At 71.0% G+C, this 55,237-nt stretch carries 56 protein-coding genes and 1 riboswitch (1 of these 57 cut by a window edge); of the genes, 31 read left to right on the top strand and 25 right to left on the bottom strand.

Going from position 1 to position 55,237, the window contains the following annotated elements; all coding sequences use genetic code 11:
* Both aroA and ABZ354_RS21295 read right to left on the bottom strand, forming a co-directional pair.
* Positions 1-654 carry the 5' portion of a 3-phosphoshikimate 1-carboxyvinyltransferase gene (gene aroA, locus ABZ354_RS21300; RefSeq protein ID WP_358658946.1) on the bottom strand. 663 nt of this gene lie to the left of the window's left edge, so 654 of the gene's 1,317 nt are visible here — the first part of the coding sequence; it begins with the start codon at positions 652-654; the stop codon falls past the left edge of the window.
* A 473-nt stretch (positions 655-1,127) separates the two neighbouring features.
* Positions 1,128-1,850 carry a M50 family metallopeptidase gene (locus ABZ354_RS21295; RefSeq protein ID WP_358658944.1) on the bottom strand — a complete coding sequence of 241 codons (723 nt, stop codon included), beginning with the start codon at positions 1,848-1,850 and terminating at the stop codon, positions 1,128-1,130.
* A gap of 50 nt (positions 1,851-1,900) precedes the next feature.
* On the opposite strand from ABZ354_RS21295, the gene ABZ354_RS21290 reads away from it, so the two are divergent.
* The 10 genes from ABZ354_RS21290 (at position 1,901) to ABZ354_RS21245 (ending at position 12,201) form a co-directional block, all read left to right on the top strand.
* A complete protein-coding gene (locus ABZ354_RS21290; protein ID WP_358658942.1) occupies positions 1,901-2,716 on the top strand; it encodes an SOS response-associated peptidase in 816 nt (271 codons plus the stop codon).
* Between the two features lie 169 nt (positions 2,717-2,885).
* Positions 2,886-3,533 (top strand): alpha/beta family hydrolase, encoded by a 648-nt coding sequence (locus ABZ354_RS21285; protein WP_358659014.1) that lies wholly within the window; start codon positions 2,886-2,888, stop codon positions 3,531-3,533.
* Positions 3,534-3,807: 274 nt separating this feature from the next.
* Positions 3,808-4,488, top strand: coding sequence for an RNA polymerase sigma factor SigR (gene sigR / locus ABZ354_RS21280; protein WP_358659012.1), 681 nt, complete (start codon positions 3,808-3,810; stop codon positions 4,486-4,488).
* Positions 4,485-4,787 carry a mycothiol system anti-sigma-R factor gene (gene rsrA, locus ABZ354_RS21275; RefSeq protein ID WP_358658940.1) on the top strand — a complete coding sequence of 101 codons (303 nt, stop codon included), beginning with the start codon at positions 4,485-4,487 and terminating at the stop codon, positions 4,785-4,787. The genes sigR and rsrA overlap by 4 nt, the downstream gene beginning before the upstream one ends.
* Before the next feature lie 173 nt (positions 4,788-4,960).
* The gene (locus tag ABZ354_RS21270; protein ID WP_358658938.1) at positions 4,961-6,274 is read left to right on the top strand and encodes an HD-GYP domain-containing protein; all 1,314 of its coding nucleotides are present in this window, start codon (positions 4,961-4,963) and stop codon (positions 6,272-6,274) included.
* 17 nt (positions 6,275-6,291) lie between these two features.
* On the top strand, positions 6,292-7,521 hold the full coding sequence (locus tag ABZ354_RS21265) for a metal-dependent phosphohydrolase (RefSeq protein ID WP_358659010.1): 1,230 nt from the start codon (positions 6,292-6,294) through the stop codon (positions 7,519-7,521).
* Between the two features lie 150 nt (positions 7,522-7,671).
* Complete coding sequence (locus tag ABZ354_RS21260) at positions 7,672-8,652, top strand: hypothetical protein (protein ID WP_358658936.1); 981 nt, start codon at positions 7,672-7,674, stop codon at positions 8,650-8,652.
* A 151-nt stretch (positions 8,653-8,803) separates the two neighbouring features.
* Complete coding sequence (gene def / locus ABZ354_RS21255) at positions 8,804-9,454, top strand: peptide deformylase (RefSeq protein WP_358658934.1); 651 nt, start codon at positions 8,804-8,806, stop codon at positions 9,452-9,454.
* A 294-nt stretch (positions 9,455-9,748) separates the two neighbouring features.
* Positions 9,749-10,834: an epi-isozizaene synthase gene (cyc1, locus tag ABZ354_RS21250; RefSeq protein ID WP_358658932.1), complete on the top strand. Its 1,086-nt coding sequence runs from the start codon at positions 9,749-9,751 to the stop codon at positions 10,832-10,834.
* Positions 10,831-12,201, top strand: coding sequence for a cytochrome P450 (locus ABZ354_RS21245; RefSeq protein WP_358658930.1), 1,371 nt, complete (start codon positions 10,831-10,833; stop codon positions 12,199-12,201). The genes cyc1 and ABZ354_RS21245 overlap by 4 nt, the downstream gene beginning before the upstream one ends.
* Positions 12,202-12,419: 218 nt before the next feature.
* Here the strand turns inward: ABZ354_RS21245 and ABZ354_RS21240 are convergent, their stop codons facing one another.
* The 6 genes from ABZ354_RS21240 to ABZ354_RS21215 form a co-directional block, all read right to left on the bottom strand.
* Complete coding sequence (locus ABZ354_RS21240; protein WP_358658928.1) at positions 12,420-13,433, bottom strand: ribonucleotide-diphosphate reductase subunit beta; 1,014 nt, start codon at positions 13,431-13,433, stop codon at positions 12,420-12,422.
* Positions 13,433-15,868 carry a ribonucleoside-diphosphate reductase subunit alpha gene (locus ABZ354_RS21235; RefSeq protein WP_358658926.1) on the bottom strand — a complete coding sequence of 812 codons (2,436 nt, stop codon included), beginning with the start codon at positions 15,866-15,868 and terminating at the stop codon, positions 13,433-13,435. The genes ABZ354_RS21240 and ABZ354_RS21235 overlap by 1 nt, the downstream gene beginning before the upstream one ends.
* 123 nt (positions 15,869-15,991) lie before the next feature.
* Positions 15,992-16,069: riboswitch (cobalamin riboswitch) on the bottom strand.
* A 66-nt stretch (positions 16,070-16,135) separates the two neighbouring features.
* Positions 16,136-16,735 (bottom strand): GNAT family N-acetyltransferase, encoded by a 600-nt coding sequence (locus ABZ354_RS21230; RefSeq protein WP_358658924.1) that lies wholly within the window; start codon positions 16,733-16,735, stop codon positions 16,136-16,138.
* 109 nt (positions 16,736-16,844) lie between these two features.
* Complete coding sequence (gene mctP, locus ABZ354_RS21225; protein ID WP_358658922.1) at positions 16,845-18,473, bottom strand: monocarboxylate uptake permease MctP; 1,629 nt, start codon at positions 18,471-18,473, stop codon at positions 16,845-16,847.
* Positions 18,470-18,736, bottom strand: coding sequence for a DUF3311 domain-containing protein (locus ABZ354_RS21220; RefSeq protein WP_358658920.1), 267 nt, complete (start codon positions 18,734-18,736; stop codon positions 18,470-18,472). The genes mctP and ABZ354_RS21220 overlap by 4 nt, the downstream gene beginning before the upstream one ends.
* A gap of 135 nt (positions 18,737-18,871) precedes the next feature.
* Positions 18,872-19,636 (bottom strand): GntR family transcriptional regulator, encoded by a 765-nt coding sequence (locus ABZ354_RS21215; protein ID WP_358658918.1) that lies wholly within the window; start codon positions 19,634-19,636, stop codon positions 18,872-18,874.
* A 399-nt stretch (positions 19,637-20,035) separates the two neighbouring features.
* Here ABZ354_RS21215 and ABZ354_RS21210 point away from each other — a divergent pair, with 399 nt between their 5' ends.
* The 4 genes from ABZ354_RS21210 (at position 20,036) to ABZ354_RS21195 (ending at position 24,753) form a co-directional block, all read left to right on the top strand.
* On the top strand, positions 20,036-21,310 hold the full coding sequence (locus tag ABZ354_RS21210) for an extracellular solute-binding protein (RefSeq protein ID WP_358658916.1): 1,275 nt from the start codon (positions 20,036-20,038) through the stop codon (positions 21,308-21,310).
* A 103-nt stretch (positions 21,311-21,413) separates the two neighbouring features.
* Positions 21,414-22,400 (top strand): sugar ABC transporter permease, encoded by a 987-nt coding sequence (locus ABZ354_RS21205; protein WP_358658914.1) that lies wholly within the window; start codon positions 21,414-21,416, stop codon positions 22,398-22,400.
* Entirely contained in the window at positions 22,397-23,227 is an 831-nt protein-coding gene (locus tag ABZ354_RS21200; RefSeq protein ID WP_358658912.1) for a carbohydrate ABC transporter permease, read from the top strand. Before ABZ354_RS21205 ends, ABZ354_RS21200 begins: the two co-directional genes overlap by 4 nt.
* Before the next feature lie 8 nt (positions 23,228-23,235).
* Positions 23,236-24,753: a glycoside hydrolase family 3 protein gene (locus ABZ354_RS21195; protein WP_358658910.1), complete on the top strand. Its 1,518-nt coding sequence runs from the start codon at positions 23,236-23,238 to the stop codon at positions 24,751-24,753.
* 270 nt (positions 24,754-25,023) lie between these two features.
* On the opposite strand, the gene nagB is transcribed toward ABZ354_RS21195, so the two are convergent.
* Complete coding sequence (nagB, locus tag ABZ354_RS21190) at positions 25,024-25,809, bottom strand: glucosamine-6-phosphate deaminase (protein ID WP_358658908.1); 786 nt, start codon at positions 25,807-25,809, stop codon at positions 25,024-25,026.
* Between the two features lie 338 nt (positions 25,810-26,147).
* On the opposite strand from nagB, the gene ABZ354_RS21185 reads away from it, so the two are divergent.
* The gene (locus ABZ354_RS21185) at positions 26,148-26,783 is read left to right on the top strand and encodes a TetR/AcrR family transcriptional regulator (RefSeq protein ID WP_358658906.1); all 636 of its coding nucleotides are present in this window, start codon (positions 26,148-26,150) and stop codon (positions 26,781-26,783) included.
* A 410-nt stretch (positions 26,784-27,193) separates the two neighbouring features.
* Positions 27,194-28,660, top strand: coding sequence for a PAS domain-containing sensor histidine kinase (locus ABZ354_RS21180; protein WP_358659008.1), 1,467 nt, complete (start codon positions 27,194-27,196; stop codon positions 28,658-28,660).
* Positions 28,661-28,876: 216 nt separating this feature from the next.
* On the opposite strand, the gene ABZ354_RS21175 is transcribed toward ABZ354_RS21180, so the two are convergent.
* Both ABZ354_RS21175 and ABZ354_RS21170 read right to left on the bottom strand, forming a co-directional pair.
* Positions 28,877-29,134, bottom strand: a complete 258-nt coding sequence (locus ABZ354_RS21175) for a WhiB family transcriptional regulator (protein WP_040248489.1) — start codon at positions 29,132-29,134, stop codon at positions 28,877-28,879.
* 320 nt (positions 29,135-29,454) lie between these two features.
* A complete protein-coding gene (locus ABZ354_RS21170) occupies positions 29,455-30,423 on the bottom strand; it encodes a diacylglycerol kinase family protein (protein ID WP_358658903.1) in 969 nt (322 codons plus the stop codon).
* Between the two features lie 103 nt (positions 30,424-30,526).
* Between ABZ354_RS21170 and ABZ354_RS21165 the strand changes: the two genes are divergently transcribed.
* A complete protein-coding gene (locus ABZ354_RS21165) occupies positions 30,527-30,976 on the top strand; it encodes a hypothetical protein (protein ID WP_358658901.1) in 450 nt (149 codons plus the stop codon).
* A 26-nt stretch (positions 30,977-31,002) separates the two neighbouring features.
* On the opposite strand, the gene ABZ354_RS21160 is transcribed toward ABZ354_RS21165, so the two are convergent.
* The 3 genes from ABZ354_RS21160 to ABZ354_RS21150 form a co-directional block, all read right to left on the bottom strand.
* On the bottom strand, positions 31,003-32,136 hold the full coding sequence (locus tag ABZ354_RS21160; protein WP_358658899.1) for an RNA polymerase sigma factor SigF: 1,134 nt from the start codon (positions 32,134-32,136) through the stop codon (positions 31,003-31,005).
* 17 nt (positions 32,137-32,153) lie between these two features.
* Positions 32,154-32,567, bottom strand: coding sequence for an anti-sigma regulatory factor (locus ABZ354_RS21155; protein WP_073491347.1), 414 nt, complete (start codon positions 32,565-32,567; stop codon positions 32,154-32,156).
* Positions 32,568-32,825: 258 nt separating this feature from the next.
* Positions 32,826-33,086 carry a UBP-type zinc finger domain-containing protein gene (locus ABZ354_RS21150; protein ID WP_358658897.1) on the bottom strand — a complete coding sequence of 87 codons (261 nt, stop codon included), beginning with the start codon at positions 33,084-33,086 and terminating at the stop codon, positions 32,826-32,828.
* Between the two features lie 60 nt (positions 33,087-33,146).
* Between ABZ354_RS21150 and ABZ354_RS21145 the strand changes: the two genes are divergently transcribed.
* The gene (locus ABZ354_RS21145) at positions 33,147-34,742 is read left to right on the top strand and encodes a Na+/H+ antiporter (RefSeq protein WP_358659006.1); all 1,596 of its coding nucleotides are present in this window, start codon (positions 33,147-33,149) and stop codon (positions 34,740-34,742) included.
* Positions 34,743-34,784: 42 nt separating this feature from the next.
* Here the strand turns inward: ABZ354_RS21145 and ABZ354_RS21140 are convergent, their stop codons facing one another.
* Positions 34,785-35,732 carry a pyridoxal-phosphate dependent enzyme gene (locus ABZ354_RS21140; protein WP_358658895.1) on the bottom strand — a complete coding sequence of 316 codons (948 nt, stop codon included), beginning with the start codon at positions 35,730-35,732 and terminating at the stop codon, positions 34,785-34,787.
* Between the two features lie 321 nt (positions 35,733-36,053).
* Between ABZ354_RS21140 and ABZ354_RS21135 the strand changes: the two genes are divergently transcribed.
* The 3 genes from ABZ354_RS21135 to ABZ354_RS21125 all read left to right on the top strand — a co-directional run bounded on the left by ABZ354_RS21135 (position 36,054) and on the right by ABZ354_RS21125 (position 39,676).
* Positions 36,054-37,460: a family 2B encapsulin nanocompartment shell protein gene (locus ABZ354_RS21135; protein WP_358658893.1), complete on the top strand. Its 1,407-nt coding sequence runs from the start codon at positions 36,054-36,056 to the stop codon at positions 37,458-37,460.
* Between the two features lie 115 nt (positions 37,461-37,575).
* Complete coding sequence (locus ABZ354_RS21130; protein WP_358658891.1) at positions 37,576-38,688, top strand: family 2 encapsulin nanocompartment cargo protein polyprenyl transferase; 1,113 nt, start codon at positions 37,576-37,578, stop codon at positions 38,686-38,688.
* Positions 38,689-38,992: 304 nt separating this feature from the next.
* The gene (locus ABZ354_RS21125; protein ID WP_358658889.1) at positions 38,993-39,676 is read left to right on the top strand and encodes a GNAT family N-acetyltransferase; all 684 of its coding nucleotides are present in this window, start codon (positions 38,993-38,995) and stop codon (positions 39,674-39,676) included.
* Here ABZ354_RS21125 and ABZ354_RS21120 read toward each other — a convergent pair.
* Positions 39,673-39,846 carry a hypothetical protein gene (locus ABZ354_RS21120; RefSeq protein ID WP_358658887.1) on the bottom strand — a complete coding sequence of 58 codons (174 nt, stop codon included), beginning with the start codon at positions 39,844-39,846 and terminating at the stop codon, positions 39,673-39,675. The genes ABZ354_RS21125 and ABZ354_RS21120 overlap by 4 nt on opposite strands.
* A 160-nt stretch (positions 39,847-40,006) precedes the next feature.
* Between ABZ354_RS21120 and ABZ354_RS21115 the strand changes: the two genes are divergently transcribed.
* From ABZ354_RS21115 to ABZ354_RS21105, 3 genes are all read left to right on the top strand, one after another.
* Positions 40,007-40,213 carry a hypothetical protein gene (locus tag ABZ354_RS21115; protein ID WP_358658885.1) on the top strand — a complete coding sequence of 69 codons (207 nt, stop codon included), beginning with the start codon at positions 40,007-40,009 and terminating at the stop codon, positions 40,211-40,213.
* A gap of 145 nt (positions 40,214-40,358) precedes the next feature.
* Entirely contained in the window at positions 40,359-40,775 is a 417-nt protein-coding gene (locus ABZ354_RS21110) for a YciI family protein (protein WP_358658883.1), read from the top strand.
* A 7-nt stretch (positions 40,776-40,782) separates the two neighbouring features.
* Complete coding sequence (locus ABZ354_RS21105; RefSeq protein WP_358658881.1) at positions 40,783-42,033, top strand: sigma-70 family RNA polymerase sigma factor; 1,251 nt, start codon at positions 40,783-40,785, stop codon at positions 42,031-42,033.
* A gap of 417 nt (positions 42,034-42,450) precedes the next feature.
* Here ABZ354_RS21105 and ABZ354_RS21100 read toward each other — a convergent pair whose 3' ends face one another.
* The 3 genes from ABZ354_RS21100 to sodN form a co-directional block, all read right to left on the bottom strand.
* Complete coding sequence (locus tag ABZ354_RS21100; protein ID WP_358658879.1) at positions 42,451-42,879, bottom strand: VOC family protein; 429 nt, start codon at positions 42,877-42,879, stop codon at positions 42,451-42,453.
* A gap of 9 nt (positions 42,880-42,888) precedes the next feature.
* Complete coding sequence (locus ABZ354_RS21095; protein ID WP_358658877.1) at positions 42,889-43,281, bottom strand: helix-turn-helix transcriptional regulator; 393 nt, start codon at positions 43,279-43,281, stop codon at positions 42,889-42,891.
* A 180-nt stretch (positions 43,282-43,461) separates the two neighbouring features.
* Positions 43,462-43,857 carry a superoxide dismutase, Ni gene (sodN, locus tag ABZ354_RS21090; RefSeq protein ID WP_003992892.1) on the bottom strand — a complete coding sequence of 132 codons (396 nt, stop codon included), beginning with the start codon at positions 43,855-43,857 and terminating at the stop codon, positions 43,462-43,464.
* Between the two features lie 155 nt (positions 43,858-44,012).
* Here sodN and sodX point away from each other — a divergent pair, with 155 nt between their 5' ends.
* On the top strand, positions 44,013-44,459 hold the full coding sequence (sodX, locus tag ABZ354_RS21085) for a nickel-type superoxide dismutase maturation protease (protein ID WP_358658876.1): 447 nt from the start codon (positions 44,013-44,015) through the stop codon (positions 44,457-44,459).
* On the opposite strand, the gene ABZ354_RS21080 is transcribed toward sodX, so the two are convergent.
* Complete coding sequence (locus ABZ354_RS21080; RefSeq protein ID WP_358658874.1) at positions 44,363-44,992, bottom strand: CGNR zinc finger domain-containing protein; 630 nt, start codon at positions 44,990-44,992, stop codon at positions 44,363-44,365. The genes sodX and ABZ354_RS21080 overlap by 97 nt on opposite strands.
* Positions 44,993-45,105: 113 nt before the next feature.
* Here ABZ354_RS21080 and ABZ354_RS21075 point away from each other — a divergent pair, with 113 nt between their 5' ends.
* Complete coding sequence (locus ABZ354_RS21075) at positions 45,106-45,876, top strand: methyltransferase domain-containing protein (RefSeq protein ID WP_358658872.1); 771 nt, start codon at positions 45,106-45,108, stop codon at positions 45,874-45,876.
* Between the two features lie 88 nt (positions 45,877-45,964).
* On the opposite strand, the gene ABZ354_RS21070 is transcribed toward ABZ354_RS21075, so the two are convergent.
* From ABZ354_RS21070 to ABZ354_RS21060, 3 genes are read right to left on the bottom strand one after another with little or no spacing between them, the layout of a single operon-like run.
* Positions 45,965-46,726, bottom strand: a complete 762-nt coding sequence (locus tag ABZ354_RS21070) for an amino acid ABC transporter ATP-binding protein (protein ID WP_358658870.1) — start codon at positions 46,724-46,726, stop codon at positions 45,965-45,967.
* On the bottom strand, positions 46,723-47,667 hold the full coding sequence (locus tag ABZ354_RS21065; protein ID WP_358658868.1) for an amino acid ABC transporter permease: 945 nt from the start codon (positions 47,665-47,667) through the stop codon (positions 46,723-46,725). Before ABZ354_RS21065 ends, ABZ354_RS21070 begins: the two co-directional genes overlap by 4 nt.
* Positions 47,668-47,698: 31 nt before the next feature.
* Positions 47,699-48,658, bottom strand: coding sequence for an ABC transporter substrate-binding protein (locus tag ABZ354_RS21060; protein ID WP_358658866.1), 960 nt, complete (start codon positions 48,656-48,658; stop codon positions 47,699-47,701).
* Between the two features lie 713 nt (positions 48,659-49,371).
* Here ABZ354_RS21060 and ABZ354_RS21055 point away from each other — a divergent pair.
* From ABZ354_RS21055 to ABZ354_RS21040, 4 genes are all read left to right on the top strand, one after another.
* Entirely contained in the window at positions 49,372-50,601 is a 1,230-nt protein-coding gene (locus ABZ354_RS21055; RefSeq protein WP_358658864.1) for an NADP-dependent malic enzyme, read from the top strand.
* Between the two features lie 182 nt (positions 50,602-50,783).
* Positions 50,784-51,749, top strand: coding sequence for a zinc-binding dehydrogenase (locus ABZ354_RS21050; protein ID WP_358658862.1), 966 nt, complete (start codon positions 50,784-50,786; stop codon positions 51,747-51,749).
* A 137-nt stretch (positions 51,750-51,886) separates the two neighbouring features.
* On the top strand, positions 51,887-52,096 hold the full coding sequence (locus ABZ354_RS21045) for an HTH domain-containing protein (RefSeq protein ID WP_014674937.1): 210 nt from the start codon (positions 51,887-51,889) through the stop codon (positions 52,094-52,096).
* On the top strand, positions 52,096-52,659 hold the full coding sequence (locus tag ABZ354_RS21040) for a Clp protease N-terminal domain-containing protein (RefSeq protein ID WP_358658860.1): 564 nt from the start codon (positions 52,096-52,098) through the stop codon (positions 52,657-52,659). Before ABZ354_RS21045 ends, ABZ354_RS21040 begins: the two co-directional genes overlap by 1 nt.
* Positions 52,660-52,909: 250 nt before the next feature.
* On the opposite strand, the gene ABZ354_RS21035 is transcribed toward ABZ354_RS21040, so the two are convergent.
* Positions 52,910-53,944: a PadR family transcriptional regulator gene (locus ABZ354_RS21035; RefSeq protein WP_358658858.1), complete on the bottom strand. Its 1,035-nt coding sequence runs from the start codon at positions 53,942-53,944 to the stop codon at positions 52,910-52,912.
* A gap of 1 nt (position 53,945) precedes the next feature.
* Positions 53,946-54,866 (bottom strand): DUF4097 family beta strand repeat-containing protein, encoded by a 921-nt coding sequence (locus tag ABZ354_RS21030; RefSeq protein ID WP_358658856.1) that lies wholly within the window; start codon positions 54,864-54,866, stop codon positions 53,946-53,948.
* A gap of 184 nt (positions 54,867-55,050) precedes the next feature.
* Between ABZ354_RS21030 and ABZ354_RS21025 the strand changes: the two genes are divergently transcribed.
* Positions 55,051-55,237 (top strand): hypothetical protein (locus tag ABZ354_RS21025; RefSeq protein ID WP_358658854.1); only part of this gene is annotated, 187 nt, incomplete at its 3' end.

The following is a 55,237-nucleotide window of genomic DNA, read 5'->3' as shown; positions in this document are numbered from 1 at the left end:
CAGCATGTCGACCGTCATGCGGATGTGCGGCATGGACGGCAGCCTCGCGCCGGTGTGACGGACCTCGACGCCCTGGTTGAAGCGCGGCCCCGACAGCAGCAGGGCGCTGACGAACTGCGACGAGGACGACGCGTCGATCTCGACCGGCCCGCCGTCCAGGGCTCCGCCGCCGTGCACCGTCAGCGGGAGTGCGCCGCGCCCCTGGTCGTCGATCCGGGCGCCGAGCGCACGCAGGGCGTCGATGACACCGTGCAGAGGACGCTCGTACGAACGGGGGTCGCCGTCGAAGCGGACGGGACCGTCGGCGAGCGCGGCGACCGGCGGCAGGAAACGCATCACGGTGCCGGCGTTGCCGACGTCGACCGCGGCCGGGCCGCGCAGACCGGCGGGGATCACGCGCCAGGCCTCGCCGGTGCCGTCCGGGCCCACGCCTTCCTCGATGCCGATGCCCATGGTGCGCAGGGCTTCGGCCATCAACAGGGTGTCGCGGGAGCGCAGCGGGCGGCGCAGCCAGCCCGGCTCGGAGGCGAGGGCGGCCAGCACCAGGGCGCGGTTGGTGACCGATTTGGACCCGGGCACGTGGACGGTCGCGTCGACGGCTCCGCTCGCGTGCGGGGCGGGCCAAAGGGCGGTGTGCGCGGGGTTAGCGGTCATGCGGACACTTTAGTGCGTGCGATTGGCCGGAGATCTTGATCAAATTCGGCGAAAGGCGAGCGAAACGTGGCACGGCCGAGTCGAAGCGCGGCACTCGGTGAGGCGAGTGCCGCGGCGCCGGCCGGGCCGGACGCACCGCCGGTGATGCGAGCAAGGCGGCGCCCGAGCAGCGGAACGCGCGGCGATCAGTGCAGCGAGTGACGCGGTACCGCGCGGCCGGACGCGCCGCCGGTGGGGCGAGCAACGGGGACCGGCGCAGCGGAACGCGGCGCGGCCTGAGCGGGACACGGCACGGCACCGGCAGAGCGGGGCGGCGCGGCGCTGGTGCGGCACTGGTGCGGCGGAACGCGGCGCCGGCCGGGCGGAACGTGGGCGCCCGCCGGGCGGAAACACGGCCCCCGCCGCGCGGAACGTGGCGCGGGCTGAGTGGAGCCCCCCTCCCGGCCGGGCGGAAACGCAGGCCTGCCGGGCCGTCACAGCTCCAGCAGCCAGCGCCCCCCTCCTATCAGTGAGCACAGCGACACCGCGTGGAACAGGAACAGCCACAGTGCCGCCGGGACGTTGGTCAGCCGCGACAACTGGTCCGCGTCCGAGTCGCCGGCCCCGCCCCGTGACCGTTTCGCCTGCAGTTCGAACGCCGGACGCACCCCGCCCAGCAGCAGGAACCACACCACCGCGTACGCGAACGCCGCCTGCACCTGCGGCCCGGCCAGCCAGGACACCAGGACGAACAGAGCGCCGGTGAGGAGCACCGTCAGCGCCCCGTACGCGTTGCGGATCATCACCAGCACCGCCACCAGCAGGGCCGTCGCCAGCCACAGCAGCAGCGTGATGCGCCCCGAGGCGAGCAGCGCCGCGCCGCCGAGGCCCAGCAGCGGGGGAGCGGTGTAGCCGGAGGCGGCGGTGAGGATCATGCCGAGGCCGTGCGGCTTGCCGCGGCTGACGGTCAGGCCGCTGGTGTCCGAGTGCAGCCGGATGCCGGTGAGGGTGCGGCCGGTGAGCAGGGCGACCAGCCCGTGGCCGCCCTCGTGGGCGATGGTGACGGCGTTGCGCGCCATGCGCCACGGCCGGTGCGGCACGACCACGGCGAGCGCCGCGACCAGGGTCGCGATCACCACCCACAGGTCGGGATCGGGCTGGGTGCCGGACACCTCGTCCCAGAGGGACGCGAGCGAGGCGGATGCGAGCTGATGCATGTGCGGAACAGGCTCCTCGTGGTCGCGCGGAGTCTGGCAGTGTGGCACGTATGTGCGGACGGTATGCAGCCAGTCGTGGGCCGGAGGATCTCGCCGGGATCTTCGAGGTCGAGAAATGGGAACCCGAGGAGACCCTCGCCCCCGACTACAACGTGGCTCCCACGAAGGAGGTTCACGTCATCCTCGACCGGCCCCTGAAGGACACCCCCGACCCGCGGCCGGTGCGGCAGCTGCGGAAGCTGAAGTGGGGCCTGGTGCCCTCCTGGTCGAAAACGCCCGAGGGCGCCGCCCGCATGATCAACGCGCGCTCGGAGACCCTGCACGAGAAGCCGTCGTTCCGCCGCGCCTTCGCGACCCGGCGCTGCATCCTGCCCGCCGACGGTTACTACGAGTGGGTCACCGGCTCGCAGGAGCGGGAGCTGGAGGTGGAGGGGAGGAAGAAGCGCCCGCGCAAGCAGCCGTACTTCGTGTCCCCCGCGGACGGTTCGGTCTTCGCGATGGCCGGGCTGTACGAGTTCTGGCGCGACAAGACCCTCCCGGACGACCATCCGTCGGCCTGGTGGGTGACCTGTTCGGTGATCACGACCGAGGCCGAGAGCACCCCGCTCGCGGTCGCGCCCAGCCAGGGGCCGCGCTCGCTCGCCGACATCCACCCGCGCATGCCGCTGATGCTCACCCCGGACCGCTGGGACGCCTGGCTGGACCCTGCCCGCACCGACCCGGACGACCTGCGCGCACTGCTGGCGCCCCCGCCGCCCGGCCTGATGCGCGCCTACCCGGTGTCCACGGCCGTCAGTAACGTCCGCAACAACGGTGCGGAACTGCTTAAGGAGCTGGAGGCACCGGAAGAGGGGACACTCTTCTGACGTGACCTCCTCCTCCCGCGGCAGCACGCCCGCCGAGACGGCCGGGTCCGCCGAGACGGCCGGGTCCGCCGAGACGGCCGGGTCCGCCGAGACCGCCGGGTCCGCCGAGACCGCCGCGTCCGCCGAGACCGCTGTGACCACCGTGACCTCCGAGACCACCGAGACCGCCGTGACCACTGTGACCACCGAGACCGTCGAGACCGCCGCGGGTCTCGCCCGTATCACCTGGCACCCCGCGGCCGGGCCCCGCCTCGTGCTGGCCGTGAGCCACGGCGCCGGCGGTGGCATCGAGGCACGCGACCTCGCCGCGCTCGCCGCCGCGCTGCCCGCACGAGGCGTGAGCGTCGCCCTCGTGGAGCAGCCCTGGCGGGTGGCGGGCAAGAAGCTGGCGCCCGCCCCCAAGACCCTCGACAGCGGCTGGCGCGGCGTCTGGCCCGCACTCGCCGCGCCCGGACTGCCGGTGATCTCCGGCGGTCGCAGCGCCGGCGCCCGTGTGGCCTGCCGCACGGCCGCCGATCTGGGCGCCGCCGGTGTCCTCGCGCTCAGCTTCCCCCTGCACCCGCCGGGCAGACCCGAGAAGACCCGTGCGGAGGAACTGCACGCCGTCGGGCAAGCCGGGGTGCCGCTGCTGATCGTCCAGGGCGGGAACGACCCCTTCGGCCGCCCCGGGGAATTCCCCCCGGGATACGCGCCCCACGTCGTCGTCCCCCACGGCGACCACGGCTTCGCCGTCCCCAGACGGGCGGACATCGCCCAGGACGAGGCCCTCGCGATCATCGTCGACGGCGTCGCGGGGTGGACCCGGTCACTGGGCTGAGAGCCTGGGAATGCGGACGCCGCGGGCACTGTTGTGGGGGGCGTAGGTGCCGGCCGACGGCACAGCAGTCGTAGGAGAGGAAGTCCGCATGGGTTCCACCTTCTGCCCGCGCCGCAGCAGCCGCACCGAGCTCGACTGGACCGTGCTGCACGCGGCGACGACGGCCCCGCTCCGGGCGCCGGGCGGACCGAACCGACAGGCGTCCCCGAGCACAGGTCGTCTATCCTCCGAATCGAGTGGGACCGGACTCGGTCTCATGCCAACGCTGGAGGAGGTGGGTCCGGTCACCGGTACCGACGCAGGGACCGAGAACGGCCAGGCGGAGCAGCCCGAGGGCCGGGGCGGTGCGGAGTCGACCGCGGAGCGCAGCGCGCGCTTCGAGCGGGACGCGCTGGAATTCCTCGACCAGATGTACTCGGCTGCGCTGCGCATGACGCGCAACCCGGCCGACGCCGAGGACCTGGTGCAGGAGACGTACGCCAAGGCGTACGCGTCGTTCCACCAGTTCCGCGAAGGCACCAATCTCAAGGCGTGGCTGTACCGGATCCTCACCAACACCTTCATCAACTCGTACCGCAAGAAGCAGCGTGAACCGCAGCGCAGCGCGGCCGAGGAGATCGAGGACTGGCAGCTCGCCCGCGCCGAGTCGCACATGTCGACCGGCCTGCGTTCCGCCGAGTCGCAGGCGCTGGACCACCTGCCCGACTCCGACGTGAAACAGGCGCTCCAGGCGATTCCCGAGGAATTCCGCATCGCCGTGTATCTGGCGGATGTCGAGGGCTTTGCCTACAAGGAGATCGCGGACATCATGGGGACACCCATCGGTACGGTGATGTCCCGGCTGCACCGCGGACGCCGCCAACTGCGCGGCATGCTGGAGGACTACGCGCGCGAGCGCGGACTGGTCCCGGCCGGCGCCGGAGAGTCGAACGAAGCGAAAGGCTCGGGGTCATGAGCTGCGGAGAGCCGCACGAGACGGATTGCAGCGAAATCCTCGATCATCTCTACGAGTTCCTCGACCGGGAGATGCCGGACTCGGACTGCCAGAAGTTCGAGCACCACTTCGAGGAGTGCTCTCCCTGCCTGGAGAAGTACGGTCTCGAGCAGGCCGTCAAGAAGCTGGTCAAGCGCTGCTGCGGACATGACGACGTGCCGGGCGACCTGCGGTCCAAGGTCATGGGGCGGATCGACCTGATCCGTTCCGGCCAGGCCGTCCCCGAGCACGACGTGACGGCGACGCCGCAGGAGTCCTAGGACCCGCCGCTCGCCGCACATCCCTCCGGGCGTGGGAAAGGTCCGATCTCGCCCAGGTCGTCCCATTCTTCACCCGAACGTGCTAATCCGCAGGTAATCACCCGCGGTCACCCCTGCCGACGTCTAGGCTCCGCCATCCGGAGCCTTAACAGGCATGGCCGGGGGAGGGGTTCATGGAGGCGGTACCGGCACGGGTGCGCGCGTACGTGGCCTGTGTCGTCGTCGCGGCCCTGTTCTGCCTGCGTCCCCTGCCCGAACTGCGTACCCCGTGGTGGGTGATCGCCCTGCTCGCCGCCCTGTACGCGGGCTGCGAGCAGATCGCCGGAACCCGCTTTGCAGGAACCTTTTATCCCGTGCTGCTCGCCGGGGCCTTCCTGCTGCCGCCGCCCGCCGCCGCCCTCGTCGCGGTGCCGGGCGCGCTGGTGTCCGGTGTCGCCGAGCGGCCCGTGGCGCTGCGGCGGCTCTGGCGGGCCGCGCAGCTCGCCGTCACCGTGTGGGCCGCCGCCCGCGTGCACTGGTCGCTCGGCGGACGCGACGCCGTCGTGGCGTCCGACTTCCGCCACGCCCTGCTGCCCGCCGGTACCGCCGTGCTGGTGTTCTGCCTGGTGCTGACCGTGCTGGACGGGGGCATCCTCGCGCTGGCCGAGCGGGTGCCGTCGCGGCGGGCCTGGCGCGGCCTGTTCCCGCGGTCGCTGGCACCGGTCGCCGTGCACGGGCTCGTCGGACTGATGATGGCCGTGCTGTGGCGCAGCGAGTACGGCCCCGCCGCCGCGCTGCTGGTGATACTGCCGATGGGCGTGTCCTGGTGGGCGTTCGCGCAGTACCACCGGGAACGCGCCGCACACCAGGCCACCATCCGCGCCCTCGTGCAGGCCGTCGGCATCAAGGACGGCTACACCCGGGGCCACGGCGAACGCGTCGGGCAGGCCTCCATGATGATCGCGCGCGAGCTCGGCCTGGACGACGACCGCGTCGAGGTCCTGCGGTTCGCCGGGATCCTGCACGACGTCGGCAAGCTCGGCGTCCCCACCCGGCTGCTGCGCAAGGACGGCCCGCTCACCGTCGAGGAGCGGCGCGTCATCGAACTGCACCCGGAGTACGGACACGAGATCGTCCGCGGCATCGGCTTCCTCGGCGAGGCACGCGCCGCGGTGCTGCACCACCACGAGCGGATGGACGGCACGGGCTATCCCTACGGGCTCGCCGGCACGCAGATTCCCGAGTCGGCGCGGGTCGTCGCGGTGGCCGACGCCTTCGACGCCATGACCTCCACCCGCTCCTACAGCCGGGCCCGGCCCGTTCCGGCCGCCCTGAACGAACTCGAGCGCTGCGCCGGCACCCACTTCGACCCGGCGATGGTCACCGCCCTCGTACGCATCGTCTCCCGGTCCGGGTGGCGGCCCGCCGTCACGGCCGACGAGAGCGGACCTCGCCCCGACCGGCCGCCCCGGCCCCGTGCCCCCGGCCGGCGCGGAGCGCACCGGTGACACCCCGGCAGCGGCCCCTGCTCCTCGCCCTGGTGCACACCGGTGCCGGGCTGGCCGCTGCCGGAAGCCTCGCCGTCACCCTCGCGGGGGGCCTGACGGAGCGGCCGGTCGCCGTCGCCTTCGGCGTGCTCGTCGCCGTCGGCGAGCTGACCCGCTGGACGGGGGCCAGGGTCCGGGAGCCGGCCCCGCTCGGTACCGCCGCCGCCCTGGCCTACGCCCTGCTCGGGGAAAGCGCCGGAGAGCACACCAGGCACGGCCTCGCACAGGTCCTCACCGTCGTCCTCGTCGCCTCCGTCATCGGCAGCGTGCCGCACACGGCGCGCGGTCGGGGCCCCACGACCGACCAGTTCGCCCGCCGGGTGCTCGCCGTCGGCTTCGCCGCCGCCTGCTTCCAGCCCCTCTACAACGAGGGCACCTTCGACGACTGGACCGGCCCCGCGTACGCCCTGCTGCTCGTCGCGCTGCTCACCCTCACGTCCCTGTGCGACGCGGTCCTCGCCGCCGCGCTGGCCCACTCCCGCACCCGGTGGCCCTTCGCCCCGCTGCTGCGCGACGAACTGCGGGGCCTGCTCGGCACCGGGTCCGCGGTGTGCGCCACGGGGGCCGTGATGGCGCTCGCGGTGTCCGTCGTCGGGCTGTGGGCGCTGCCGGTGTTCTCGGTGCCGCTGCTGCTCACCCAGTTGTCCTACCGGCGGTACGCCGCCGTCCGTGCCACCTACCGGCAGACCATCACCTCCCTGGCCCGTGCCACCGAGATCGCCGGCTGCACCCCGGCCGGGCACGCCCGGCGCGTCGCCGCGCTCGGTCTGGCCGTCGGCCGGGAACTCGGGATGACCGAACCCGGGCTGACCGTGCTGGAGTACGCGGCGCTGATGCACGACATCGGCCAGCTCAGCCTGGTGGACCCGGTGCCGGCCGGGGCCACGGCCGGGCTCTCCGCCGCGGACCAGCGGCGTATCGCGCTGCTCGGCGGGGCCGTCGTACGGCAGACCGGGGTGGATCCGGCGGTCGCCGTCGTCGTGGAGCGGCAGGCCGACCCGTGCCGGGAACAGCCGCTGGCCGCGAGGATCGTCCGGGTGGTGAACGCCTACGAGGAGAAGGCGCGGGCCGCCGGACCCGGCGGCGGGCTCGCCGCGCTGGAGGACCTGCGGCTGGCCACCGTCGGCGAGTACGCGCCGGAGGTGGTGGCCTGTCTGGCACGGGTGCTGTCCCGCGAGGCGGGCACGGCGCGCGAGCGGGCCGGCTGAGGCGCCGAAGGGGTCTGACCCGGTGCGAGGCTGGGTAACCCATGGGTAATGAGCGCCCCCGAAGCCGTACGTGGTTTGATGCGCGGGAAGGGTGTACGGGGGCGCGAAAGGCACAGCCAGCCCACTCCACGGAACTGGCAGGCGGGAATCGTGAGGATCTTCGGCAAGGGACGGCACCGGCCCTCCGCCTCCTGGCGGCAGGCCACGGACCGCGCGTTCACTCTCATCGGCGACGGCCGCTACGAGGACGCGGGCGCGTTGCTGACGCGGGCCGCCGGCCTGGAACCCTGGCTGTCGGAGTCCTGGTTCAACCTCGCCCTGCTGCACAAGTTCCGGCACGACTGGGAGCAGGCCAGGGCGGCGGGCCTGAGGGCCGTCGCGCTGCTCGACCGGGACACCGGGGCACCCGACTGGTGGAACGTCGGCATCGCCGCGACCGCCCTGCAGGACTGGCCGCTGGCCCGCCGCGCCTGGCAGGCCTACGGCCTGAAGGTGCCCGGCGCCGCCACCGGCTCCGTCGAACCCCTCGGTATGGACCTCGGCAGCGCGGCCGTACGGCTGTCCCCCGAGGGGGAGGCCGAGGTGGTGTGGGGGCGGCGGCTGGACCCCGCCCGGGTCGAGGTGCTGTCCATTCCGCTGCCGTCCTCGGGGCGCCGCTGGGGCGAGGTCGTCCTGCACGACGGCGTGCCGCACGGCGAGCGGACCACCGGCGCCGGACACACGTATCCGGTGTTCGACGAGATCGAGCTGTGGGCGCCGTCCCCCGTGCCCACCTGGGTGGTGCTGCTGGAGGCCGCCACGGAGGCCGACCGGGACGCGCTGGAACAGCTCGCCGCCGACGCCGGGTTCGCCGCCGAGGACTGGTCGTCCTCCGTGCGGCTGCTGTGCCGCATGTGCTCCGAGTCGCGGATGCCGTCCGACGAGGGCGACGGCGAGCACCTCGACCCGCACGACCACAGCGAGCCGGGGCACCCCGGGCCGCTCGGGCATCGCACGGACGGGCAGCTGTGGGTGCCGGAGCGCGAGTGCGGGATCGCCGCCCCGGCCTCGCTGGTCCAGGGGCTGCTCGACGGGTGGGTCGCCGACAGTCCGGATTCCCGGGACTGGCGGGATCTCGAAGAAGTCTGTTGACGGCGGTCGCGTGCGGAGTCGTCGCATGTGCTCGTGCCCACGTGGCCGAGCCGCATACCGGACACGGTTCCGTGCCCCTTCGCGACGCGTTCCCCGTACCCTGTACCCGCAGTGAACCCCCCCCGTTTTCCGAGGAAGGCATACGTCGGTCATGGCGCAGCAGGACACCGATCAGCAGCACGTGGGCGTGCTCCCCGTCGACGACGAGGGCTTCGTCGTGGATTCGGAGGACTGCGAGGCGCGTGAGTCCAACTGGCGGGAGCGCGGCACCTCGCGGCCGATCACCGTCGTCGGGAACCCGGTGCTCCACAGGGAGTGCAAGGACGTCACCGACTTCGGCGGCGAACTCCAGCAGCTGGTCGCGGACATGTTCGCCAGCCAGCGCACCGCCGAGGGCGTGGGCCTGGCCGCCAACCAGATCGGCGTCGACCTCAAGGTGTTCGTCTACGACTGCCCGGACGACGACGGTGTGCGGCACGTCGGCGTGGTCTGCAACCCCGAGCTCGTGGAACTGCCCACCGAGCGGCGCCGTCTGGACGACAGCAACGAGGGCTGCCTGTCCGTGCCGACCGCGTACGCCTCCCTCGCCCGGCCGGACTACGCCGAGGTGACCGGGCAGGACGAGAAGGGCAACCCCATCAGGGTGCGCGGCACCGGCTACTTCGCGCGCTGCCTCCAGCACGAGACCGACCACCTGTACGGCTACCTGTACATCGACCGGCTCTCCAAGCGCGAGCGCAAGGACGCGCTGCGGCAGATGGCCGAGAACGAGCCGCGCTACCCCGTGGTCGCCAACGACTGAGGGCCGCCGCCCCGGCCGTACCTCTGGATCCGCCCTCCGCGGCGCCCGGCCAGATCTCCGCCCGGCCGGGCGCCGTTCGTGTGCCCGGCACCTGTTCGGACCGTTGCACTTCCCTTCGGTGATCAAAAATCAGTCATGCAAGAGGGGATTCTCGGCACAGGGGGGTAGTGCGGGGAGCAAATCCATTCCCAGACCGGTCAGTTGTGGTGCTGAATAGGAAGGCGGGGGCACGCACCGGCGCCCGCCCGGGACGTAACGGGCGGGCGCCAACAGGCGGCTGAAAGGGGTTTGTTCGTGCATGCTTTCTCACACGGCACCACAACGACAGCGACCGCGATCGCAGTTCCACCGTCACTTCGGCTCCCGGTGATCGAGACAGAATTTCCCCGGCAACTGCACACGTATTGGCCCCGGCTCCAGGAGAAGACCCGCACCTGGCTCCTCGAAAAAGGCCTCATGCCGGCGCACAAGGTCGAGGAATATGCCGATGGCCTGTGCTACACGGACCTCATGGCGGGCTACTACGTCGACGCCCCCGACGACGTCCTCCAGGCGATAGCGGACTACAGCGCCTGGTTCTTCGTCTGGGACGACCGTCACGACCGCGACATCGTGCACGGCCGTACGGCGTCCTGGCGCCGGCTCGCCCGCCTGCTGCACACGGCACTCGACGCACCCCAGGACCACCTGCACCACGAGGATCCGCTGGTGGCCGGGTTCGCCGACAGCGTTCTGCGGCTCTACGGGTTCTTACCGGGAACCTGGAACGCCCGGTTCGCCCGGCACTTCCACGCGGTGATCGACGCGTACGACCGGGAGTTCCACAACCGCACGCACGGAATCATTCCGTCCGTCGAGGAGTACCTGCGGCTGCGTCGGCTCACCTTCGCGCACTGGATATGGACCGACCTGCTGGAGCTGAGTGCGGGACGGGAACTCCCGGACCGGGTACGGAAAAATCCCGCATTCCGGCAGGCGGCACTCCTGAGTCAGGAATTCGCCGCCTGGTACAACGACCTGTGCTCACTCCCGAAGGAATTGGCGGGCGACGAGGTCCACAATCTCGGTATCAGTCTCATCACCCACGAGGGCCTGACTCTCGAAAAAGCAATCGTGGATCTGAGGCGACGCATCGAGGAATGCATATCCCAGTTCATCGTCGCGGAACGGGAAGCCTTGCACCTCGCCGACGAACTCGCCGCGGACTCCGTGCGCGGAAAGCAGCTCGGCGCCGCCGTACGGGCCTGCGTCGGCAATATGCGGAACTGGTTCAGCACCGTGTACTGGTTCCACCACGAGTCGGGCCGTTACATGGTCGACAGCTGGGAAGACCGGTCCACGCCCCCGTACGTCAACAACGAAGCGGTAGGTGAGAAATGACCGTCGACTCGGTCACCCCCGAAACCGGGACCGGAACCGAGCTGCGCGAGCCCCCCGTTGCCGGTGGCCGGTTCCCGCTGCTGGGCCACGGCTGGAAAATGGCCCGCGACCCGCTGGCCTTCATGTCCCGGCTGCGCGACGAGGGCGACCTCGTCCGGCTGAAGCTCGGCCCGAAAACCGTGTACGCGGTGACCACGCCGGCCCTCACCGGTGCCCTCGGGCTCAGCCCCGACTACATCATCTCCGGCCCGCTGTGGGAGTCCCTGGAAGGCCTGCTCGGCAAGGAAGGCGTGGCCACCGCCAACGGCCCGCTCCACCGGCGCCAGCGGCGCACCATCCAGCCCGCGTTCCGGCTCGACGCCATCCCGGCGTACGGGCCGATCATGGAGGAGGAGGCGCACGCGCTCGTGGCGCGCTGGAGCTCCGGCGAGGTCGTCGACTGCACCTCCGAGGCGTTCCGGATCGCCGTGCGCGTCGCGGCCCGCTGCCTGCTGCGCGGCCAGTTCATGGACGAGCGGGCCGAGCGGCTGTGCCGGGCGCTCGCCACCGTGTTCCGCGGCATGTACCGGCGGATGGTCATCCCGCTGGGTCCGCTCTACCGGCTGCCGCTCCCGGCCAACCGCGCATTCAACCGGGCGCTCGCCGATCTGCATCTCCTCGTGGACGAGATCGTCGCCGAGCGGAGGGCCTCCGGTCAAAAGCCGAACGATTTGCTGACGGCTTTGCTGGAAGCGAAGGACGACAATGGCGAGCCCATCGGGGAACAGGAGATCCACGACCAGGTCGTCGCGATCCTCACACCCGGAAGCGAAACCATCGCTTCCACCATCATGAGCCTGCTCCAGGTGCTCGCGGAACACCCGGAACAAGGCGACAGGGTGCGCGAGGAGGTGGAATCCGTGACCGGCGGCCGACCGGTGGGATTCGCCGACGTCCGCAGTCTCACGTACACCAACAATGTGCTCGTGGAAGCGATGCGGCTGCGTCCGGCCGTCTGGATTCTGACGCGCCGGGCGATCACTGACACGGAACTCGGTGGCTATCGCATTCCGGCCGGTGCGGACATCATCTACAGTCCGTATGCGATCCAGCGCGATCCGAAGTCGTACGAGCGCAACCTGGAGTTCGACCCGGACAGATGGCTTCCGGAGAGGGCCAAAGCACTGCCGAAATATGCCATGCGGCCATTCAGCGTGGGTAATCGAAAGTGCCCGAGTGACCATTTCTCGATGGCGATGCTCGGTCTGATCACGGCGGCGCTGGCGACGGCGTACCGCTTCGAGCACGTGCCGGACTCCGACGGCAGCGTCCGCGTCGGCATCACGCTGCGCCCCAACCGGCTGCTGCTGAAGGCCGTGCCCAGGTGAGGTGAGGAGGGAGGGGCGGAGGGCGGGCGGCCCGGCCGGCCGGCGCGTGGCCGGGCGGCCCGTCCCTGACCGTCCCGGCTGTCTCCGCCCTCCTCGCCGGAACGGCGCTCGTGGAACCGCGCCACCAGCGCCGGCTCGGCCGCCGTTCCGGCGGCCCCGACGGGACGGCCCTCACCTGTGCGGCCGTCTGTTCGCCCCTCCCTCCGGGGTCTCCGGCCTCAGAAGTCCTCGTCCAGGTCGACGGTCCCCTCCACCGCCACCTGGTACGCCGACGGACGCCGCTCGAAGAAGTTGGTCAGCTCCTGCACCCCCTGAAGCTCCATGAAGGAGAACGGGTTCTCGGAGCCGTACACCGGGGCGAAGCCCAGGCGCGTCAGGCGCTGGTCGGCGACGCACTCCAGGTACTGCCGCATCGAGTCGGTGTTCATGCCCGGCAGGCCGTCGCCGCACAGGTCCCGCGCGAACTGCAGCTCGGCCTCGACGGCCTCCCGCAGCATGTCGGTCACCTCCTGGCGCAGCTCGTCGTCGAACAGCTCCGGCTCCTCCTCGCGCACGGTGTCGACCACGTCGAACGCGAAGCTCATGTGCATGGTCTCGTCGCGGAACACCCAGTTGGTGCCGGTGGCGAGGCCGTGCAGCAGGCCCCGGCCCCGGAACCAGTAGACGTACGCGAAAGCCCCGTAGAAGAACAGTCCCTCGATGCACGCGGCGAAGCAGATCAGGTTCAGCAGGAAGCGGCGCCGGTCCGCCCGGGTCTCCAGCCGGTCGAGCTTGTCGACCGAGTCCATCCACCTGAAGCAGAACTCGGCCTTCTCGCGGATCGACGGGATGTTCTCCACGGCGGCGAAGGCGGCCGTGCGGTCCTCCGGATCGGGCAGGTAGGTGTCCAGCAGCGTCAGATAGAACTGGACGTGGACGGCCTCCTCGAACAGCTGCCGCGACAGGTAGAGCCGCGCCTCGGGCGAGTTGATGTGCTTGTAGAGGGTCAGCACCAGGTTGTTCGCCACGATCGAGTCGCCCGTCGCGAAGAACGCGACCAGCCGGCCGATCAGGTGCTGCTCGCCCGGCGTGAGCTTCGCGAGGTCGGCGACGTCGGAGTGGAGGTCGACCTCCTCCACGGTCCAGGTGTTCTTGACGGCGTCCCGGTAGCGCTCGTAGAAGTCCGGGTAGCGCATGGGGCGCAGGGTGAGCTCGAAGCCCGGGTCCAGGAGGTTTTGGTTGCGGTTCGTCATCACTGGCAGGCCTCGCAGGAGTCGGGGTTTTCCAGGGAGCAGGCGACGGCCTCCGCCTCCTGCGGGGGAGCGGCGGCCCGTGCCGCCCGGGCGATCCGGGTCGCCGGGCGGGAACGCAGGTAGTACGTCGTCTTCAGGCCCTGCTTCCACGCGTACGCGTACATCGAGGAGAGCTTGCCGATGGTGGGCGTCTCCAGGAACAGGTTCAGCGACTGCGACTGGTCGAGGAACGGGGTGCGGGCGGCGGCCATGTCGATCAGGCCGCGCTGCGGGATCTCCCACGCCGTGCGGTAGAGCCGTCGCACGTCCTCGGGGATCCAGCCGAAGTCCTGCACCGAGCCGTTCGCCTCGCGCAGCGCCTCGCGGGACCGGGCGTCCCACACGCCGAGCCGCTTCAGCTCGTCCACGAGGTACGAATTGACCTGCAAGAACTCACCGGACAGCGTCTCGCGCTTGAACAGGTTGGACACCTGCGGCTCGATGCACTCGTACACGCCGGCGATGGAGGCGATCGTCGCCGTCGGCGCGATGGCGAGCAGCAGGGAGTTGCGCAGCCCGGTGCGCGCGACGCGCTCGCGCAGGGCCGCCCAGCGCTCCGGCCAGGTCAGGTCCACGTCGTAGTGGTCGGGGTGCAGTACGCCCCCTGCCGTACGGGTCTCGTCCCAGGCGGGGAGGGTGCCGCCGCGCTCGGCGAGGTCCGCGGACGCCTCGTACGCGGCCAGCATGACGCGCTCGGCGATGCGGGTGGACAGCCGCGTGGCCTCGGGGGAGTCGAAGGGCAGCCGCAGCTTGAAGAAGACGTCCTGGAGGCCCATCGCGCCGAGGCCGACCGGCCGCCAGCGGGAGTTGGAGCGGGCCGCCTGCCCGGTCGGGTAGAAGTTGATGTCCACGACGCGGTCGAGGAAGGTGACGGCGGTGCGGACGGTGGCGTCCAGCCGCTCCCAGTCGATGCCGCCGGCCGCCGGGTCGACGAACGCGCCGAGGTTGACCGAGCCCAGGTTGCAGACCGCCGTCTCCCCGTCGTCGGTGACCTCCAGGATCTCCGTGCACAGGTTGGAGGAGTGCACGACCCGGCCGGGCCGCGCGGTCTGGTTGGCGGTGCGGTTGGCGGCGTCCTTGAAGGTCATCCAGCCGTTGCCGGTCTGCGCGAGGGTGCGCATCATGCGGCCGTACAGGTCGCGGGCGGGCAGCGTCCTGCGCGCGAGGCCCTTGCCCTCCGCGGCCCGGTACGCCGCGTCGAAGTCCTCGCCCCACAGGTCGACCAGCTCGGGCACGTCCGCGGGCGAGAACAGCGACCACGGCTCGTCGGCGTTGACCCGGCGCATGAACTCGTCCGGCACCCAGTGCGCGAGGTTCAGGTTGTGCGTGCGGCGGGCGTCCTCGCCGGTGTTGTCGCGCAGCTCCAGGAACTCTTCGATGTCCGCGTGCCAGGTCTCCAGGTAGACGGCGGCGGCTCCCTTGCGCCGGCCGCCCTGGTTCACGGCGGCGACCGAGGCGTCCAGGGTCTTCAGGAACGGGACGATGCCGTTGGAGTGGCCGTTCGTGCCGCGGATCAGCGAACCGCGGGCGCGTACCCGGGAGTAGGCGATGCCGATGCCGCCCGCGTGCTTGGAGAGCCGGGCGACCTGGTGGTAGCGGTCGTAGATGGAGTCGAGCTCGTCCTTGGGGGAGTCGAGGAGGTAGCAGGACGACATCTGGGGGTGCCGGGTACCGGAGTTGAAGAGGGTGGGGGAGGAGGGCAGGTAGTCGAGGCGGCTCATCAGCCGGTAGAGCGCGCCGACCTCGTCCAGCGCGCGGGTCGTGTCGTCCTCGGCGAGTCCGGCGGCGACGCGCAGCAGGAAGTGCTGGGGCGTCTCCACGACCTTGCGGGTGGTGGGGTGCCGCAGCAGGTAGCGGCTGTGCAGGGTACGCAGGCCGAAGTAGCCGAAGCGGTCGTCGCCGGCCGGGTCGATCAGCGCGTCCAGGCGGGCCGCGTGCAGCCGTACGAACGCGGCGGTGCGGTCGGCGATCAGGCCCTCGCGGTGGCCGGTGGCGACGGACTCGGTGAAGACGGTGACGCCCTGCGAGGCGGCCTCGGCGCGGATGCCGAGGGTGAGCAGCCGGGCGGCCAGCTTCGAGTAGGCGGGGTCCTCCGAGATCAGGCCGGCGGCGGCCTCCGTGGCCAGCTCGCGCAGCTCTGCCTCCGCCTCCGGCCGGTCCGCGTGCGCCGACCGGCCGCGCAGTGCCGCGGCGGCGACGCGGCCGAGGTCGGCGTCGGGCAGGTCGGCGGTCAGCGCGGTCAGGGTCCGCAGCAGCGCGGCGCCGGGAGCGTCGTCGTACGGCTGGGGCGGGGCCGGAGCCGGCCCGGACGGTGCGGCGGAGGCCGGCCCGGCCGGTGTCGCTGAAGCCGGGTCCGCTGGCGCGATGGTCACGTGGGGCTCTCCCTCGCTCGGCACGGGGCCTCGCGGAGGGCAGGGGGCGGCTCACGAGCCGCACGCGGCGTCGCGTCCACCGGCCCATTCCACGAGGCCCGGACGTCTTGACGCCCCGGCCGGGTCGGCCTGGGCGCGCTGTCGACAGGTCCTCGGACTGATCAGGCGTGCGGAAACACGCGAGTACACCGTTGCGGGACAGTTCCGGATTCGCACCGGATTCCCCTGCGGCGACAGCGAGCTTGAGCATACATCTTGTGCCGGGCTGCGAAAGCACCCCCAGATGTTGTGTCAGAGTGGCAGTTCGTACGTGAGGAGGACCATGTCGGGCAGCTGCTGGGGGAGCGGGTTCCAGTCGCGCCCGGGGGTACGGGTGAAGCCGAGGCGCTCGTAGAGGCGGTGGGCGGTGCGCATCGTGGGCTGCGTGGAGAGCACGACGCGGACGCAGCCGGGGACCGCCCGGGCGCGGTGGACGCAGGCGCGGACGAGTGCCTCGCCGACGCCGCGGCCCCGGGCGGCCCGGGAGACCGCGAGCATACGGATCTCGGCCTCGCCGGGAGAGGCGATGTCGGCCATGGGCCCGCCCGCGGGGACGAAGGTGACGCCGCCCAGCACGGCCGCCGCCCCCGCCGCACCCTCCGGCACGGCCCCGTCCCGCTCGCCCCGGCCGGGCGCGGCCCCGTCCCGGGCGGGCCGGCCCCGTACCGCACTGTCCGCCGCGGCGACCAGCACGTCCGCGTGGGCCGCGCGCCCCGCGACGTCTCGGAGCACGCCGAGGTAGGCGTCGTCCTCGCCGAAATCCAGCAGACCGTCGCGCAGATAGGCCTGCGCGGTGATCTCACCGAGGATCTCGTACTCGCCCGGCTCCGCCCGCCTGATCACGATGTCCATGCGGGCGAGTGTGCCCGACGGGTACGACAACGGGCCGCCGGATTCCTCCGGCGGCCCGTGCCCGATGCGGAGCCCGTCAGCGAGCGTGCCCCTCGGCAGACGGAACTCGTCAGTGACCGGTGCCCGCCGTCGCCGGCGGCAGTTCCACCTTGACGCCCGGGTCGCCCGCGTCCGCCGTGTAGTCCTCCGGCCGGGTCTCGTCGATGCCGTCGGGGGCCTTCGCGGCCCGGAGCACGAAGGTGAGGACCACCGCGACGACGACGTTCAGCACGAACGCCGTGAGGCCGATGTAGCCGATCTCGCCGATGCCGGGTATCTCCTTCGAGGAGCCGCCGAAGTGCTTCTGCGAGGGCGAGGCCACGCCGTACGCCGCGACCGTGCCGTAGAGCATGCCGACCGCCCAGCCGGCGATCAGCGCCCAGCGGTGGAACCAGCGCGTGAACAGGCCGCCGACCAGCGCCGGGAAGGTCTGCAGGATCCAGATGCCGCCCAGCAGCTGGAAGTTGATCGCGACCGTCTTGTCCATGGTCAGCACGAAGATCAGCGCGCCCACCTTCACCAGCAGCGAGACGATCTTCGAGACCTGGGTCTCCTGCTTCGGCGTCGCGTCCGGCTTGATGAAGTCCTTGTAGATGTTGCGGGTGAAGAGGTTCGCCGCCGCGATCGACATGATCGCCGCCGGGACGAGGGCGCCGATGCCGATGGCCGCGAACGCCACGCCCGTGAACCAGTCCGGGAACATGTCCTCGAACAGCTGCGGGATCGCCAGCTGGCCGTTCTGCACCTTGACGCCTGCCGCGATCGCCATGAAGCCGAGCAGCGCCAGCAGGCCCAGCATCAGCGAGTACAGCGGCAGGATCGTGGTGTTGCGGCGGATGACCTCACGGCTCCTGGAGGAGAGCGTCGCGGTGATCGAGTGCGGGTACATGAACAGCGCGAGCGCGGAGCCCAGCGCCAGCGTCGCGTACGTCCACTGGCCCGCCTCCGCGGGCACCAGGGCGCCGCGCGGCGCGCCCGTCGCCGGGTTGGTCTGCGCGTAGGCGTCACTGGCCTTGGCGAAGATGTCGTCGAAGCCGCCCAGCTTGATCGGGATGTAGATGATCGCCACCGTGATGACGATGTAGATCAGGGTGTCCTTGACGAAGGCGATGAGCGCCGGGGCCCGCAGGCCCGAGGAGTACGTGTACGCCGCGAGCACACCGAAGGCGATCAGCAGCGGCAGGTCCTTGACGAACCAGTTGGTGTTCTCGCCGCCGCCGACGCCCATCACGTCCAGCACGGCCTGGATGCCGACGAGCTGGAGCGCGATGTACGGCATCGTCGCGAGGATGCCGGTGACCGCCACCGCGAGCGACAGCCCCTTGGAGCCGAACCGCCCGCGCACGAAGTCCGAGGTCGTCACATAGCCGTGCTTGTGCGACACCGACCACAGGCGCGGCAGGAACGTGAAGATCAGCGGGTACACCAGGATCGTGTACGGCACGGCGAAGAAGCCGGCCGCGCCCGCCGCGTAGATCGCCGCCGGGACGGCCACGAAGGTGTACGCCGTGTACAGGTCGCCGCCGAGCAGGAACCAGGTCACCCAGGTGCCGAACGACCGGCCGCCCAGGCCCCACTCGTCCAGGCTGTGCTCGTTCTCGGCCTTGCGCCAGCGCGCGGCCAGGAAGCCCATGACCGTGACGGCCAGGAAGAAGAAGATGAAGACGGCGAGTGCCACGCCGTTCACGCCGTCGTTCATTCCGCGGTACCGCCGTTCTTGCCGGAGCGGGCGCGCTGGTCACGCTGCCACAGCTGGTACGCGGTCATGGTCAGCAGCGTGGAGAGCAGCACCCACAGCATCTGGTACCAGTAGAAGAACGGGATGCCGATGAACTGCGGGTCGGTCTTCGCGTACGAACCGACCCACAGCATGGCCACAAAGGGCACGAACAGGCAGAGACCGATGACGACGCGCATCGGCGTCACCACCGGTTCTCTGGGCACATCTGGGGACTGCGACATCTGACGGCTCCGTTCCTACGGGTCACCTGGGGTAATGCGCAGGAAATCTAGGTCAGGGGACCGTCGAAAGGAACCCCCCGGCCGTATACAGATGGGTCGGCGTTGCAGTGGCCCGGGGGGAGGGACCGTCGTGGCTCAGTCCTGGGGTCGCTTGAGCCGGGCGACAAACTTGTACCGGTCGCCCCGGTAGACCGACCGCACCCACTCCACCGGCTGGTCGTTCCGGTCCAGAGAATGGCGAGAAAGCATCAGCATCGGCAGGCCCACGTCCGTGCCGAGCAGGCCCGCCTCGCGCGGCGTGGCCAACGATGTCTCAATGGTTTCCTCGGCCTGGGCGAGATGGACGTCGTACACCTCGGCGAGCGCGGTGTAGAGGGACGTGTACTTCACGAGGCTGCGGCGCAGCGCGGGGAAGCGCTTCGCGCTCAGGTGCGTGGTCTCGATGGCCATCGGCTCGCTGTTGGCCATGCGCAGCCGCTCGATGCGCAGCACGCGCCCGCCGGCCGTGATGTCGAGCAGCTCGGCGAGCCGGTCGTCGGCCGTGATGTAACCGATGTCGAGGAGCTGCGAGGTGGGTTCGAGCCCCTGGGCGCGCATGTCCTCGGTGTAGGAGGTCAGTTGCAGCGCCTGCGACACCTTGGGCTTGGCGACGAAGGTGCCCTTGCCCTGGATGCGCTCGAGCCGCCCCTCGACGACCAGTTCCTGCAGGGCCTGCCGGACGGTCGTGCGCGAGGTGTCGAACTCCGCGGCCAGCGTGCGCTCGGGCGGGACGGGGGTGCCCGGCGTCTGCGTCTCCGTCATGTCGAGCAAATGCTTCTTCAGACGGTAGTACTTGGGCACGCGCGCGGTACGGACGGTCGCCCCACCCTCGTTCTCCGCACGGCTGACGTCGGTGCTCATGCTCTGCCTTCCCGGCTTCGAGTGCCGAAGCGACCGACATCCGCATCGGTCACGGCTCACATCGTGGCACGGTGGCGCGCGGTCGGTTTCCCGCAGGCTCCGTGATCTCTTCTGTATACCCCTGCGACCCTCGCTGGTCTAGTCCACCATGTCACCGTGGCGCGGCGGCCCGCTCCATCAGTGGTACGTCCGATGTGTCGCTTGCGGAATGAAAGATCCTTGCATATCTCGGTCGCATCACGGACCGCCGCTACCCGCATGAACACCCTTGACAGGCCTATTGGTCTGGGCCAAGCTCCCCCTACTGGTCTACACCATTGGTCCAGGTCCCGGCCCCATGGGCGGTCGTCAGTCACCGCGGGGAGCAGGGGGGTTTGTGGCATCCCTGAGGAGGGTGGCGTGAAGCGCAAGCTGACAGCCGCGATCGCGGTCGCGGGCATGATGGTCTCCATCGCGGCGTGCGGGGGCGACGACGGCGACGACGGCAAGACCGGAGCGGACGGCTACAAGGGCGAGACCCTCACCGTATGGGTGATGGACGGCTCGTCGCCGGACCAGTGGCAGAAGGACCTGGCCGCCGAGTTCGAGAAGAAGACCGAGGCCAAGGTCAGGTTCGAGGTCCAGCAGTGGAACGGCATCCAGCAGAAGCTGACCACAGCCCTGTCGGAGGAGAACCCGCCGGACGTCTTCGAGATCGGCAACACCCAGACCCCGGCCTACGCCAAGACCGGCGGCCTCGCCGACCTCGCCGACCTCAAGTCCGAGATCGGCGGCGAGTGGACCGAGTCCCTCAACGAGTCGTCCGTCTTCGAGGGCAAGCAGTACGCGGCGCCCTGGTACTTCGCCAACCGTGTCGTCCTCTACAACAAGAAGGTCTGGGCCGACGCCGGCCTCAAGGGCACCCCGAAGACCCGGGACGAGTTCTACGACGCCCTGAAGACCATCGGTGAGAAGACCGACGCCGAGCCGATCTACCTGCCCGGCCAGAACTGGTACCACTTCGTCGGCCTGGCCATCGCCGAGGGCGCCGAACTGGTCAAGAAGGACGGCGACACGTACGTCTCCAACCTCGACGACCCGAAGGTCGCCGCCGCCATGGAGACGTACAAGAAGTTCCAGGCCCTCTCCGAGGCTCCCAAGGACAAGGACGAGGCCACCCCGCAGCAGGGGGAGGTCTTCGGCAAGGGCAAGGTCGGCGCGTTCATCGGCATGGGCTGGGAAGCCGGCATCGCCATCAAGGCCAACCCGGAGATCGAGAAGGAGATCGGCTACTTCACCATCCCCGGCGCCACGGCCGGCAAGCCCGAGGGCGTCTTCCTCGGCGGCTCCAACCTCGCCGTCGCCACGGGCAGCAAGAAGCAGGAACTCGCCCGGGAATTCCTGAAGATCGCCCTCTCCGACAAGTACGAGGGGCAGCTCGCCAAGCTCAACGGCGTCATCCCCAACAAGCAGTCCCTGCAGGACAACCTCAAGGGCAACGCCGCCGCCGAGGCCGCCGCGCCGGCCGCCGCGGGCGGTGGCACCACGCCGCTGATCCCGGAATGGGCCGCCGTCGAGAACGCCCCGAACCCGGTCAAGGCGTACATGACCGCCGTGCTGAACGGAAAGTCCCCGGCCGCCGCCGCGAAGCAGGTCGAGGACGAGTTCAACAAGCGACTGGCGCAGCAGCAGTAGGGCCGCTCGGGCCGGGGCGGGGCCGCCGTGTGACGCGGTCCCGCCCCGGCGCCGGTACGCATGTCGCAAGACCGTACTCAGGTCGAGTAGAGAGATCGCGAGCATGACCGTGCAGACCGAACGGCCGCCCTCCGGCCCGGCGGACGTCCGCAAGGCGGACAGCGGGGAAGCCGGCCGCCCCACACCCCGGGCAGCGTCGCGCGCCGGCGCCCTCGCCCCGTACCTCCTGCTGCTGCCCGCCTGCGCGGCCTCCGTGCTGCTGCTCGGCTGGCCGCTGCTGAAGGACGTGCTGCTGTCGTTCCAGAACCTCAACATGGCGCAGCTGATCCAGCACGCCACCGAGTGGAACGGCCTCGACAACTACAGGGAAGCCCTCACCGGCGAGGACTTCTGGCGCGTCACCCTCCGCTCGATCCTGTTCACGGCGGTCAACGTCGTCCTCATCATGGTGCTCGGCACGCTGGTCGGCCTGCTGCTCGCCCGCCTCGGCAAGCGGATGCGGCTGACGCTGCTGCTCGGCCTGGTCCTGGCCTGGGCCATGCCGGTGGTCGCCGCCAGCACCGTCTACCAGTGGCTGTTCGCCCAGCGCTTCGGCGTCGTCAACTGGGTGCTGGACAGGCTCGGCTGGCACGCGATGGCCGACTACAGCTGGACCAGCAGCCAGATGTCGACGTTCTTCGTCGTCACCCTGCTCATCGTGTGGATGTCCATCCCGTTCGTCGCGATCAACCTCTACGCGGCGACCACCACCATCCCCGGCGAGCTGTACGAGGCCGCGGCCCTGGACGGCGCGGGCGCGTGGCAGAGCTTCACCACGGTCACCCTGCCCTTCCTGCGGCCCTTCCTGTACGCCACGACCTTCCTGGAGATCATCTGGGTCTTCAAGGCGTTCGTGCAGGTCTTCACCATCAACGGCGGCGGCCCCGACCGACTCACCGAGATCCTGCCCGTCTACGCCTACATCGAGGGCGTCGGCAACCAGCACTACGGCATGGGCGCGGCGATCGCCGTCCTGACCATCCTGATCCTGCTCGGCCTGACCGCCTACTACCTCAGGATCGTGCTCAAGCAAGAGGAGGACGAGCTGTGAACCGCTCACTCTTCGGCCGCCTGTGGCCCAACGCCACGGCCGTCGTCCTGTTCGCCGTCTTCGTCTTCCCCGTGTACTGGATGTTCTCCACGGCACTCAAACCGACCGGCGACATCCTCTCCGAGGACCCCGTCTGGTTCCCGACCGACATCACCTTCGAGCACTTCGGCACCGCGACCGGCGTCGACCACTTCTGGACGTACGTCTCCAACTCGCTGATCGTCACCGTGTGCGCGGTCGTCTTCTCCCTGGTCATCGCGCTGGCCGGCTCCTTCGCCCTGGCGCGGATGCGTTTCAGGGGGCGGCGCGGCTTCATCGTCGGCTTCATGCTGGCCCAGATGGCGCCCTGGGAAGTGATGGTCATCGCGATCTACATGATCGTGCGGGACGCCTCCATGCTGAACAGCCTGGTACCGCTGACCATCTTCTACATGATGATGATCCTGCCCTTCACCGTCCTGACGCTGCGCAGCTTCGTCGCCGCCGTGCCCAGGGAGCTCGAGGAGGCGGCGATGGTCGACGGCTGCACCCGCGTCACCGCGTTCCGCAAGGTCATCCTGCCGCTGCTCGCACCGGGCCTGATGTCCACCTCGCTGTTCGGCTTCATCACCGCCTGGAACGAGTTCGCCCTCGTCCTGGTCCTCAACAAGGACGCCGGGGCCCAGACCCTGCCACTGTGGGTGTCCAGCTTCCGCACCGCCTTCGGCGACGACTGGGGCGCCACCATGGCGGCCTCCTCCCTCTTCGCCGTCCCGATCCTGGTCCTCTTCGTCTTCCTCCAGCGCAAGGCCGTCAGTGGCCTGACCGCCGGCGCCGTGAAGGGATAACGCACCCGATGACGACATTCGCCAGCGGTACCGGCACCCTCACGCGCGACGCGCTGACGGTCCTCCAGCCCGGCTTCACCGGGACCACCGCCCCCGACTGGCTGCTGCGGCGGCTCGGCGAGGGCCTCGCCTCGGTCGGACTGTTCGGCCGCAACATCGCCTCGCCCGCCCAACTGGCCGCCCTGACCGCCCAGCTGCGCTCCGAGCGGGACGACGTCCTGGTCGCCATCGACGAGGAGGGCGGTGACGTCACCCGCCTGGAGGTACGGACCGGCTCCTCCTTCCCCGGCAACCACGCCCTGGGCGCAGTGGACGACGTGGAGCTGACGCGGGACGTGGCCGCCGAACTCGGCCGCCGCCTGGCCGCCTGCGGCGTCAACTTCAACTGGGCCCCCTCCGCCGACGTCAACTCCAACCCCCGCAACCCGGTCATCGGGGTCCGCTCCTTCGGCGCCGACCCGGCCCTGGTCGCCCGGCACACCGCCGCCTACGTCAGCGGCCTGCAGTCGGTGGGCGTCGCCGCCTGCACGAAGCACTTCCCGGGCCACGGCGACACCGCGGTCGACTCCCACCACGCGCTGCCGCGCATCGACGCGGACGCCTCCGTCCTCACCGGCCGCGAACTCGCCCCGTTCCGGGCCGCCATCGCCGCCGGAACCCGCGCGGTGATGAGCGCCCACATCCTCGTCCCCGCCCTCGACCCGGACCGCCCGGCCACCCTCTCCCGCCGCATCCTCACCGACCTGCTGCGCGGCGAACTCGGCTACGACGGCCTCATCGTCACCGACGGCATGGAAATGCAGGCCATCTCCGCCACCTACGGCATCGAACGCGGCAGCGTCCTCGCCGTCGCGGCCGGCGCCGACGCCATCTGTGTGGGCGGCGGCCTCGCCGACGACGAGACGGTACGCCGCCTCCGCGACGCCCTCGTGGACGCCGTCCGCACCGGCGAACTCCCGGAGGAACGCCTCGCGGACGCGGCGGCACGCGTACGCCGCCTGGCCCGCTGGACAGCCGAGGCGGGAGCCGCCGACGGCGGGGCACGGGACGGAAGGAGAACGGCGACCGGCGGCCCCACTGACGCCCTCGTCGGCCTGCGCGCGGCCCGCCGGGCGCTCACCGTCACGGGCGCCGACGACTTCACCCCCCTCACCGAGGCGCCGTACGTGGCCGCCCTCACCCCCGTCGCCAACATCGCCGTCGGCGACGAGACGCCCTGGGGCGTGGCGGCGGAGCTGTCCCGCCTGCTCCCCGGCACCGAAACGGGCAGCTTCGCCGGGCCGGACGCCGGGCACGACGCGCTGGCGGCGGCCGGAGCCCGCCGCATCGTGGCCGTCGTCCGCGACGAGCACCGCCACCCCTGGATGGCGACGGCCCTCGACACCCTGCTGGCGGCCCGCCCCGACACGGTGGTGGTCGAGATGGGCGTGCCCCAGGCCACCCCGCGCGGCGCCCTCCATATCGCCACCCACGGCGCAGCCCGAGTCTGCGGCAGAGCAGCGGCGGAGACCCTCACGGGCACCTGACACCACCGCCGATCCCGCTCGGCTCACACCGACAGAGGCGCCGTTCCCGCGGAGGGGGCGGCGCCTGCTGCACAGAGACCGGCGGACGGCCCGGGAACTCCCGTAACCCGTCCGGCCCGAGCCGGGCGAGCCGGTGTGGACCGATCCGCCCCGCTCGAGCCTGGCCGCCCCGGAACCCCACCGCGGGCCCCTCGCGGGCCCTCGAGGGCCTCTCGCAGGCCGAAGGCGCCGATCCGGGACCCGACACCCTCCGTCACCCGGCCGGAGCCGTCAGATCCCCTGCCAGTCCGGCTTGTTGACGTACGTGTGCCGGAAGTAGCCCGCCAGCTTCAGCTTGCTCGCGGCGGCCTCGTCGACGACGACCGTCGCGTGCGGATGGAGCTGCAGCGCCGACGCCGGGCAGACCGCGGCGACCGGCCCCTCGACGGTCGCCGCGACCGCGTCGGCCTTGCCCTCCCCGGTGGCCAGCAGCACCAGGTGCCGGGCCTCCAGGATCGTCCCGATGCCCTGCGTGATGACGTGGTGCGGCACCTGTGCGATGTCGCCGTCGAAGAAGCGCGCGTTGTCCACCCGGGTCTGCTCGGTCAGTGTCTTGATCCGGGTGCGTGAGGCCAGTGACGAGCACGGTTCGTTGAACCCGATGTGCCCGTCGGTACCTATCCCGAGCAGCTGGAGGTCGACCCCTCCGGCCTCGGCGAGCACCCGGTCGTACGCCTCGCACGCCCCCGGCACGTCCTCGGCCGTACCGTCCGGACCGAGGAACTGGTCCATGCCGATGCCGAGGGGCTCCAGCACCTCGCGCCGCAACACCGAGCGGTACGACTCCGGGTGGTCCGCAGGCAGCCCCACGTACTCGTCGAGCTGGGCGATCCGGGCCCGGGAGGTGTCCACGGCCCCGGACCGCGTCTTCGCGGCCAGCGCCTCGTACACGGGCAGCGGAGTCGACCCCGTGGCCACGCCGAGCAGGGCGCCGGGCCTGCGACGGAGGAGCTGCGCCATGGCTTCGGCGACCAGCTCGCCGCCGGCCTTCGCGTCCGGAACGATGACAACTTCCACGCTGGCCTGCCGATCTGAAGATGGGGACTCAACTGGACCCGTAGGGGCTGTGTGGTTTAGACCAATCTAACAGAGCCGGCTCCCTCCTCCCAGGGTTCCCGGCCTCCCGCGGCCCCGCGACCGGACACGGGTGCGGCGCCCGCGGCGCCCACCTGACGGCGGGCGCCGGACCGCCACACCCCTGCCCGCAGGACGGGGCCGTACTGCCTGCGGATCGCCCCGGGTGCCACGAGCCGAAGCCGAAGCTCCACGATCCGCATTTGCCTAACGGTCGCTACAGAAAAGCCCGTACAACAACCCACCGACATTTCTCTAGCGCTCGCTATAAAATCCATTCCATGGCGAGCAGCAGCGAGAAGACCGGCACGGCGACGGCGACCGGGCGCCGGGCCCGGGGGCGCCCCCGTTCCTTCGACCGGGCCACCGCCCTGGAGAAGGCCCTCATGGCCTTCTGGGAGCACGGCTATGAGGCGACCTCCGTCTCCGACCTCACCCGAGTCATGGACATCGGCGCGCCGAGCCTCTACGCGGCCTTCGGCGACAAGCGGTCTCTCTTCGAAGAGGTCGTGCACGAGTACGGCGCGACGTACGGCTCCTTCGCCGATCGCGCCCTCGCGGAGGAGTCCACCGCTCGAGCCTCGGTCGAGCGCACACTGCGCGAGGCCGCCGTCGCCTACACCGAACCCGGCCGTCCGCACGGCTGCCTCGTCATCCACGCCGCCGTCAACTGCTCGACCCCCGAGGTCGAGGCGGCCCTGAGGCGGCGGCGCAACGCGAACATCGCCGCGTTCGAGAGCCGCATAAAAGCCGACGTGACAGCCGGTCTCCTCCCTCGGAGCACGGCCTCGGCGGCGCTCGCCCGCCACACCGCCGCCGTGATGCAGGGCATGTCCCAGCAGGCGCGCGACGGCGCGAGCCGTGCGGAGCTGGAGGAGCTCGCCGAAATTGCCCTGTCCATCTGGCCCCGTGTGTGAGCCGACAGGGTTAGGCTTTGCCGGGTGCTGGGGCGTCCGGCAGGCCGGCGGACCGAGGCGGCAACAAACGCTCTCCGACACGTGGACACGGGCAGTGGTCTAGTCCACAATGTTCGCAGAGGCACTCACACGAGGTGAACGCAAGGCTTCCGCTCTCCCCGCACAGGAGGGCGGACCGAGGACCGGAGCTCTCTGCCCTGACTGCCCCGGCTCCTCATCCTTCGGCCGACCGGGACCGCACACCCCACGGCCGATATTGCTCCGGGCTGCGGTGCCGGGAGGGTTGAGGGTCCCTCCCAGCGCCGCGGCCCGCGGGTGTCTCCGGTCCCGCGCACGGCCGCGGGACCTCTCCGAGCGGCTGCTCTCGAGCCGTGTCCGAACCGCCAGGTACGCTCGCACTCGTGCCCTCCATGAACGAACTCGTACGCCAGCACACCGGCCTCGACGACTCCGATCTCGAGTGGCTGCACCTGCTGGTCTCGGAGTGGCAGCTGCTCTCCGACCTCTCCTTCGCCGACCTGGTCCTGTGGGTCCCCACCCGCGACGGCACCCGCTACGTCTCGGTCGCCCAGATGCGCCCCAACACCGGCCCGACGTCCTACCAGGACGACATGGTGGGTCACCTCGTCCCGCGCGGGCGTCGCCCCATGCTGGACGCCGCCCTCGACGAGGGCCGCATCGTGCGCGAGGGCGACCCCGAGTGGCGCGAGGAGGTCCCCGTCCGCGTCGAGTCGATCCCGGTACGGCGCGAGGGCCGCGTCCTCGGCGTCATCGCGCGCAACACCAACCTCCTCACCGTCCGCACCCCCAGCCGCCTGGAGCTCACGTACCTCCAGAGCGCCTCCGACCTCGCCCAGATGATCGCCGCCGGCGCCTTCCCGTTCGCCAACCAGCAGGTCGACATGGACGCCTCGCCCCGCGTCGGCGACGGCCTGATCAGACTGGACGCGGACGGCCTCGTCCAGTACGCCTCCCCGAACGCGCTGTCCGCCTACCACCGCCTCGGCCTCGCCGCCGACCTCGTCGGCCAGCACCTCGGGGAGACGACGGCCGAACTCGCCCCGTCACGGGGCCCGGTGGACGAGGCGCTCGCCAAGGTCGCCAGCGGCTGGGCGCCCCGGGAATTCGAGATCGAGTCAGCCGAGGGCGTGATCCAGTTCCGCGCGATCCCCCTCAAGCCCAAGGGCCCGCGCATCGGTTCGCTGGTCCTGCTCCGCGACGTGACCGAACTGCGCCGCCGCGAGCGAGAGTTGATCACCAAGGACGCCACCATCCGGGAGATTCACCACCGGGTGAAGAACAACCTTCAGACGGTCGCCGCCCTGCTCCGCCTCCAAGCCCGCCGCATCGAGTCCGAGCGCGGTCGCGAAGCCCTCGAGGAGGCGGTCCGCAGAGTCGGCTCGATCGCGATCGTCCACGAGACGCTGTCTCAGAATCTGGACGAGCGCGTGGAGTTCGACGAGATCGCCGACCGCGTCCTCGCGATGGTCGCCGAGATCTCGCCCGGCAAGGTCACCGGCCGGCGCACCGGACGCTTCGGCATACTCGACGCCGAGATCGCCACGCCCCTGTCGATGGTGCTGACCGAGATCCTCCAGAACGCGCTGGAGCACGGCTTCCGACAGGGCGACACCGGCACGGTCGAGGTCTCCGCGATCCGCGGCGGCACCACGAAGGAAGCCCGTCTGCTCGTCACCGTCCAGGACGACGGCGTCGGTCTGCCCGAGGGCTTCGACCCGCACCGCGCGGGCAACCTCGGTCTGCAAATCGTACGGACGCTGGTGGAGGGGGAGTTGGGCGGAACGTTCGACATGGTCCCCGCGCCGGCGCGCGGAACGCAGGTCATTCTCGACATCCCCGTGCCCACGGACAAATAACCGGACCGGCCAGAACAGCAGTGAGCCCCGGACCACGTGGTGGTCCGGGGCTCAAAACTCTTTGCTTGCTGTGCAAGCGCGATGTGGGTCCCCCCTGCTCGAGCGAATTCGAGAGCTTGGGGAGCATCGGGGGTTCTGCGCGCTGCGGCTCGGGGGCGGGAGATGCGTACTCGCTGTACGCGCCGCCAAGCTCAGGCTGTTAGCGGGGTGGGTAGGTCAGGCGGAAGCCTGACGAGCCCGGTTGCGGGCGGCGCGGCGCTTCATCGCACGGCGCTCGTCCTCGCTGAGACCACCCCAGACGCCGGAGTCCTGGCCGGACTCGAGCGCCCACTGCAGACACTGCTCCACAACCGGGCAGCGACGGCAGACGGCCTTGGCTTCCTCGATCTGCAGCAGCGCAGGACCGGTGTTGCCGATGGGGAAGAAGAGCTCGGGGTCTTCCTCGCGGCAAACGGCGTTGTGACGCCAGTCCATGGCTGCTACCTCTCCTTGGTCTTACATGCAGGGATGCTTGTGAATGTGAACGCTTTCACGAATCCCTCAACAATGGAAGGGCCGACCGCCAGGTTGCCTGGTGGGGTCCTTGGGTTTGAAGAGGGATTCTGGTGATCTGTGGATGCCGGTGTTGCGGGCTGTCCCGATCGCCATGTAGAGACTCGCAAACCTCAGCGGCGGGCACAACCCCTTCAGGAAAGTTTTTTTTGATTCTTCGGTGTCGACTGAGTCACAGCCGTACTTCCATGGGGTGGACCCTGGCCTAAACGTTCGAGTGAAAGGACTTTGGCCTTTTCTGCTCACACAATCACACGCAGTGCACGGCGTACACCTGTGAACGTCACGCTCGTACGCAGCCCCAGGTGGTCACCGTCCATCTGGAGGGGGAGCGGGGCCTTCGAATGCAAGGTAAACCGGGTCTGATCGTGCAGCGAGACCGCGTGCTTCCCGTGCGGTCCTCGCTCCGGGGACGAAGTGAGCAACTGGGTGCCATACCGGGCAACCGCACCAGCGGAAAGCCGCGTCAGGCCGAAGACGTCGAGGCCCGTGTCGAACGAGGCCTTAGGTGACGCGTAGATCGGGCGATTCCCCAGAAACGTCCACGGAGAGGTGTTCGAGGCTATGGACACCACCAGATCGGACACCGGCTCCTCGCCGTCCCGCTCCAGCGTGATCAGACCGTGTCGTCGGTTCGGCTCGCCGAACAGCTGGCGTACCACCTGGCGCACATAGAGGGGGTGCGTCGACTTCTTGCCGCGCTCCCGCTGCTGCTCCACGCGCCCCACCACGCCGGCGTCGAAGCCGAGCCCGGCGTTGAAGGTGAACCAGCGGCCGGGCACCCCCTCGTCCGGCGTGCCCGGCGTACCCGAGGTCAGGCCCAGGCCGACCGTCCGCTCGCGGCCCTCGCGCAGCGCGTCCAGCAGAGCGCCGGTCGCCTCCACGGCGTCGTTCGGCAGGCCGAGGGCGCGGGCGAAGACATTGGTGGAGCCGCCGGGGACCACCGCGAGGCCGGGCAGGCGCTCCGGGGCCGGGCCGGCGTGCAGCAGGCCGTTGACGACCTCGTTGACCGTTCCGTCGCCGCCGAGGGCCACGACCAGGTCGACGTCCGCGCTGTCCGCGGCCTGCCGGCCCAGGTCACGCGCGTGGCCCCGGTACTCGGTGGTGACCGCGTCCAGCTTCATCTCGCTGGCGAGCGCGTGGATCAGTACGTCGCGGGTGCGCGCACTTGTGGTGGTTGCCGCCGGATTGACCACGAGAAGAGCACGCATGGGGTGCAGCGTACCTACTGGGGGGTACCCGGCCCATACCGAGGGGCGGATCCGGTCATGGACCCTCGGCGGGGTCCCGGACGGCGGGGTCTACCCTGCAGGGGTGACCAGCGAGCAGATCTCCACGACCCCCGAAGACGGCGCCCCCCGCCCGCCCCGCCTGACGTACGCCGCCGCACTCGTCGGCCTGGAAGGGCTGGCGTTGCTGGTCGGCGGGGTCTGGATGGTTGTCCTCGGCGCGACGGGCCACCCCTCCGACCGGCAGCAGGCCGTCACCGGGGGAGTCACGGTGTTGCTGATCTCGCTGCTGCCGCTGCTCGCCTCCCGCGGCCTCATGAACCGGCGCAGCTGGAGCCGGGGGCCGGCCGTGGTGACGCAGCTGATGGCCCTGCCCGTGGCCTACAACCTGCTGCGCGCCGACAGCGTCGCGATCCCCGCGGGCATCGCCCTGGCGGTCGTCGCGGTCGCCGCGCTGGTGCTGCTGGTCAATCCGGAGACGACCCGGGCTCTCGGCATCAAGGGCCCGGCCGGCGCCCAGGACGGCGAGCGGTAGCTCCGCCCGGGGCGCTTTCGGGTGTCCTACTCCTCCACCAGCAGCTTCTCGCGCAGCTGGGCCAGCGTGCGGGCCAGCAGCCGGGACACGTGCATCTGGGAGATCCCCACCTCCTGCGCGATCTGCGACTGCGTCATGTTGCCGAAGAAACGCAGCAGCAGGATGCGCTTCTCGCGCGGCGGCAGGTCCTCCAGCAGAGGCTTGAGGGACTCGCGGTACTCGACGCCCTCCAGCGCCTCGTCCTCCGCGCCGAGGGTGTCGGCCACGGCCGGGGACTCGTCGTCGGTGTCGGGGACGTCCAGGGACAGCGTGGAGTACGCGTTGGCCGACTCCAGGCCCTCCAGGACCTCTTCCTCCGAGATCGCCAGCCTCTCGGCCAGCTCGTGCACCGTCGGGGAGCGACCGTGCTGCTGGGACAGCTCCGCCGTCGCCGTCGTCAGCGCGAGCCGCAGCTCCTGGAGCCGACGCGGCACGCGCACCGCCCAGCCCTTGTCGCGGAAGTGCCGCTTGATCTCGCCGACGACCGTCGGGGTCGCGTACGTCGAGAACTCCACGCCGCGGTCCGGGTCGAAACGGTCGACCGACTTGATGAGGCCGATCGTGGCGACCTGTGTGAGATCGTCCAGGGGCTCGCCGCGGTTGCGGAAGCGGCGTGCCAGGTGCTCGACGAGCGGCAGGTGCATGCGGACCAGCCGGTTGCGCAGTTCCGCGTACTCCGGGCTGCCGTCCGGCAGCGTGCGCAGCTCCAGGAACAGGGCCCGCGCCCCGCTGCGGTCCTGCGGGTCGTGCCGCGTGCCCTGCGTCCTGGGCACGCTCAGCCCGTCTCCCTCGGAGTTTCGCTCGTGCTCGCTCATCGTCCCGCCCGTCGCCCTTCCCGGCGCCCCCGCCTCCTTCCCCGCCCGCGACCTCGCGCGCGTGGGGGGCCCGTCCTGGGCGGGCGAGACCCCGGTCCGCCCGTCCGGAGGCGCACTCTGCGCGGCGCCGTCCCGGCCTTCCCGCCCGTCGCCCGGCAGGACGGCCCAGCCGGCCTCGTCCTCCGGATGCGGCCTGGCCTGCTCGGGAATGCCGTCGATGCCGTCCATGCGCCGGGATGCGCTCGCGCTGCCCTCGGCCGAACCCCCGGCCGACAGCTCCCGTGTGCCGCGCTCTTCGTCCCGCACCGGCCCGTCCCCGTTCCTCACGCCGGCCCGGGTCCCGCGCCGCGCTGTTTGTAGAGGCTGATCGAAACGGTTCTGTCCTCGTCCACGGCGGAGGAGACCTTGCCCGCGAGCGCGGACAGCACCGTCCACGCGAAGGTGTCGCGGGCGGGCGCGTGGCCGTCCGTGGTCGGGGCCGAGACGGTGACCTCGAGAGAGTCGTCGACCAGCCGGAAGACACAACTGAGCACCGAGCCGGGCACGGCCTGCTGCAGCAGGATCGCGCAGGCCTCGTCGACGGCGATGCGCAAGTCCTCGATCTCGTCGAGGGTGAAGTCCAAACGGGCCGCGAGACCGGCCGTGGCCGTACGCAGCACCGACAGGTAGGCACCCGCGGCCGGCAGCCGGACTTCGACGAAGTCCTGGGTCGCGGGCTCGCCTGCGATCTGGGACACCCTCACCTCCATGGTGGTACAAGCATTACAGGGCCGAGGGTCGCCCCCCGGGACAACGCGATACGCGGTTCAGCGGTGACGCTATCGCGCTCCGAACTCCGCTGTCCCCGGGACCCCAACCCCTTGCCGTCACTCATAGTAAAACTATGAATACGCTCCGTGGCTAGGGGTGTGCGGGCCCAATTGGGAAGAGCGCGCGCCGCTTTGACGTACCCAGACGTCCAAGGGTCGAACCGTCCCGGCGTGTAATGATCCACTTCACACCAGTACGTGATCGACGAAGCACCAGCGCCAGTCCTCGCCCGGCTCGAATGTCCGCGCCACCGGATGGCCGGACTCGCGGTGGTGCCTGGCGGCGTGCCGTCCCGGCGAGGAGTCGCAGCATCCGACGTGACCGCAGGTCAGGCACAACCGCAGCTGAACCGGATGGGTGTCTTCCGCGAGGCACTCCGGACATGTCTCGGTCAACGCCTCGGGTTCCGGGTCGGGCAGCGCGTCGGTGTGCGTGCACTGTTTCATGATGGCCAGGTTACGACGGTTGTGCGCCGGGCTGCGCGGAAAAAGAGGGTGGGCGAGACGATGGACGTGATGCCGCTGCTGTTGCTGGTGGCGGGCAGTGCGGCGGTCGCCGCGGCCGGCCGGCGCACCCCGGTCCCCGCCCCGCTGCTGCTGGTCGCGGTCGGCCTCGCGGTCAGCTATCTGCCGGGCGTGCCGGACTACGCCCTCGACCCGCACGTCGTACTGCCGCTGCTGCTGCCCCCGCTGCTGCACCTGGCGGCCACCGACAGTTCGTATCTCGACCTGCGGGCGCAGATCCGCCCGGTGGCGCTGCTGTCCGTGGGCTACGTGCTGTTCGCGACCTTCGCCGTCGGCTGGGCCCTGTACCTGATCGTGCCCGACCTGCCACTGCCGGCGGCGCTGGTGTTCGGCGCGGTGGTGGCACCGCCGGACGCGGTCGCGGCGACGGCGGTGGCACGCCGCGTGGGGCTGCCCTCGCGGATCACGACCGTGCTGCAGGGCGAGTCGCTGCTGAACGACGCCACCGCCATCACCGCGTACAAGGTCGCGCTGGCGGCGGCCGTCGGCGAGGGCGCCACCTGGGGCGGCGGCATCACCGAGTTCCTGGTCGCGGCGTTCGGCGGGGTCGGCGTCGGGCTGGTGCTCATGCTGCCGATCCACTGGCTGCGCACGCACGTGCGTGAAGCCCTGCTGAAGAACACGCTGTCCCTGCTGATCCCGTTCGTCGCCTACGCGGCGGCCGAGCAGGTGCACGCCTCGGGCGTCCTCGCCGTGGTGGTCGTCGCGCTCCGGCTCGGGCACCGCGCGTGGGAGGTCGATTTCGCCACCCGGCTCCAGGAGGACGCCGTGTGGAAGATGGTCGCGTTCGTCCTGGAGTCGAGCGTGTTCGCGCTCATCGGGCTGCAACTCCCGGTCGTGGCCGGCGAACTCGACGAGTACGCGGGAGCCGACGCCGCCCGGTACGCGCTCGTCGTCTTCCTGGTGGTCGTGGCGGTGCGGTTCGTATGGGTCTACCCGGCCGTGTTCCTGCCGCGGATGCTGTCGGCGCGGATCCGCGAGCGGGAGGAGGACCCCACCTGGAGGGGGCCGGCCGTCACCTCGTGGGCCGGCATGCGGGGGGTGGTGTCCCTCGCCATCGCCTTCTCCATCCCGCTCACCGTGCACGGCGGCGAGCCCTTCCCGCAACGCAACCTCATCCTGTTCCTGACCTTCACGACGGTCATCGGCACCCTCGTCGTGCAAGGGCTGACGCTGCCCCCGCTGATCCGGCTGCTGAAGTTCCCCGCACGCGACCGGCGGGCCGAGACCCTCGCCGAGGGGAACGCCCAGGCGCAGGCCTCCCGGGCGGCCGAGCGGCGCCTGGACGAGCTCCTCGCCGAAGAGCGCAACTTCCTGCCGGGGCCGCTCGCCGACCGGCTGCGTGCGGCCCTGGAGCGGCGCCGTGACGCCGTCTGGGAGCGTCTCGGCCAGGTCAACCCCGTCACCGGCGAAAGCGTCGACGACACCTACCGGCGGCTCGCGGGCGAGATGATCGGCGCCGAACGCGAGGTGTTCGTCACGCTTCGGGACGGCCGCTACATCGACGACGAGATGCTGCGGACGCTGCTGCGCAGGCTGGACCTGGAGGAGGCGGCGGCGTACCGGGAGGCGCGGTGAGCGCCCCGCGTACGGAGGACGAACGCTCCGGGGAAGGGGCGGTCAGGGGAAGGGACGGCCGGTGATCACGGCCGCCAGAGCGGTCCCGCGCGGGAAGGCGCCCTCGTCTGCCAGAGCGACAAGGCCATACAGCAACTTGGCGACATAGAAACGTTCCACGGGCAGGCCGTGGCGCTGTTCGAAGTCGGCCGCGAAGGAGTCGAGTGCGGGGGTGGTACGGGCGTAACCGCCGAAGTGGAAGCGCTCGTCCAGGGACCACGAGCCGCTGATGCCGCCGAAGGCGCGCTCCTGGAGGGCCTCGATGTCCGGGCCGAGGCAGCCGCCCCTGAGGACCGGTATCCCGAGCGCGCGGCTGCCGTGCGGCAGTCCGGCGGCGAGCCCGGCCAGTGTGCCGCCGGTGCCGCAGGCGACCGCGGCGACGTCGGCGCGGCCGGCCAGTTCCGCGCCCAGAGCGCGGCAGCCGCGCGCGGCGAGATGATTGCTGCCGCCCTCGGGGACCACGTACGCGCCGCCGGCGTCCGCCGCGCGCAGGACGGCTGCCAGCACCTCCGGCTCGGTCTTGCGGCGGTACGTCGATCTGTCGACGAAAAGCAGCCGCATACCGTCGGCGGCGCAGCGCGCCAGCGAGGGGTTGAGGGGGCGGTCGGCCAGTTCGTGGCCGCGCACCACACCGACCGTGGACAGGCCGAGCAGCCGCCCGGCGGCTGCCGTGGCCCTGAGGTGGTTGGAGTAGGCGCCGCCGAAGGTGACGACGGTACGGCCGGCCGCCGCCGCGAGGTTGGGCGCCAGCTTGCGCCACTTGTTGCCGATCAGCTCCGGGTGGATCAGGTCGTCCCGCTTCAGCAGCAGCCGTACGCCGTGCCGCTCGAAGCGGGCGTCCAGCACCTCCTGCAGGGGCGAGGGCAGCCGGGGGCGCAGGGTGGTGAGGGCGGGCGTAGGGGCCGTCTCGGGGCCGTCGGGGCCACCGCGGCGGACGTCGGAGCTGCGCATGGGCGTCATTGTCCCCCGGTGCGGGCGCCGACCGCGGTGCGGGCGGCCGAGGACGCGGCGGCCGACGACGTGCGCGCCGCACTGCGAGACCGCTTCTGACAGGTTTCGACGGAAAGTCGCCAGGTCGGACCGTCGACGCGGCGACCGGTGACCGTGAGTCGGTCCGGACAGCGGGGAAACGTCAGCACTTCCCCGGCGGTGACTAATCCAATCCCGCTCATTCGTGTAATAGCACGATCACTCCGAGTGATGAAAGGCTGTCACGCACAGTGATGCATGGCGCATGCCGCGCCGGAGCACGACCGAGAAGGGCAATTCTTTATGTCGGTAGGCGAAGAGGTTCACGCCGAGGAGTCCAGGGCGCAGCAGAGCCTTGGTACGGCGGCGGCGCGAAACCTGGCCACCACGACCAAGTCCGTGCCTCAGATGCAGGAGATCAGCTCCCGCTGGCTGCTGCGCACGCTGCCTTGGGTCGACGTGCAGGGCGGCACGTACCGAGTGAACCGGCGACTGACCCATGCCGTGGGGGACGGTCGGATCACCTTCGTGAAAACGGGTGACCACGTCGAGGTCATCCCCGCCGAACTGGGTGAACTGCCCGCACTGCGGTCGTACGAGGATCTCGAGGTGCTGTCGGAACTGGCCCGGCGCTGCCGGCAGCAGCAGTTCGCCCCGGGCGAGGTGATCGCCTCGTTCGGCAGCCGGACCGACGAGGTGTTCCTCCTCGCGCACGGCAGGGTGGAGAAGACCGGCACCGGTCCGTACGGCGACGAAGCGGTCCTGGGAGTCCTCGCCGACGGCGCCTACTTCGGTGACCGCGCGCTGCTCGACGCGGACGCCATCTGGGACTACACGGCCCGCGCGGTCACGGCCTGCACGGTCCTCGTACTGCCCCGGGAAGACGTCGAACAGGTCGCGGAACGCTCGGAGTCCCTACGGGTTCACATCGACGGGCAGCGCCCGATCCCAGGGCAGCGCACCAACAGGTACGGCGAGCAGGAGATCGCCCTGGCCGCCGGCCACTCCGGCGAGCCGGACATCCCGCACACGTTCGTCGACTACGAGGCCAGCCCGCGGGAGTACGAACTGAGCGTCGCCCAAACCGTACTGCGGGTGCACACGCGCGTGGCCGACCTCTACAACCAGCCCATGAACCAGACCGAGCAGCAGTTACGGCTCACCGTGGAGGCGCTGAAGGAGCGCCAGGAGCACGAGCTCGTCAACAACCGGGACTTCGGGCTCATGCACAACTGCGAGTACGACCAGCGCATCCAGCCGCATGACGGGGTGCCGAGCCCGGACGACATGGACGAGCTGCTCAGCAGGCGCCGCGGCACCAAGCTGCTCCTGGCCCACCCGCGCGCGATCGCCGCGTTCGGCCGTGAGCTCAACAAACGCGGACTCGTCCCGGAGACGATCGACGTCGCCGGCAACCGCATCCCGACCTGGCGCGGTGTCCCGATCTACCCGTGCAACAAGATCCCGGTCAGCGAGGCGCGTACGTCGTCGATCATCGCGATGCGTACCGGGGAGGCGGACCAGGGCGTCGTCGGGCTGCGCGCCAAGGGCGTGCCCGACGAGATCGAGCCCAGCCTGTCGGTGCGGTTCATGGGCATCAATGAGCAGGCCGTCATCAAGTACCTGGTGACGGCCTACTACTCGGCGGCGGTGCTGGTGCCGGACGCGCTCGGCGTCCTGGAAAACGTCGAGATCGGCCGCTGGCAGTGACCTTGCCCGAGGCGGCCCCCCGTCCTCCGGGGCGGGGGCACGCCCGGGGCATCCACGCGGTGGCGGCAGGCGCCGCCGTCCGTGTGCCCGGTCGGCGGGCCCAGGGGGTGTGTTCATGACGGAGACGACGGAGTGTCCCCTCGGGGCGTGCGAGAGGCGGAGTCCCGTCGTGGCACACGAAGCGGCGGGGTGCGCGGAGCCGTCCGACGCGCAGGAAGCGGTGGTGATCCTGGAGCGGGCCAGGGCGATGGTCGATCCCGCGCTGCGGGCGGCCCTCATGACCCTGCCCGCCACCGTGCGGCGCGTCGCCCTCTACCACTTCGGCTGGGAGGACGCCGAAGGCAGACCGGCGCAGGGCAACACGGGCAAGGCGGTACGGCCCGCGCTCGTCCTGACCGCCGCGTCGGCGCTCGGCGGGTCCGGGGCGCGGGCGGCGGCCGTGCGGGCGGCCGTGGCCGTGGAGCTCATCCACAACTTCACACTGCTGCACGACGACGTGATGGACCGGGACGCCACCCGACGGCACCGGCCCACCGCGTGGACCGTGTTCGGCGACGCGGGTGCCATCGTCACCGGGGACGCCCTGCAGGCCCTGGCACTGCGGCTGCTCGCCGAGGACTCCCATCCCGCGTCGTCGGCGGCCGCCGTCCGGCTCGCCGACTGCGTGCTGGAGCTGTGCGAGGGCCAGCAGGCGGACACGGCGCTGGAGCGCCGCGCCCCGAGGGACGTCACCCTCCACGAGGTGCTGGCCATGGCCGAGTCCAAGACGGGCGCGCTGCTCGGGTGCGCGTGTGCGCTGGGCGCGCTGTACGCGGGCGTCGACGGCGAGGACGTGGCGGCGCTGGACGCGTTCGGCCGGCAGGCCGGTCTCGCGTTCCAGCTGATCGACGACGTGATCGGCATCTGGGGTGACCCGCGGTGCACCGGCAAGCCGGCGGGGGCGGACCTGGCGGTTCGCAAGAAGTCGCTGCCGGTGGTCGCCGCGCTCACCTCGGGCACCCCGGCGGGTGGCGAGCTCGCCGCGCTCTATGCGGCGCCGTGCGAGAAGGAGGGCATCGACGCCATCGCGCGGGCCGTGGAACGCGCGGGTGGCCGGGACTGGGCCCAGGCCGAGGCGGCCGAACGGATGAGCCGGGCCGTGGAGGCGCTGACGCGTGCGGTACCGGACCCGGAATCGGCGGGCGGGCTCCTCACGCTGGCCGAGTTCGTGACCCGCCGCACCAGGTGACCGTCGGGTGAAAGACAGTCGGGTGAGAGACAGGAGACAGGGGGGATCGAGACAAGACCGGACGGAGACGGGGGAAGCGGGCCCGAAGAGGGCAGGAAGCGGCGGAAGGAAAGAAGGACACCGGACGGCACTTCAGCCAGGCTCCGGAGCCACCGGCGCCGTGCGGCTCCTGACCCCGCACGACGGCCGGTGGCTCCCGCCCTGCGGGTCCCGCACTTCCCCACGGTGTGCGGGGCCCGCCCACCCCACCGACTAGGCTGCAACGGCCGCAGGACCGACAGCGGTTGAGTCGAAAGGGCAGGACATGGGCGTGGGCGTACGCAGGGCGGGGGAGAACGACCGGGAGCAGGTCGTCCGGTTGCTGGACGAGGCCTTCCAGAGCGACCCGGTGAGCAGTTGGGTCTTCCCCGGTGCCGAGTACCGCCGTGCGACGCACCACCGGCTCATGGCCGCGTTCACCGACGCGGCGCTGGCCGAGGGGTACGTCGACATCACGGAGGACGGTTCCGCCTGCGCGCTGTGGCTGTCCGTACCGGCGCGGGAGGAGCACGAGGCCGCAGGTGAGCAGATTCACCCGGTCGAGCAGGTGCCCGCGGTCGAGCAGGGGACTGCGGGTGCGCAGGACAAGGACGATTTCGCGCGGATACGGGAGGCCGTCGACCCGGACAACGAGCGCGTCGAGCTGATCGGGCGGCTCACGGCGGGCATCCACCCCTCGGGCCGCGCCCACGAGTACCTGTGGATGATCGGGGTGGCCCCGGACCGGCAGGGCGAGGGACTCGGCAGCGTGCTCATCGGTGCGGTACTGGACCGCTGCGACCGCGAAGGGCTGGCCGCCTACCTGGAGGCGAGCAGTGCCCGCAGCAAGGAGCTGTACGAGCGGCTCGGCTTCGAGTTCACCGGCACGGCGCTGCAACTGCCGGACGGGCCGCTGATGTGGCCGATGTGGCGCGAGCCCCAGCCGCCCCAGCCGCACCAGCCGCACTAGCGGCACCGGGCGCGCGCCGAGGTCCCGGAGGCATGGGGGCCGGGGGCGCCGGCGTGGAGGCCTCGGGCGGGGCCGGGGCCCGGGGGGATCGCCCAGGTGCCCGCGACGGGCGGACGGCGGTCCTCCGGCACGACCGTCGCCACGATCCGCTCCAGCACATCGATCGGCATGGCCACACCCTGGAGCGGGTCCCTCCAGACGCCCGCAGGCTCAGCAGGGCCAAGGCCAGGGGCCAGGACCAGGGCCAGGGCCAGGCCGAACGCCGACGTACAGCGGTAGGGCGGACGTACAGCGGGCGCACGGGCGTCCCGGTCGGCCTACGCTGGGAGCATGGACAGCGAGAAGAACGCGTGTCCCGTCTGCGGGAAGGCCGTCGAACAGGTCGTCCGGCGCCACAAGACGCTGGGCGCATGGGTCCCGGTGTGGGTTTCCGGGCCCTGCCGGAACCCCGAGTGCGAGGCGTATCCCGGCGACGAGACCGAAAGCGGTGAGCGCCGCGAGCAGCGGTTCGTGAGTCACGTCGCGAAAAGGCCCTGAGGTCATCGAGGCCCCCGATGCCCTGCGGCCCCGAAGTTCCCCGGGCCCAGGAATTGTCCGAAGCTCTGTCGAGAACGCCGAGCCGGCTCCGACGTCCCTTGTGCAAGCCGCCCGCGCGGGGCGGGTCGAAGCGAAGGAGCGGACGATGAAGTACCTGGTCATGGTGCAGGGCGCGCAGGCGGATTACGACGCGATGCGCGGCAAGGTGTCGGACACGTCGCCGGCCTGGGGCGAACAAGAGCTTCAGACGATGTACGCCTACATGAACGCCCTCAACGACGACCTGGCCGAGTCGGGCGAGCTCGTCACCGGACACGGCCTGGCCGAGCCCGCCCGGACCCGGCACGTCGGGCTCGGCACGGACGGCAAGAGCGTGGTCACGGACGGGCCGTACGGGGAGACCAAGGAACTCCTGGCGGGCTTCTGGATCCTGGAGTGCGAGAGCCTGGAGCGCGTCACGGAGATCGCCGAGCGGGTGACCCGCTGCCCCCAGCCCGCCAGCGCGCCGGACTACCCGGTGGTGATCCGGCCGATCATGGACGGCGCCGGAGACCTCTGCTGAGCGCCCGGTGCGACGTACGACCCATGTCGAGGACCTGCTGCGCAGACACGCGCCGCAGGTTCTCGGTGCGCTGGTCAGGCGTTACGGGCACTTCGACGCCGCCGAGGACGCCGTACAGGAGGCGCTGCTCGCGGCCGCCGGGCAGTGGCCCTCGGCCGGTGTCCCGGACAACCCACGCGGCTGGCTCATCAAGGTGGCCTCGCGGCGGCTGACGGACGCGCTGCGCAACGAGCAGGCACGCAGGCGGCGCGAGGAGAGGGCGGCGGCGCTCGGCCCGCGCGACGCTTTCACGGCCCCGCCACCCGGCGCCGGGCGCGTCCCGTGCGAGGACGACACGCTCTCCCTGCTCTTCCTGTGCTGCCATCCGGACCTGACCCCACCGGCACAGATCGCGCTCACCCTGCGTGCCGTCGGCGGCCTGACGACCGCGGAGATCGCGCGCGCCCACCTCGTCCCCGAGGCGACGATGGCGCAGCGCATCAGCCGGGCCAAGCAGAAGGTGCGCGGCGTCCGCTTCGGGCGCCCCGACCACTGGGAGCAGCGGCTGCCCGCCGTCCTGCACACCCTGTACCTGATCTTCAACGAGGGCCATACGGCGACGTCCGGGGCGCATCTCCAGCGCCGTGACCTGGCCCGCGAGGCGATCCGGCTCACCGGCCAGGTGCACCGGCTGCTCCCGGACGACGCCGAAGTGGCGGGTCTGCTCGCCCTGATGCTGCTCACCGACGCCCGCCGCGACGCGCGCACCGGACCGCACGGCGAACTGGTGCCCCTCGACGAACAGGACCGCGACCGGTGGGACAGGGAGGCGATCGAGGAGGGCGCCGCGCTCGTGACGAGGGCTCTGTCGAAGGCCCGCCCCGGCCCCTACCAGCTGCGCGCGGCCATCGCCGCCGTGCACGCCGAGGCGCCGACCGCCGCAGCGACCGACTGGCCCGAGATCCTCGGCCTCTACGACGTCCTGGTACGCATGGTGCCCGGGCCGGTGGAGCGCCTCAACCGGGCCGTGGCCGTGGCGATGGTGCACGGCCCGCGCGCGGGGCTGGCCGAACTGGCCGCCTTGGCCGACGTGTACACGGGCCACCGGCCGACCGCGGTCCGCGCGCACCTCCTGGAACGCGCCGGGGAGCTCGAAGCGGCCCGCACCGCCTACGAGTCGGCCGCGTCCCAGACCCTCAGCCGGCCCGAACAGCGCTACCTCCACGCCCGAGCGGCCCGCCTCGGACGGGCCGGGAGCGGACGGAGACGCGGGCCGTGAATCAGGCCGCGGCGCGAGGTCCGCGCGGCTGCCGGCCAGGGAGGGACGGGGGTGACGGAAGCGAACCAAAACGTCGCACGGTGTGGCGTCGGACGTGGTGGTGGGCCGTTTCCGTGGGTGTCGGGGGTGTCGGGGGTGTCGGGGGTGGCGGACGAGGCGGAGCCGTTTGTATGCCGATGCGTCGGCCGTCGCACCCTGCGGCTGGGGGACACGACCGCGCCGGAGGACCAGCACGGCCGGCAGCGCGGTGAGCCGGACCACCCCTGCAGCGAGTACGGGAGCCCTGCCCGCCCGAGGACCACGACAGCGGCCACTACGGCGTCGGCGACCACGGCAGCGACGTGGCGACACGGGCCGCCGTCGCGTGCGCGTCCGCGCCGGAACAGGCCCCCGGCGCCCCTCCCCGGGCCGGGATTGTCAGGTGCCCGTCCGCTCCACGAACCGCAGCATGTTCCCGGCCGGGTCGCGGAAGGCGCAGTCCCGCACGCCGTACGGCTGGTCGGTCGGCTCCTGGATCACGTCGGCGCCCGCCTCGCGGACCCGGGCGTACAGCGCGTCGCAGTTCTCGGTGGTGAAGATGACGCCGCGCAGCATGCCCTTGGCCAGCAGCTCCGCCATGGCCTGACGGTCGGCGGGGGAGGCGTCCGGATTCGCGGCCGGCGGTTCCAGCACGATCTCCACATCCGGTTGCAGGGGTGAGCCGACGGTCACCCAGCGCATCCCCTCGAAGCCGACGTCGTTACGGACCTCCAGGCCCAGCACGTCCCGGTAGAAGGCCAGGGCCTTGTCGTGGTCGTCGACGGCGACGAAGCACGTCGAGAGTTTCACGTCGGTTCTCGCATCCATGGCGGCACGCTACGCCCGTCTCGGCCGCGTGAACGTACGGGCCACGCACGCCGGGACCACCGCGCCCGCCTCGTGCCGGCGGGCCCGGTAGGCGCTCGGCGTCTCACCGACCAGCCGCGTGAAACGCGAGCTGAACGACCCCAGTGACGTACACCCCACCGCCATGCACACCTCCGTCACCGTCATGTCCCCGCGCCGCAGCAGAGCCTTGGCCCGCTCCACTCGGCGGGTCATCAGATAACCGTACGGCGTCTCGCCGAACGCCGCGCGGAAGCTGCGCTGGAAGTGGCCCGGCGACATCAGCGCCGTACGCGCCAGTGCGGCGACGTCGAGCTGCTCGGCGTACTCACGGTCCATCCGGTCACGGGCCCGCCGCAGCCGGACCAGGTCCTCGACACTCACCCCGCCAGGGTCGCACGAGGGCCGGACGGCGGGCGGGGCCTGTGGACAAACGGCTGTGGACAAACGGCTGTGGACGAACGACGGAGGGGCCCGGCCGGGGAAAACCGGCCGGGCCCCTCCGGGAAACCCGAGGTCCGCGATGGTGCACCGATCGCCGACCGGACGGGGCCGACGCGCGGGTCAGGCCTTCTTCGTCTCCCAGAAGATCTTGTCGATCTGGGCGATGTAGTCCAGCGCCTTCTGGCCCGTCGCCGGGTCCGTGGAACCCTTGGCGGCGGAGAGGGCCTTCAGCGTGTCGTTGACCAGCTGGTGCAGCTCGGGGTACTTCTCGAAGTGCGGCGGCTTGAAGTAGTCGCTCCACAGCACGGAGACGTGGTGCTTCGCGAGCTCGGCACGCTGCTCCTTGATGACTGTGGCGCGCGCCTGGAAGTGCGGGTCGTCGTTGCCGGCCATCTTTTCCTGGACGGCCTTCACCGACTCCGCCTCGATGCGGGCCTGGGCCGGGTCGTACACGCCGCAGGGCAGGTCGCAGTGGGCGCTGACCTTGACCTTGGGGGCAAACAGGCGGGAAAGCATGCAGCGTTCCTTCCTCGTGATCGTCTTCTCACGGGGGACATTACTCCGTGAGCGAGGGGATTTCGCGAGTGCCCCCGAGGGCTCGGGACAAAAGTCCGGGGTGAGGCTCCGGGGCGAGACTGGGACTGGTGGAGAAGAAGCGGAGGTGTCCGGTGATGCCGGAGTCGTTGCAGGGGTCGTCGCGGGAGACCGAGCGAGTGAAAGGGCTGCTGCCGTTCGGGCCCGCCGAGGTGACCGGGCCGTCCATGGTGCCAACGCTGCACCACGGTGACCGGCTCCTGGTGCACTGGGGGGCCGGGGTCCGGCCCGGGGACGTCGTCGTGCTGCGCCACCCGTTCCAGCAGGACCTGCTCGTGGTCAAGCGTGCGGCGGAGCGGCGCGAGGGCGGCTGGTGGGTGCTCGGCGACAACGCCTACGCGGGCGGCGACAGCACCGACTTCGGCGTCGTACCGGAGGAACTGGTGCTCGGCCGGGTGCGGTTCCGGTACCGGCCGCGCCGGGCCGGTCAGCGCTCGCCGCTCGCGCTGGTGCGCTGGGTGCTCTCGGCGGCCAGGCCGGTCTTCCCCGACCGGTCCGCCTCCAGGCGTTTGCGGGCGCGGTAGGCGGCCACGTTGGCGCGGGTGGCGCAGCGGTCCGAGCAGTAGCGCCGGGAGCGGTTGGTGGAGGTGTCCAGATAGGCGTTGCGGCACGGCGCCGCCTCGCACAGGCCGAGACGGTCCACGCCGTACTCGGTGAGGTGGAAGGCCAGGCCCATCGCCGCGATGGCCGCGTAACCGGCGGTCGCGTTGGACGGGTGGTCCGCCAGGTGCATGTGCCACAGGGGGCGCCCGTCGTCGTCGCGGAAGTCGTGCCCGGAGATCTGCGGGCTGACGGGGAACTCCAGCAGCAGGGAGTTCAGGAGGTCCACGGCGAGGGTCTCGTCGCCCTGGTCCGCCGCCTCGAAGACCGACCGCAGCCGGGCGCGGACCGAGCGGAACCGGGTCACGTCCGCCTCGGCGGCGCGGCGGGCCGCCGAATGGTTGCCGCGGAACAGGTCACGCACGGACTGGATCGAGGTCAGCACGTCCTTGCCCCGCGCCGGTTCCTCGGTGTTGACGAGACGTACGGCGTAATCCGAGTAATAGGCCAGTTCCACTTGTAGTCCTTACGGCGGGGCTTTATGGTCGTGCCTGCGGTCGAGTAACAGACGATCGTGCTTCCAGGGTATTACCTGGAGGGTCTTGCGTGGCGGACGCGAAGAGGGGATCGATGACGGACGCGGACATCACCACCACCGGTGCCGACTGGCGGGCCTGGCAGGAGAGCTGGGACCGGCAGCAGGAGTGGTACATGCCGGACCGCGAGGAACGGTTCCGGATCATGCTCGACATGCTGGAGGCCCTCGTCGGCCCCGCACCGCGGGTGCTCGACCTCGCGTGCGGAACAGGCAGTATCACCGCCCGGGTGCTCGCGCGGTTCCCGCAGGCCACCAGCACCGGCGTCGACCTCGACCCGGCGCTGCTCGCCATCGCCGAGGGCACCTTCGCCGGAGACGACCGCGTCACCCTCGTCACCGCCGACCTGAAGGACCCGGCCTGGCCGGCCGGGCTGCCGTACGACACGTACGACGCCGTCCTGACCGCCACGGCCCTGCACTGGCTGCAGAGCGAACCCCTCGCGGCCCTCTACGGTCAGGTCGCGGAGCTCGTCCGCGACGGCGGTGTCTTCATGAACGCGGACGAAATGATCGACGAGTCGACGCCCCGGATCAACGCGGCGGAGAGCGCGCAGCGGCACGCGCGCATGGAACAGGCCAAGCAGGACGGTGCCCTCGACTGGGCCGAATGGTGGCAGCTCGCCGCCAAGGACCCGGTCCTCGCCGCGCCGACCGCCCGCCGTCACGAGATCTACGGTGCGCATTCCGACGGCGACATGCCGTCCCCGGCGTGGCACGCGCGCGTGCTGCGGGAGAAGGGATTCGGGGAGGTCAGGTCCGTGTGGGCGTCCCCCTCGGACACGCTGCTGCTGGCCGTGAAGTAGTCGCCGGCCGGTATGGCGGGAGGGGCGGTACGGGATTCCGTACCGCCCCTCCTCGTCACTGGCCTGAAAAGACCTTCGCCAAAGGACCTCAGAGCACCTTCGACAGGAACGACTGGGTCCGCTCGTGCCGCGGGTTGGTCAGTACGTCGCGCGGGTTGCCCGACTCGACCACCACGCCGTCGTCCATGAAGACCAGGCTGTCGCCCACCTCGCGGGCGAAGCCCATCTCGTGGGTGACGACCACCATCGTCATGCCGGACTCGGCCAGGTCGCGCATGACGTCCAGGACGTCGCCGACCAGCTCCGGGTCGAGCGCGGAGGTCGGCTCGTCGAAGAGCATCAGCTTCGGGTCCATCGCCAGCGCGCGGGCGATCGCGACGCGCTGCTGCTGGCCGCCGGAGAGCTGCGAGGGGTAGTTCCCGGCCTTGTCGGCCAGGCCCACGCGCTCCAGGAGCTGCGTCGCGCGCTCCCTCGCCTGCGCCCTGCTCACGCCCTTGACCTGGACGGGAGCCTCCATGACGTTCTCCACGGCCGTCATGTGCGGGAACAGGTTGAACCGCTGGAAGACCATGCCGATGTCCCGGCGCTTCAGCGCGACCTCGCTGTCCTTCAGCTCGTGCAGCTTGTCGCCCCTCTGGCGGTAGCCGACCAGCTCGCCGTCGACGTACAGCCGGCCCGCGTTGATCTTCTCGAGGTGGTTGATGCACCGGAGGAAGGTCGACTTGCCGGAGCCGGAGGGGCCGATGAGGCAGAACACCTCGCCGGTCTTCACCTCCAGGTCGATGCCCTTGAGGACCTCGACGGGGCCGAAGGACTTGTGGACGCCCTCGGCCTTGACCATGGCGCTCATGCGGCACCTCCCGCCTTGCGTCGGTTCGACAGGGACAGCATGTTCGCCCTGACCTTCTGCCACGGCGTCGCCGGCAGGCTGCGGCTGGAGCCGCGGGCGTAGTAGCGCTCCAGGTAGTACTGGCCGATGCTGAAGACCGAGGTCAGCAGCAGGTACCAGGCAGCCGCCAGGAACAGCATCTCGGCCGGGGCGCCCGAGGTCTGGCCGATGTCCTGGGCGGCGCGCAACAGCTCGGGGTACTGGACGACCGAGACCAGCGAGGTCGTCTTCAGCATGTTGATGACCTCGTTGCCCGTCGGCGGCACGATCACGCGCATCGCCTGCGGGATGACGATGCGGCGCAGCGTCTTGGCGTGGCTCATGCCGAGCGCGTGCGCCGCCTCCGTCTGGCCCTCGTCGACCGCGAGCAGACCGGCACGGCAGATCTCCGCCATGTACGCGGCCTCGTTGAGGCCGAGGCCCAGCAGCGCCGTCAGGAACGGGGTCATGAAGTCCGACCACTCGTCCTTGTAGAACGGCCCGAGGTTGATGTACTCGAAGACCAGGCCCAGGTTGAACCAGACGATCAGCTGCACCAGGACCGGGGTACCGCGGAAGAACCAGATGTAGAACCACGCGATGGACGAGGTCACCGGGTTCTTCGACAGGCGCATGACGGCGAGCAGGATGCCGCCGACGATGCCGATCGTCATGGCCAGGACGGTGATCAGGAGCGTCTTGCCGACGCCGTCGAGGACCCGGTCGTCGAAGAAGTAGTCCGGGATGGTGCCCCAGCTGATCTTGCCCTGGGAGAACGCGTAGATGACTCCGGCCAGCAGGGCCAGAGTGACGAGGGCGGAGACGTAGCGCCCGTAGTGCCGGACCGGGACGGCCTTGATGGCCTCCGGTCCGGCCGGGGGCGTGTCCGCCGGTCCCGTCGTCTTGTCGATGTCAGCAGTCACGGGTGTTGCCTTTCGGTGCCCGCTCGCGCGGTCACTTGCCGCCGTTGATGGTGGCCGCCTCGACGGCGCCCTCGGCGACGCCCCACTTGTCCATGATCTTCTTGTACTCGCCGTTCGCGATCACGGCGTCCAGCGCGGCCTTGAGGGCGTCCCGCAGCTCGGTGTTGTCCTTGGCGACCGCGATGCCGTACGGAGCGGCCTCGACCTGCTCGCCGACCAGCTGGAAGTCCTTGCCGCCGCCGGAGTTCTTCACGGCGTACGCGGCGACCGGGAAGTCGGACGAACCGGCGTCGGCGCCGCCGCCGCGCAGCCGGGTCTGGGCCTGCTGGTCGTTGTCGAAGGACTCGATCTTGATCTTCTTGCCGGCCGGGCACTTCTTCGACTCGGCCTTGGCGAGGTCCTCGGAGACGGTGCCGCGCTGCAGCACGATCTTCTTGCCGCACACGTCGGACCAGGTCTTGATGCCCTGGTCGTCACCCTTCTGGGTGTAGAGCGAGACACCGGCGGTGAAGTAGTCGAGGAAGTCGACGCCCTCGCCGACCTTCTTGCCGGTCTCGGAGTCGACACCCTCCTGGCGGTCCTTGGTGTCGGTCATCGCGGACATGGCGATGTCGTACCGCTTGGAGCGCAGACCCGTGATCAGCGTGTCGAAGGTGCCGTTCTCGAACTCGAACGTCACGCCGAGCTGCTTGCCCATGGCCGCGGCCAGGTCGGGGTCGATGCCGACCGTCTTGCCGGAGCCGTCCTTGAACTCGACGGGGGCGTAGGAGATGTCGGAACCGACCTTGATGACGCCCTTGTCGCGGACCGACTGCGGAAGCCTGTCGGCCAGCGGAGCCGAGGAGGTCTTCGGCGTGTCGGAGTCCGAGCTGTTGTCCTTGGTCTGGTCACCGCATCCGGTGAGCAGCAGGGTGCCTGCGACCGCGATCGCACCGACCGCTGCTAGCCGGGAGTGCGCGGCGGTCGTACGACGGGTGGAGCTTGCGGCCATGGTGGGTTCCTCCGGCGGATGGGTGGAGTTGCCGATGGGGCGGGCGACCGTCGATGGGTTCGGCGGCCACCGTGATCGACGCGTGTCGACAGGGGTACAACGAGGGTCGACGTGCCATTGATGTGCTGCCGAGCCGTGCTGTCGACACGCATACACACCTTCGAGTGTCGCGACCTCGTGTGATTACGGCATCTTGCCATTCGGACTGCGCTGTTCAGGGGGGCGGCCATGTCAAAATCGGATAACGGGTGACCCCCGAAACACACCAGGTCGGCACATCACGACCGAACCTTTACGGGCATCTGCCCCCCAGGCCGGAAGATCTGCGGCATATCTCAGGATGTGGATGACGGCCCGTGTGCGTTAGACGGCCGCTCCAGCCCCTGTCAAGTCCGGGTGGCTAGCTTGCCCGATGTGCGCCTATGAGGCATGTCACGAACATCCGTGTCGAGGGCGTTACCCGTTTCGACGGGTACGGCTCCGGCACGAGTTCGCCATGTGACCTTGAACCGAATGGACTCGTCCGGGGCCAGGTCCGTCCGGTAAGAAGGTTGTTCACACCCCTCATCCGGGGCTCAGGGCGCGTGTGCGGCGCGCCCGTCGCGTTCGGCCCATTCGCACCACCGGCCAGGCCTTGCGCGGTGCCCGCCCACTCCTCACCAGGAGCGGCAACGAAAACCCTCGAACCGTGAATACCTAAGGGGTAAAACGAAGTGGCAGCGGAGATCGTCAATCCTCGCAGCGACAGCGAAGCCAGTACCGGGCTGGACGGCGGGGCGGAGCCCCTCCATTCCTTCGACCCGGCGTTCGCGCTGCACCGTGGCGGCAAGATGGCTGTGCAGGCCACCGTGCCGATCCGTGACAAGGACGACCTGTCCCTGGCGTACACGCCCGGCGTCGCGAAGGTGTGCAGCGCGATCGCCGACGAGCCCGACCTCGTCCACGACTACACGTGGAAGTCGTCGGTCGTGGCGGTCGTGACGGACGGTACGGCCGTCCTGGGGCTCGGGGACATCGGGCCCGAGGCCTCCCTTCCGGTGATGGAAGGGAAGGCGATCCTTTTCAAGCAGTTCGGCGGTGTCGACGCGGTGCCGATCGCGCTGAACTGCACGGACGTCGACGAGATCGTCGAGACGGTGGTGCGGCTCGCGCCCTCGTTCGGCGGCGTGAACCTCGAGGACATCTCCGCGCCGCGGTGCTTCGAGGTCGAGCGCCGGCTCCAGGAGGAGCTGGACATCCCGGTCTTCCACGACGACCAGCACGGCACGGCCGTCGTCACGCTGGCCGCCCTGCGCAACGCGGCGCGGCTGAGCGGGCGCTCGCTCGGTGAGCTGCGCGCGGTGATCTCCGGGGCGGGTGCGGCCGGTGTCGCCATCGCCAGGATGCTGGTCGAAGCGGGCATCGGGGACGTCGCGGTGGCCGACCGCAAGGGTGTCGTCTCCCGGGACCGCGCGGATCTGACGCCGGTCAAGCGGGAACTGGCCGAGTTCACGAACAAGGGCGCCCTGTCCGGGTCGCTGGAGTCGGCCCTCAAGGGCGCGGACGTCTTCATCGGCGTGTCCGGCGGTACGGTGCCGGAGCCGGCCGTGGCGTCCATGGCCGAGGGTGCCTTCGTGTTCGCCATGGCCAACCCGAATCCCGAGGTGCACCCCGACGTCGCGCACAAGTACGCGGCGGTCGTGGCCACCGGGCGTTCCGACTTCCCGAACCAGATCAACAACGTGCTGGCGTTCCCGGGCATCTTCGCGGGCGCGCTGCAGGTGCGGGCCTCCCGGATCACCGAGGGCATGAAGCTGGCCGCCGCCGAGGCGCTGGCCGCCGTCGTCGGTGACGACCTCGCGGCGGACTACGTGATCCCGTCGCCGTTCGACGACCGGGTCGCCCCGGCCGTGACGGCGGCGGTCGCCGCGGCGGCGCGGGCGGAAGGCGTCGCGCGGCGCTGAGCTGGGGCGCCGAGTGGCCGCGGCCGGCTTCGGCCGGCCGGCCGAGTGGCCCCGCCCGTCAGGGGCGGGGCCGCTTCTCCTGCCCGCTGCTTCGAGGCGCACGTGCGGTCGCCCGGCAAGAGGGCGTGTGTCACAGGGCCCGGTGGTTCCTTCGGCCCGGCGCAAAACCGTAGGGTCGGGGCATGTTCGCTGCCTATGCCGCCCGAATCGACCGTGACCAGCCGCTCTCCGGTCTGGAGTTGGGGGAGCGCCCCGCTCCCGAGGCCAGGTCCGGATGGAGTGTCGTCAACGTCAGGGCCGCCTCCCTCAACCACCACGACCTGTGGTCCCTGCGCGGTGTCGGCCTTCCCGAGGACCGGCTGCCGATGATCCTCGGCTGCGACGCCGCGGGCGTCGACGAGGACGGCAACGAGGTGGTGCTGCACTCGGTGATCGGCCAGACCGGACACGGTGTCGGCCCCCGGGAGCCCCGTTCCATCCTCACCGAGCGTTACCCGGGCACCTTCGCCGAGCAGGTCGCCGTGCCGACCTGGAACGTGCTGCCCAAGCCGAGGGAACTCTCCTTCGAAGAGGCCGCCTGTCTGCCCACGGCCTGGCTGACCGCGTATCGGATGCTCTTCACGAACGCCGGTGTACGTCCCGGCGACTCCGTTCTCGTGCAGGGCGCGGGCGGTGGCGTCGCCACGGCCGCGATCGTGCTCGGCAAGGCGGCCGGGCTGCGGATGTTCGCCACCAGCCGGGACGAGGCCAAGCGGAAGCGGGCCGAGGAGCTCGGTGCCGTGGCGGCGGTGGAACCGGGCGCCCGGCTGCCGCAGCGGGTCGACGCGGTCATCGAGACGGTGGGCGCCGCCACCTGGTCCCACTCCGTGAAGTCGCTGCGCCCCGGCGGGACCCTCGTCATCTCCGGTGCCACCAGCGGTGACCGGCCCTCGCACGCCGAGCTGACCCGGGTCTTCTTCCTGGAGCTCAAAATCGTGGGCTCCACGATGGGCACCAAGGACGAGCTGGAGGACCTGCTGTCCTTCTGCGCCGCCACCGGCGTACGGCCCGTCATCGACGAGGTGCTGCCCCTGGACCGCGCCCGGGAGGGTTTCGCACGCATGGAGGCGGGCGGGCAGTTCGGGAAGATCGTGCTCACCACGTCCTGAGCCCCCTTTCTGAGCCTGCCTGCTCAGCTCACTTTTCTGAGCCCGCGAGGCGTTGCGGCGGCCGGTCCGGCTTCGGACCGGCCGTTCTCATGTCAACTGTGGTTGACAGGCTGGGCGTGTCAACGTAAGTTGACGGCATGAGTGAAGCCACGGATCTCGCCGAGCGGGCGGGCGATCGTGATCCCCGGGTCGGGCTGCGGGCCGTCGCCGCGTTGCGGCGGCTGCTGGAGCAGTTGGAGGCCGTCCAGGTGCGCAGCGCGCGCAACCAGGGCTGGTCCTGGCAGGAGATCGCCGCCGAACTCGGCGTCAGCAGGCAGGCCGTGCACAAGAAGTACGGGAGGCATTGATGTTCGAACGATTCACGAAGGACGCCCGCGCCGTCGTCAGGGGGGCGGTCGAGCATGCCGAGGCGGCGGACGCGAGCAGCGTCGACGTCGAGCACATGCTGCTCGCCCTGCTGGACCGCGAGGGCAGTCGCGCCTCCTTCGCGCTGGCCGCGCTCGGGCTCGCCGAGCGCCGGGACTCCGTACGCCGGGCACTCGCCGAGGCGCGGCGCCGCGCCGGCCTGTCCCAGGCCGAGGCCGAGGCCCTCGCGGGGCTGGGGATCGACGTCGCTGAGATCGTCGCCCGCGTGGAGGAGGTGCACGGTGTGGGCGCGATGGCCGGCGACCGGAAGGACAAAGGGTGGTGGTCGGGGCGGCGCACCTTCGGGCGCGACGCCAAGGACACCCTCGAGAGGGCCCTGCGTATCGCGCTCGCGCGCCGGGACCGGCACATCGGTGACGAACACATCCTGCTGGCGCTGACCACACGCCCGGGGGTGCTCGCCGAGGTCCTTGCCGACCACGGGGTGACCCACGAGTCGGTGTCCAGAGTTCTTTACGGGGAGGGGCACGCGAAGGCGGGTTGAAGTTCGGCGGGCCGGGTTTCGAACTCGGTTCGGTGGGCTGAAGTTCGGCGGGCCCGGCTTGTGGGCGGGCTTGGTGGGCCGGGTTCGGTGGGCTGAGGGGGTTGCGCGTCAGAATCCGAGGGGCGGGGGAATCAGGGCTGGGGTCCGGTGAGCCGTGGGACCAGGGCGGGGGTTCGGCGGGGCGGCGTCGTCCGGCTCGGGCGGGCCGGACGACAAGACCCGCCCGAGCCGGTGGGTCGGCGTCGTCGGCTCAGGACTTCGGGGTACGCAGCAGCGCCGCTATGCGGGCCGCCGCCGCCGACAGGTGGTGCCGGGCGTCGCGGAGTTGCCCGTCCGTCACGCCGTGGTCGCGGGCCGCGTCGCGGATGTCGTCCCGGAAGCGGTCGAGCAGGCGGTCCAGGTCGCGGGCCGGGTCGCCGGTGGAGGCGTCGTGCGCCCAGGCCGGTTCGTACTCGGCGGGGAAGTCGCCCGGGGTGTCGGAGTACTCCGGCTCCCGGGGCGGCCCGCCGGCGCCGTTGGCGGGGCGGCCGTCGGCGTGGTCCCGGCCGGCATCCTTGCCGAGGTCCTTGCCGAACTCGCCGAACTCCTTCACCAGGTCCGCCAGGCCCTCGCGCATGCCGGTCGGCCAGTCGCCCCCGGTGAAGTGGTCCTGCACCTGTTCCTGGACGCGGCGGGCGATGCGCTGCATCTCCTCCTGCGTGTCCTTGACCTGGCGTCGCGCCCGCCGGGCCTCCTCACGCGCCCGGCGGCTTTCGTCCTTGGCGCGCCGCGCCTGCTCCTTCCACTCCTGCTTGACGCGTCGCAACTCCTCCTTGGCGGCGCGCCAGGACTCCTGATCGCCGAGCCCGGGAAAGTCCGCGGCGGACGTGCCCTTGTCGCCGTGAGCGGTCGAGGCGCGCCGGGCCTCGGTGGCCGCCGCCCGCATCTCGCGGCGCAGGTCGCCCGCGGCGCCGCGCACGTCCGCTCTTATCTCGGCGGCGAGCTCGGCCACCGACTCGCGGATCTCCAGCTCCAGGTCGGCCAGCTCGCCGCTGCGGTCGGACAGCTCGGCCCGGCCGGCGTCCGTGATCGAGTAGACCTTGCGGCCGCCCTCGCTGGTGTGAGTGACCAGACCCTCCACCTCCAGCTTGGCCAGGCGCGGGTAGACGGTGCCCGCCGACGGCGCGTACAGCCCCTGGAAGCGCTCCTCGAGGAGGCGGATCACCTCGTAGCCGTGGCGGGGGGCCTCGTCGAGCAGCTTCAGCAGGTAGAGACGGAGGCGTCCGTGGGCGAAGACGGGAGGCATGTCAGAGCACCTTCTTGTCGGTCGTGCCGTCGGCCGGGGCGTCGGTGGGGTCGGTGGCGGCGGCGCCGGAGCCGGAACTGTCCCCCCGGCCAGGGCCCGCGTCCCGCGCGTCGTCCTCCCCGGCGGGCCTGCTCAGCAGGGCGATGGAACCCGAGACGGTGGTCGCGCGCAGTCGGGCGTTGCCCGCGCCGAGGCGGCCGGTGACCTTGTGCGTGCCCCACTGGCCGCGCACCCGGAGGCCTTCGAAAGCGTGGGAGATCGTCCCGCTCGCGGTGTTCGCCTCGACCTCGGCGTCCGCGGGGTGGGGCAGACGGATGGCGATCTCACCGGAGACGCTGGTCAGACCGACGTCGGTGGGGCCCTGCGGGCCGAGGTCGACGATCATGGAGCCGCTGACCGACTCGGCCCGCACGGAGGGGCCGGAGCCCTCGACCACCGTGAGGTCGCCGGAGACGGAGTGGAAGGTCAGGTCTCCCGTCACCGCCTGAGCCTCCAGGTTCCCCGAGACCGTGTCCGCGCGCACCGGGCCGGACAGGCCGACGAGAGTCGTGTCGCCGGTGACGCCCTTCACCACCGACCGGCCACGGATCCCGGAGACGACGGCGGCGGCGCCGACCACACCGACCTCCACACGCGTGTCGGCCGGAACGGCCAGGGAGATCACCGCGCTGCGCCGCCAGCCCTTGGGGTCCAGCCACTTCAGGAAGCCCTTCCAGGGCAGGTCCTCGTACGCCACGGTGAGCGTGCCGCCCTGTTGGGTCACTCTCAGGGGCGGGCCCTCGATCGCGGACACTTCCAGGCGGGCGGAACCTTCGTCCGTCCCCACGACGTTCACCGTCCCGTTGACGATGCGTACCTGGAGCTCACTCACGGAGCCGTCGAAGGTGAGCTTGTCGGGCTCCGTGACGGACCACTCGGACATGGTGCAGACCTCCTGGGTCGAACCGGACCGCACGGGCAGCCGGGAACACGCGACACGCCATATCGCGTCCTGTGTATTCACGATATATCGCGGACGGGGAAAGTCAAGACACCCGTTCCGGTGGTGGAGGTGGCGAGGCGGAGCCGGGTGCACGGCTGCAGATGACGTCCGTCGCCCGGGTCGTGTGGCCGGAGACGCACGAGAGGGCGATGAGGTCTTCGCCGACTTCCTCGCCCTCTCGTGTTCCGAAACCCGTGTGTCACGCGTTCCCGCCGACCGCCGACCGCCGACCGCCGACCGCCGACCGCCGACCGCCGACCGCCGACCGCCGACCGCCGACCGCCGACCGCCGACCGCCGACCGCCGACCGC

It is taken from the genome of Streptomyces sp. NPDC005925 (assembly GCF_040638805.1).
In the GTDB taxonomy this organism is placed as follows: domain Bacteria; phylum Actinomycetota; class Actinomycetes; order Streptomycetales; family Streptomycetaceae; genus Streptomyces.
This window is presented reverse-complemented; position numbering and strand designations above follow the sequence as displayed.

Coding starts and splice junctions, on each gene's coding strand:
- ABZ354_RS21295 (WP_358658944.1), bottom strand. CDS start 1,850: ATGCATCAGCTCGCATCCGCCTCGCTCGCGTCCCTCTGGGACGAGGTG.
- ABZ354_RS21290 (WP_358658942.1), top strand. CDS start 1,901: ATGTGCGGACGGTATGCAGCCAGTCGTGGGCCGGAGGATCTCGCCGGG.
- rsrA (WP_358658940.1), top strand. CDS start 4,485: ATGAGCTGCGGAGAGCCGCACGAGACGGATTGCAGCGAAATCCTCGAT.
- ABZ354_RS21270 (WP_358658938.1), top strand. CDS start 4,961: ATGGAGGCGGTACCGGCACGGGTGCGCGCGTACGTGGCCTGTGTCGTC.
- def (WP_358658934.1), top strand. CDS start 8,804: ATGGCGCAGCAGGACACCGATCAGCAGCACGTGGGCGTGCTCCCCGTC.
- ABZ354_RS21245 (WP_358658930.1), top strand. CDS start 10,831: ATGACCGTCGACTCGGTCACCCCCGAAACCGGGACCGGAACCGAGCTG.
- ABZ354_RS21240 (WP_358658928.1), bottom strand. CDS start 13,433: ATGACGAACCGCAACCAAAACCTCCTGGACCCGGGCTTCGAGCTCACC.
- ABZ354_RS21230 (WP_358658924.1), bottom strand. CDS start 16,735: ATGGACATCGTGATCAGGCGGGCGGAGCCGGGCGAGTACGAGATCCTC.
- mctP (WP_358658922.1), bottom strand. CDS start 18,473: ATGAACGACGGCGTGAACGGCGTGGCACTCGCCGTCTTCATCTTCTTC.
- ABZ354_RS21220 (WP_358658920.1), bottom strand. CDS start 18,736: ATGTCGCAGTCCCCAGATGTGCCCAGAGAACCGGTGGTGACGCCGATG.
- ABZ354_RS21215 (WP_358658918.1), bottom strand. CDS start 19,636: ATGAGCACCGACGTCAGCCGTGCGGAGAACGAGGGTGGGGCGACCGTC.
- ABZ354_RS21205 (WP_358658914.1), top strand. CDS start 21,414: ATGACCGTGCAGACCGAACGGCCGCCCTCCGGCCCGGCGGACGTCCGC.
- ABZ354_RS21195 (WP_358658910.1), top strand. CDS start 23,236: ATGACGACATTCGCCAGCGGTACCGGCACCCTCACGCGCGACGCGCTG.
- ABZ354_RS21185 (WP_358658906.1), top strand. CDS start 26,148: ATGGCGAGCAGCAGCGAGAAGACCGGCACGGCGACGGCGACCGGGCGC.
- ABZ354_RS21180 (WP_358659008.1), top strand. CDS start 27,194: ATGAACGAACTCGTACGCCAGCACACCGGCCTCGACGACTCCGATCTC.
- ABZ354_RS21175 (WP_040248489.1), bottom strand. CDS start 29,134: ATGGACTGGCGTCACAACGCCGTTTGCCGCGAGGAAGACCCCGAGCTC.
- ABZ354_RS21170 (WP_358658903.1), bottom strand. CDS start 30,423: ATGCGTGCTCTTCTCGTGGTCAATCCGGCGGCAACCACCACAAGTGCG.
- ABZ354_RS21150 (WP_358658897.1), bottom strand. CDS start 33,086: ATGAAACAGTGCACGCACACCGACGCGCTGCCCGACCCGGAACCCGAG.
- ABZ354_RS21145 (WP_358659006.1), top strand. CDS start 33,147: ATGGACGTGATGCCGCTGCTGTTGCTGGTGGCGGGCAGTGCGGCGGTC.
- ABZ354_RS21140 (WP_358658895.1), bottom strand. CDS start 35,732: ATGCGCAGCTCCGACGTCCGCCGCGGTGGCCCCGACGGCCCCGAGACG.
- ABZ354_RS21135 (WP_358658893.1), top strand. CDS start 36,054: ATGTCGGTAGGCGAAGAGGTTCACGCCGAGGAGTCCAGGGCGCAGCAG.
- ABZ354_RS21130 (WP_358658891.1), top strand. CDS start 37,576: ATGACGGAGACGACGGAGTGTCCCCTCGGGGCGTGCGAGAGGCGGAGT.
- ABZ354_RS21125 (WP_358658889.1), top strand. CDS start 38,993: ATGGGCGTGGGCGTACGCAGGGCGGGGGAGAACGACCGGGAGCAGGTC.
- ABZ354_RS21120 (WP_358658887.1), bottom strand. CDS start 39,846: ATGCCGATCGATGTGCTGGAGCGGATCGTGGCGACGGTCGTGCCGGAG.
- ABZ354_RS21115 (WP_358658885.1), top strand. CDS start 40,007: ATGGACAGCGAGAAGAACGCGTGTCCCGTCTGCGGGAAGGCCGTCGAA.
- ABZ354_RS21110 (WP_358658883.1), top strand. CDS start 40,359: ATGAAGTACCTGGTCATGGTGCAGGGCGCGCAGGCGGATTACGACGCG.
- ABZ354_RS21100 (WP_358658879.1), bottom strand. CDS start 42,879: ATGGATGCGAGAACCGACGTGAAACTCTCGACGTGCTTCGTCGCCGTC.
- sodN (WP_003992892.1), bottom strand. CDS start 43,857: ATGCTTTCCCGCCTGTTTGCCCCCAAGGTCAAGGTCAGCGCCCACTGC.
- sodX (WP_358658876.1), top strand. CDS start 44,013: ATGCCGGAGTCGTTGCAGGGGTCGTCGCGGGAGACCGAGCGAGTGAAA.
- ABZ354_RS21075 (WP_358658872.1), top strand. CDS start 45,106: ATGACGGACGCGGACATCACCACCACCGGTGCCGACTGGCGGGCCTGG.
- ABZ354_RS21070 (WP_358658870.1), bottom strand. CDS start 46,726: ATGAGCGCCATGGTCAAGGCCGAGGGCGTCCACAAGTCCTTCGGCCCC.
- ABZ354_RS21060 (WP_358658866.1), bottom strand. CDS start 48,658: ATGGCCGCAAGCTCCACCCGTCGTACGACCGCCGCGCACTCCCGGCTA.
- ABZ354_RS21050 (WP_358658862.1), top strand. CDS start 50,784: ATGTTCGCTGCCTATGCCGCCCGAATCGACCGTGACCAGCCGCTCTCC.
- ABZ354_RS21045 (WP_014674937.1), top strand. CDS start 51,887: ATGAGTGAAGCCACGGATCTCGCCGAGCGGGCGGGCGATCGTGATCCC.
- ABZ354_RS21040 (WP_358658860.1), top strand. CDS start 52,096: ATGTTCGAACGATTCACGAAGGACGCCCGCGCCGTCGTCAGGGGGGCG.
- ABZ354_RS21035 (WP_358658858.1), bottom strand. CDS start 53,944: ATGCCTCCCGTCTTCGCCCACGGACGCCTCCGTCTCTACCTGCTGAAG.
- ABZ354_RS21030 (WP_358658856.1), bottom strand. CDS start 54,866: ATGTCCGAGTGGTCCGTCACGGAGCCCGACAAGCTCACCTTCGACGGC.